General features: G+C 68.7%; 50 protein-coding genes. 36 read left to right on the top strand and 14 right to left on the bottom strand.

The window, feature by feature from the left end:
• Positions 1-199: 199 nt before the first annotated feature.
• From ACK5KK_RS13935 to ACK5KK_RS13915, 5 genes are all read right to left on the bottom strand, one after another.
• A complete protein-coding gene (locus ACK5KK_RS13935) occupies positions 200-1120 on the bottom strand; it encodes an ABC transporter substrate-binding protein (RefSeq protein ID WP_416890688.1) in 921 nt (306 codons plus the stop codon).
• A 43-nt stretch (positions 1121-1163) separates the two neighbouring features.
• A complete protein-coding gene (locus ACK5KK_RS13930; protein ID WP_416890687.1) occupies positions 1164-1880 on the bottom strand; it encodes an ABC transporter permease in 717 nt (238 codons plus the stop codon).
• Entirely contained in the window at positions 1877-2560 is a 684-nt protein-coding gene (locus tag ACK5KK_RS13925) for an ABC transporter permease (protein ID WP_416890686.1), read from the bottom strand. Before ACK5KK_RS13925 ends, ACK5KK_RS13930 begins: the two co-directional genes overlap by 4 nt.
• Positions 2557-3384 (bottom strand): ABC transporter ATP-binding protein, encoded by an 828-nt coding sequence (locus ACK5KK_RS13920; RefSeq protein ID WP_416890685.1) that lies wholly within the window; start codon positions 3382-3384, stop codon positions 2557-2559. The genes ACK5KK_RS13925 and ACK5KK_RS13920 overlap by 4 nt, the downstream gene beginning before the upstream one ends.
• A 96-nt stretch (positions 3385-3480) precedes the next feature.
• Positions 3481-4635, bottom strand: coding sequence for a PucR family transcriptional regulator (locus ACK5KK_RS13915; RefSeq protein WP_416890684.1), 1155 nt, complete (start codon positions 4633-4635; stop codon positions 3481-3483).
• 240 nt (positions 4636-4875) lie between these two features.
• Here ACK5KK_RS13915 and ACK5KK_RS13910 point away from each other — a divergent pair, with 240 nt between their 5' ends.
• The 11 genes from ACK5KK_RS13910 (at position 4876) to ACK5KK_RS13860 (ending at position 17690) form a co-directional block, all read left to right on the top strand.
• Positions 4876-6357, top strand: coding sequence for a 4-hydroxyphenylacetate 3-hydroxylase family protein (locus ACK5KK_RS13910; RefSeq protein WP_416890683.1), 1482 nt, complete (start codon positions 4876-4878; stop codon positions 6355-6357).
• Positions 6354-7355, top strand: a complete 1002-nt coding sequence (locus ACK5KK_RS13905) for an amidohydrolase family protein (RefSeq protein ID WP_416890682.1) — start codon at positions 6354-6356, stop codon at positions 7353-7355. Before ACK5KK_RS13910 ends, ACK5KK_RS13905 begins: the two co-directional genes overlap by 4 nt.
• A gap of 25 nt (positions 7356-7380) precedes the next feature.
• Positions 7381-8397, top strand: coding sequence for a hypothetical protein (locus tag ACK5KK_RS13900; protein ID WP_416890681.1), 1017 nt, complete (start codon positions 7381-7383; stop codon positions 8395-8397).
• Between the two features lies 1 nt (position 8398).
• Complete coding sequence (locus ACK5KK_RS13895; protein ID WP_416890680.1) at positions 8399-9079, top strand: RraA family protein; 681 nt, start codon at positions 8399-8401, stop codon at positions 9077-9079.
• Positions 9076-9732 carry an RraA family protein gene (locus ACK5KK_RS13890; RefSeq protein ID WP_416890679.1) on the top strand — a complete coding sequence of 219 codons (657 nt, stop codon included), beginning with the start codon at positions 9076-9078 and terminating at the stop codon, positions 9730-9732. The genes ACK5KK_RS13895 and ACK5KK_RS13890 overlap by 4 nt, the downstream gene beginning before the upstream one ends.
• Complete coding sequence (locus tag ACK5KK_RS13885) at positions 9729-10382, top strand: RraA family protein (protein WP_416890678.1); 654 nt, start codon at positions 9729-9731, stop codon at positions 10380-10382. The genes ACK5KK_RS13890 and ACK5KK_RS13885 overlap by 4 nt, the downstream gene beginning before the upstream one ends.
• Positions 10379-11380 carry a flavin reductase gene (locus tag ACK5KK_RS13880; RefSeq protein ID WP_416890677.1) on the top strand — a complete coding sequence of 334 codons (1002 nt, stop codon included), beginning with the start codon at positions 10379-10381 and terminating at the stop codon, positions 11378-11380. The genes ACK5KK_RS13885 and ACK5KK_RS13880 overlap by 4 nt, the downstream gene beginning before the upstream one ends.
• 1 nt (position 11381) lies before the next feature.
• Positions 11382-13049 (top strand): FAD-dependent monooxygenase, encoded by a 1668-nt coding sequence (locus ACK5KK_RS13875; protein ID WP_416890676.1) that lies wholly within the window; start codon positions 11382-11384, stop codon positions 13047-13049.
• On the top strand, positions 13046-14227 hold the full coding sequence (locus tag ACK5KK_RS13870; RefSeq protein WP_416890675.1) for a PucR family transcriptional regulator: 1182 nt from the start codon (positions 13046-13048) through the stop codon (positions 14225-14227). The genes ACK5KK_RS13875 and ACK5KK_RS13870 overlap by 4 nt, the downstream gene beginning before the upstream one ends.
• Positions 14228-14341: 114 nt before the next feature.
• Positions 14342-16219, top strand: a complete 1878-nt coding sequence (locus tag ACK5KK_RS13865) for an FAD-dependent monooxygenase (protein WP_416890674.1) — start codon at positions 14342-14344, stop codon at positions 16217-16219.
• Between the two features lie 28 nt (positions 16220-16247).
• Positions 16248-17690, top strand: a complete 1443-nt coding sequence (locus tag ACK5KK_RS13860; protein ID WP_416890673.1) for an aldehyde dehydrogenase family protein — start codon at positions 16248-16250, stop codon at positions 17688-17690.
• A gap of 13 nt (positions 17691-17703) precedes the next feature.
• Here the strand turns inward: ACK5KK_RS13860 and ACK5KK_RS13855 are convergent, their stop codons facing one another.
• Positions 17704-19089 carry an aldehyde dehydrogenase family protein gene (locus ACK5KK_RS13855; protein WP_416890672.1) on the bottom strand — a complete coding sequence of 462 codons (1386 nt, stop codon included), beginning with the start codon at positions 19087-19089 and terminating at the stop codon, positions 17704-17706.
• Positions 19090-19210: 121 nt separating this feature from the next.
• Here ACK5KK_RS13855 and ACK5KK_RS13850 point away from each other — a divergent pair, with 121 nt between their 5' ends.
• The 9 genes from ACK5KK_RS13850 to ACK5KK_RS13810 all read left to right on the top strand — a co-directional run bounded on the left by ACK5KK_RS13850 (position 19211) and on the right by ACK5KK_RS13810 (position 29057).
• Positions 19211-20812 carry a thiamine pyrophosphate-binding protein gene (locus ACK5KK_RS13850; RefSeq protein ID WP_416890671.1) on the top strand — a complete coding sequence of 534 codons (1602 nt, stop codon included), beginning with the start codon at positions 19211-19213 and terminating at the stop codon, positions 20810-20812.
• A 158-nt stretch (positions 20813-20970) separates the two neighbouring features.
• The gene (locus tag ACK5KK_RS13845; RefSeq protein ID WP_416890670.1) at positions 20971-21669 is read left to right on the top strand and encodes a FadR/GntR family transcriptional regulator; all 699 of its coding nucleotides are present in this window, start codon (positions 20971-20973) and stop codon (positions 21667-21669) included.
• Positions 21670-21728: 59 nt separating this feature from the next.
• Positions 21729-22787 carry a histidinol-phosphate transaminase gene (gene hisC / locus ACK5KK_RS13840; protein ID WP_416890669.1) on the top strand — a complete coding sequence of 353 codons (1059 nt, stop codon included), beginning with the start codon at positions 21729-21731 and terminating at the stop codon, positions 22785-22787.
• Between the two features lie 161 nt (positions 22788-22948).
• The gene (locus tag ACK5KK_RS13835; RefSeq protein WP_416890668.1) at positions 22949-24688 is read left to right on the top strand and encodes an ABC transporter permease; all 1740 of its coding nucleotides are present in this window, start codon (positions 22949-22951) and stop codon (positions 24686-24688) included.
• 45 nt (positions 24689-24733) lie between these two features.
• Positions 24734-25879 (top strand): ABC transporter substrate-binding protein, encoded by a 1146-nt coding sequence (locus ACK5KK_RS13830; RefSeq protein WP_416890667.1) that lies wholly within the window; start codon positions 24734-24736, stop codon positions 25877-25879.
• Between the two features lie 34 nt (positions 25880-25913).
• Positions 25914-27065 carry an ABC transporter ATP-binding protein gene (locus ACK5KK_RS13825; RefSeq protein WP_416890692.1) on the top strand — a complete coding sequence of 384 codons (1152 nt, stop codon included), beginning with the start codon at positions 25914-25916 and terminating at the stop codon, positions 27063-27065.
• 21 nt (positions 27066-27086) lie between these two features.
• Positions 27087-28352 carry an amidohydrolase family protein gene (locus ACK5KK_RS13820; RefSeq protein WP_416890666.1) on the top strand — a complete coding sequence of 422 codons (1266 nt, stop codon included), beginning with the start codon at positions 27087-27089 and terminating at the stop codon, positions 28350-28352.
• Between the two features lies 1 nt (position 28353).
• Positions 28354-28674, top strand: coding sequence for a hypothetical protein (locus ACK5KK_RS13815; protein ID WP_416890665.1), 321 nt, complete (start codon positions 28354-28356; stop codon positions 28672-28674).
• Complete coding sequence (locus ACK5KK_RS13810) at positions 28671-29057, top strand: Rieske (2Fe-2S) protein (RefSeq protein WP_416890664.1); 387 nt, start codon at positions 28671-28673, stop codon at positions 29055-29057. Before ACK5KK_RS13815 ends, ACK5KK_RS13810 begins: the two co-directional genes overlap by 4 nt.
• Positions 29058-29313: 256 nt before the next feature.
• Here ACK5KK_RS13810 and ACK5KK_RS13805 read toward each other — a convergent pair whose 3' ends face one another.
• A complete protein-coding gene (locus ACK5KK_RS13805) occupies positions 29314-29886 on the bottom strand; it encodes a TetR/AcrR family transcriptional regulator (RefSeq protein ID WP_416890663.1) in 573 nt (190 codons plus the stop codon).
• Between the two features lie 124 nt (positions 29887-30010).
• On the opposite strand from ACK5KK_RS13805, the gene ACK5KK_RS13800 reads away from it, so the two are divergent.
• The 9 genes from ACK5KK_RS13800 (at position 30011) to ACK5KK_RS13760 (ending at position 38755) form a co-directional block, all read left to right on the top strand.
• The gene (locus ACK5KK_RS13800) at positions 30011-30847 is read left to right on the top strand and encodes a hypothetical protein (protein WP_416890662.1); all 837 of its coding nucleotides are present in this window, start codon (positions 30011-30013) and stop codon (positions 30845-30847) included.
• Positions 30844-31848 (top strand): ABC transporter substrate-binding protein, encoded by a 1005-nt coding sequence (locus ACK5KK_RS13795; RefSeq protein WP_416890661.1) that lies wholly within the window; start codon positions 30844-30846, stop codon positions 31846-31848. The genes ACK5KK_RS13800 and ACK5KK_RS13795 overlap by 4 nt, the downstream gene beginning before the upstream one ends.
• A 210-nt stretch (positions 31849-32058) precedes the next feature.
• Positions 32059-32838, top strand: a complete 780-nt coding sequence (locus ACK5KK_RS13790; RefSeq protein ID WP_416890660.1) for an ABC transporter permease — start codon at positions 32059-32061, stop codon at positions 32836-32838.
• Positions 32838-33674, top strand: a complete 837-nt coding sequence (locus ACK5KK_RS13785; RefSeq protein WP_416890659.1) for an ABC transporter permease — start codon at positions 32838-32840, stop codon at positions 33672-33674. The genes ACK5KK_RS13790 and ACK5KK_RS13785 overlap by 1 nt, the downstream gene beginning before the upstream one ends.
• On the top strand, positions 33671-34462 hold the full coding sequence (locus tag ACK5KK_RS13780; RefSeq protein WP_416890658.1) for an ABC transporter ATP-binding protein: 792 nt from the start codon (positions 33671-33673) through the stop codon (positions 34460-34462). The genes ACK5KK_RS13785 and ACK5KK_RS13780 overlap by 4 nt, the downstream gene beginning before the upstream one ends.
• A gap of 1 nt (position 34463) precedes the next feature.
• Positions 34464-36779, top strand: coding sequence for an arylsulfatase (locus ACK5KK_RS13775; RefSeq protein ID WP_416890657.1), 2316 nt, complete (start codon positions 34464-34466; stop codon positions 36777-36779).
• A 176-nt stretch (positions 36780-36955) separates the two neighbouring features.
• Positions 36956-37696 carry an NYN domain-containing protein gene (locus ACK5KK_RS13770; RefSeq protein ID WP_416890656.1) on the top strand — a complete coding sequence of 247 codons (741 nt, stop codon included), beginning with the start codon at positions 36956-36958 and terminating at the stop codon, positions 37694-37696.
• Positions 37693-38076: a DUF3054 domain-containing protein gene (locus ACK5KK_RS13765; protein ID WP_416890655.1), complete on the top strand. Its 384-nt coding sequence runs from the start codon at positions 37693-37695 to the stop codon at positions 38074-38076. The genes ACK5KK_RS13770 and ACK5KK_RS13765 overlap by 4 nt, the downstream gene beginning before the upstream one ends.
• 34 nt (positions 38077-38110) lie before the next feature.
• Entirely contained in the window at positions 38111-38755 is a 645-nt protein-coding gene (locus ACK5KK_RS13760; RefSeq protein ID WP_416890654.1) for an NAD(P)H-binding protein, read from the top strand.
• 14 nt (positions 38756-38769) lie between these two features.
• Here the strand turns inward: ACK5KK_RS13760 and ACK5KK_RS13755 are convergent, their stop codons facing one another.
• Positions 38770-42261, bottom strand: coding sequence for a helix-turn-helix domain-containing protein (locus ACK5KK_RS13755; protein ID WP_416890653.1), 3492 nt, complete (start codon positions 42259-42261; stop codon positions 38770-38772).
• 121 nt (positions 42262-42382) lie between these two features.
• Here ACK5KK_RS13755 and ACK5KK_RS13750 point away from each other — a divergent pair, with 121 nt between their 5' ends.
• From ACK5KK_RS13750 to ACK5KK_RS13735, 4 genes are all read left to right on the top strand, one after another.
• Positions 42383-43942 (top strand): hypothetical protein, encoded by a 1560-nt coding sequence (locus ACK5KK_RS13750; RefSeq protein ID WP_416890652.1) that lies wholly within the window; start codon positions 42383-42385, stop codon positions 43940-43942.
• A 68-nt stretch (positions 43943-44010) separates the two neighbouring features.
• Positions 44011-45297, top strand: coding sequence for a M18 family aminopeptidase (locus ACK5KK_RS13745; protein WP_416890651.1), 1287 nt, complete (start codon positions 44011-44013; stop codon positions 45295-45297).
• 170 nt (positions 45298-45467) lie between these two features.
• On the top strand, positions 45468-45845 hold the full coding sequence (locus tag ACK5KK_RS13740) for an ArsR/SmtB family transcription factor (RefSeq protein ID WP_416890650.1): 378 nt from the start codon (positions 45468-45470) through the stop codon (positions 45843-45845).
• On the top strand, positions 45845-47083 hold the full coding sequence (locus ACK5KK_RS13735) for an MFS transporter (RefSeq protein ID WP_416890649.1): 1239 nt from the start codon (positions 45845-45847) through the stop codon (positions 47081-47083). Before ACK5KK_RS13740 ends, ACK5KK_RS13735 begins: the two co-directional genes overlap by 1 nt.
• Here ACK5KK_RS13735 and ACK5KK_RS13730 read toward each other — a convergent pair.
• From ACK5KK_RS13730 to ACK5KK_RS13705, 6 genes are all read right to left on the bottom strand, one after another.
• Positions 47074-50073: an alpha-mannosidase gene (locus tag ACK5KK_RS13730; protein WP_416890648.1), complete on the bottom strand. Its 3000-nt coding sequence runs from the start codon at positions 50071-50073 to the stop codon at positions 47074-47076. The two genes, ACK5KK_RS13735 and ACK5KK_RS13730, sit on opposite strands and share 10 nt — an antisense overlap.
• Positions 50074-50098: 25 nt before the next feature.
• On the bottom strand, positions 50099-50935 hold the full coding sequence (locus ACK5KK_RS13725; RefSeq protein WP_416890647.1) for a carbohydrate ABC transporter permease: 837 nt from the start codon (positions 50933-50935) through the stop codon (positions 50099-50101).
• A complete protein-coding gene (locus ACK5KK_RS13720) occupies positions 50932-51855 on the bottom strand; it encodes a carbohydrate ABC transporter permease (RefSeq protein WP_416890646.1) in 924 nt (307 codons plus the stop codon). Before ACK5KK_RS13720 ends, ACK5KK_RS13725 begins: the two co-directional genes overlap by 4 nt.
• Before the next feature lie 5 nt (positions 51856-51860).
• Positions 51861-53228, bottom strand: a complete 1368-nt coding sequence (locus ACK5KK_RS13715; RefSeq protein WP_416890645.1) for an extracellular solute-binding protein — start codon at positions 53226-53228, stop codon at positions 51861-51863.
• Positions 53229-53295: 67 nt separating this feature from the next.
• A complete protein-coding gene (locus tag ACK5KK_RS13710; RefSeq protein ID WP_416890644.1) occupies positions 53296-54537 on the bottom strand; it encodes an ROK family transcriptional regulator in 1242 nt (413 codons plus the stop codon).
• Between the two features lie 46 nt (positions 54538-54583).
• A complete protein-coding gene (locus tag ACK5KK_RS13705) occupies positions 54584-55282 on the bottom strand; it encodes a potassium channel family protein (protein WP_416890643.1) in 699 nt (232 codons plus the stop codon).
• 46 nt (positions 55283-55328) lie between these two features.
• Here ACK5KK_RS13705 and ACK5KK_RS13700 point away from each other — a divergent pair, with 46 nt between their 5' ends.
• From ACK5KK_RS13700 to ACK5KK_RS13690, 3 genes are all read left to right on the top strand, one after another.
• The gene (locus tag ACK5KK_RS13700; RefSeq protein WP_416890642.1) at positions 55329-55859 is read left to right on the top strand and encodes a bifunctional nuclease family protein; all 531 of its coding nucleotides are present in this window, start codon (positions 55329-55331) and stop codon (positions 55857-55859) included.
• Between the two features lie 120 nt (positions 55860-55979).
• On the top strand, positions 55980-56927 hold the full coding sequence (locus tag ACK5KK_RS13695; protein WP_416890641.1) for a helix-turn-helix domain-containing protein: 948 nt from the start codon (positions 55980-55982) through the stop codon (positions 56925-56927).
• 87 nt (positions 56928-57014) lie between these two features.
• Positions 57015-57671: acyl-CoA dehydrogenase family protein (locus ACK5KK_RS13690; RefSeq protein ID WP_416890640.1), on the top strand; the 657-nt coding region annotated here is incomplete at its 3' end.

The following is a 57671-nucleotide window of genomic DNA, read 5'->3' as shown; positions in this document are numbered from 1 at the left end:
CGCGCGTGGGGGAGGAGAACCGCGCTTGGGAGGGCGCATTCCGGCGATAGGCCCTCCGACGGGTGGATCTCGTCCCCAGTGCGCGCTCGCGAGTTGACGCGCTCGCTGGGGGAGGAGTACGCCGCTCGGGAGGGCGGATGCCGGTCACACACGCGGGCGGAGCCCTGGGGCGCCGTCGCGCGCCGCCCCAGGGCGCAGGTCAGTTCAGCCCGTTCTCCGCCAGCCAGTCGGCGGCGATGTCGGCCGACGAACGCTGGTCCACGGTGGACTCGACGTTCATGGCGACCAGGCCCTCGGGGGTGAGCGCGGCGCTGACCTGGTTGATCGTGGTGGCCGCGTCGTCGGGGAAGTCCGCGCTGACCAAGGGCACCACGTGTGAGGCCAGGAACAGTCCGTCCGGGTCGGCGAGGGGCACCAGGTCGTCGGTGGAGATGCGCGGATCGGCACTGTAGACGTTCGCGATCTGGATGTTGCCGGCGACCAGCTCGTCGACGGTGGTGTCGGCGGTCGCCTGGAACTCCACGTCGACGCCGTAGACCTCCTTGAGCCCGGCGGGGCCGTACGGACGCTCCTCGAGCTCGGGCGCCCCGCCCAGGACCAGCGTCCCGTCGACGCCGGCAAGGTCGCCGATGCCGGTCAGGTCGTTGTCCGCGGCGAAGGCCGCCGTGACGTTGTACGAGTCCTGATCGGTGGCGGCGGACTGGTCGAGCACGGCGAGCTGGTCGGGCAGCGCGGCGACCAGCGCCGCGTACACGTCGTCCGAGCTGGTTGCCGTGGCGGCGTCATCGTAGAACTGCAGCAGGTTGCCGGTGTACTCGGGGAACAGGTCGATCGACCCGTCTTCGAGTGACGGGATGTACGCGTCGCGCTGACCGATGTTGAACTGTCGCTCGACCTCGAAGCCGGCGCTTTCTAGCGCCTGCGCGTAGATCTCGGCGATGATCTCGTTCGAGTAGTACGCCTGCGATCCGACGACGATCGTGTCCCCGCCTGCGGTCGGGGCGGTGCTCTGTGTGCCGCCGCCCTCGAGCGGGTCGCTCGAGGCGCAGCCGGCCAGGGCGACCGCGGCGACCGCGGCGGTGCCGAGGGCCAGGTGGATGCGGGAGCGGATGCGGGACATGGATTACCTCCGGGTGGTGTGGGTGTGGGTCGGTTCGGGACGGTCAGGTGGTGGCCACGGCCGTGACATGGGCGGTGGCCCGTCGCGGGGTGCGGGCGGTGACGCCGTGCGGCACGACGACGCGGTGCAGGAGCGCGAAGGCACCGTCGAGGAGGAGGGCGAGGGCGATGACGAGGATCGAACCCCCCAGGATCTCGTCGAACCGCTGCAACTGGACGCCCTGCAGGATGTAGAAGCCGAGGCCGCCCAGCCCGACGTAGGTCGCGATCGTCACGGTCGCCACCACCTGCAACGTCGCCGATCGCAGCCCGCCGATCAGGAGCGGCAGCCCCAGCGGGACCTCGATTTTCCAGAGCACCTGCCACGACGTCATGCCCATCGCGCGGGCGGCATCGATCGTGCTGCGGTTGATGGCCTCGAATCCCGAGTACGCTCCCGCGAGGATCGAGGGGATCGCGAGCACGACAAAGGAGATGACGGCCGCTTCGGTCTTGTGCAGCACGCCGAGGACGAGCCACAGCAGGACCACCAGACCGAGAGCTGGAACAGCGCGGGCGGCGCCGGAGAGGGCGATGGCGAACTCGCGTCCGCGCCCGGTGTGCCCGATCGCCCAGCCCGCCGGGATCGCGATGAGCGCGGCGATGAGGACCGAGACGAACGTGAAGGCCAGGTGTTGCCCGATCGCGACCGGCAGCGGCAGGGACCCGGCGAGCCGGTCGGGGGAGAAGATCCACGCGAAAGCGTCGAAGAACAGGTTCATGCGGCGGCCATCCGAAGCGCGGCGCGCCGTTCTCGGCGCGCCGCGGCGCGGGTGGGCTGCCACGGGATCAGCATCCGCCCGATGAGCGACAGGACGACGTCGATGAGCACGGCGATGACGACGACGGCCAGCACACCGGCGAGCACCTCCGCGATGATGCGGCGCTGCCCGCCGTTGGTGAACAGGTAACCGAGGTTCTGCACCCCGATCAGGATGCCGACGGTCGCCAGCGAGATCGTCGAGGTCGCGGTCACCCGCAGCCCCGCCAGCATGACCGGACCGGCGAGGGGGAACTCGACGGCCCAGAAGCGCCGCCACGCCCCGAACCCGACGGCGACGGCGGCGGCCCGTGCGGCAGGGTCAGCCGCGTCGAGACCGTCGGTGACCGAGCGGGTCATGATCGCGATGCCGTAGATCGTCAGCGCGACGATGAGGTTCAGCTCCGACGTGAAACGGATGCCGAAGGCCGCGGCGATGACGGCGAACAGGCCGAGGGAGGGGATCGTGTAGAGCAGACCGACGGTGGTGAGCACCGCCCCGCGCAAGGCGGTGTAGCGGAACGCGAGCCATCCCACCGGCACCGCGATGACGAAGCTCAGCACGATCGGGATGAGGCTCTGCCGCAGGTGGTCCAGCGACAGCGACCAGATCAGATCGAGGTTCTCGACGACCCAGTTCACGTGTCGCCCGCCTCGACAAGGACTCCCTGCGTACGGCCGGCGGCGTCGACGAGAACGGTGCCGTGGGGGGTGGTCTTGGTGCGCAGTTCTCGCGCGCCGCGCTCGACCCCGATGAACTCGGCGACGAAGTCGCTGGCGGGGTTCTCGATGATCTGGCTCGGGCTGCCGACCTGCGCGACGCGCGCGCCCTTCTCGAGGATGACGACCTGGTCGCCGAGCAGGAACGCTTCGTCGATGTCGTGGGTGACGAACACGACGGTCTTGTCGAGATCGCGCTGCAGGCGGATGGTCTCGGCCTGCAGCTCTTTGCGCACGATGGGGTCGACGGCACCGAACGGCTCGTCCATCAGCAGGATGTTGGGGTCGGCGGCCAGTCCCCTCGCCACGCCGACGCGCTGCTGCTGGCCACCCGAGAGCTGGCGCGGGTAACGGTCGGCCAGGGCCCGATCCAGCCCGACGACGTCGAGCAGTTCCAGCGCTCGCTGACGCGCCTGGGGTTTCGGTGTTCCCTGCAGCACCGGCACCGTGGCCACGTTGTCGACAACGCTGAAGTGGGGGAGCAGCCCTGCGCTCTGCATGACGTAGCCGATGCTGCGCCGCAGCTGCACCGGGTCGCGGCCCATGATCGATTCGCCGTCGATCGTGATCTCGCCCGAGGTCGGCTCGACGAGACGGTTGATCATGCGCAGCAGCGTGGTCTTGCCGCACCCCGACGACCCGACCAGCACCGTCGTCTTGTGGGCAGGAATGAGCAGGCTGAACTCGTCGACGGCGACAGTGCCATCGGGAAATCGCTTCGTCACGGCACGGAATTCGATCGCCATATGGTCCCCCGGGTCGGTCCCACCAGCCAACCACACATCGCGGACACCGTGCCGGTTGCGCGCGCGTTCGTGACCCTTCGGGTCGCCGGGGCCGGTTCAGGACAGCCCAGCGAGACGGGCGATGCGCAGCGCCGTGTGCAATTCGCGGCGCACGATCCCGTCGGCCAGGTCGACGTGGATGAGTTCGCGGACACGATCCAACCGGTAATAGAGCGTGCTGCGGTGGATGTGGAGGTGGCCCGCGGTGCGTTGCGCATCGCCGCCGTTGTCCAGGTACGCTTCGAGCGTACGGACGAAGTCGGCATTGGAGGCTTCCCGGAGCAACCGCCGCACGGGCTCCGGTAGATCAGCCACCGTGAGTTGCGTCAACGGCAGCTGCAGCAGCAGCCGGTCGATCCCGAGTTCGTCCCAGAAGGCGATGCGGGAGTACTGCGTCGGATCGAGCACGGTCGCGTCCATCGCGATCTGCGCCCGATGCCGGGAGACGGCGGCGTCGGTGAGCACGGGGACGGACGGACCGACGCCCACGTGCACCGTGGAGAAGTCGTCGGTCCGACAGAGCTCGCGCAGCCGCCCGGTTGCGACGCTGTCAGCCACCACCGCGACGGCTTGTCCCTCGATCATCGCACCGGCCGAGCGGGAGGCGCACTCTGCCAGGATCGAGGTGAGTGTCTTGCGCAGAGCGAGGCCGCTCGTCCGTCCCGTCTGCGTGCTGCGCGCGAGCAGGACAGCGTACCCGTCCGCCGTGCCGACCAGGCCCAATCGCGCGAGGTCCTCCGCCGCGCTCTGACGCTGGGCGAGGTCGCCGTCCAACAGGTCGGCGACGAGTCGATCGGTTCGCTCGGCGCGTCTGCTGACGCCGGCCTGCCGAGCGGCCAACATTGCGCCGAGCTCGTCGCGTCCGATGGCGACCGCCGGTGACTCGCGTTCGTCGGCGGTTTCGTCGTCACGCGGAACGTAGGACAGATAGCCGGTGATCAGACCGTCGAAACGAAGCGACGCGACCACACGCGGGGGCGTCCCGTCGACGGGAGGAAGGAGCACTGCACCGGTCGAGTGCTGCACCCGGTGCTCCCGGATCATCCGCATCGCGCGCGTCGAGCTCTTGCGGGAGAGGATCATGGCCAAGCGTGCACTGTCGACGTCGGCCTCGTGCACGCTGAACGCCGCGACCGCGAAGTCCGCGTCGAAGACGATGATCGGCCGTCCAATCCGGTCTGCCAGAGCCTGCACCGCGCCATCCAGGTTCATCCGGTCGTCTCACTTCCGGGTCGTGCGTCTTCCGGGGGTCACAGGCGTCGATGCCGTGGGAATCAGCGTTGCGATCCCCATGGTAGGCGTTGGCCGGTCGGGCACCGGTGCCGATTGCGACACAGTGTCGGACGGTGGGGGCCGAGGTTCCGCGGCCCGACGATGGTCCCACGGGGCCCGGTTTTCTAGCGTGGAATCGCCCCGGGAACGGGGAGCGACGATCGTCCGAAGGAGTTCAGCATGGATCTTTCCGGCACCACCGGAGCGATGACGGGGGCGCGCTTCGTCGAGAGTCTGAACGACGGGCGTGAGGTGTGGCTCGACGGCCAACGCATCGACAACGTCGCGGAGCACCCCGCGCTCGCTCCGACCGTCAACGAGTTCGCTCGGCTGTTGGATCTGAGGTTCGCGTCCGAGGAAGCGCGCGACCGCACGCTGTTCACGTCTCCCGAGACGGGGAATCCGGTGAGCTACGCGTATTCTCTACCGACCACGCGAGAGCAGCTGCGCCGCAAGTTCGCGGCCTCCGAATGGTGGATGGCGGAGAGCCTGGGCCAGTTGGGTCGTTCGCCGGACTTCATGTCGAATGTCGTGGCCGGGCTCGTCGACTACGCCGACGAACTGGAGGCGGCCCGACCCGGAGCGGGGGCCCACGCGCGTGACTACCGCCGTTACGCGATGGAGAACGACCTGGTGCTGACCCATGCTCTCGGTGATCCGCAGATCGACCGGTCGCGTAGCGCACTGGAGGACCCCGACCTCGCGCTGCGGGTCGTTGAGGAACGTGACGGCGGTGTCGTGCTCAGGGGGGCGAAGCAACTCGCCACCCTCGCGCCCTTCTCCCACGAAGTGCTCGTCTACCTCAACGGTGTGACCGCCGCGCGCGGAGCGGATGCGTTCGTGCTGTGGTTCGCCCTCCCCTTGAACGCACCCGGGTTGAAGACGCTGCTGAGAGAACCGCTCGGACGATCCGGCAGCGGGTACTCGTACCCGCTGGGCAACGCGTACGACGAGCAGGACGCGATGCTGTTCTTCGATGACGTCTTCGTTCCCTGGGAGCGTCTGTTCCTCTACGGCGACAGTCTGCGGGCGATGCGCGGATTGGGGCGGGTCAACGCGTGGAGTCTGCACAGCACACACATCCGCTTCCTGCACCGCATCAAGTTCCTCACGTCGGTGGCAAAGAAGATGGCGCGCGCGATCGGTGTGGATGCGTTCCGCGGCATCCAGGAGCAACTGGGCGAGCTCGTTTCGTACGTGCAGACCGTCGAACTGGCCATCGCGGGAGCCGAGGCCTCCTGTTACGTGACCGACGGCGGGCACCTCGCGCCGGCGCACAGCAACGGCCTGGGCTTCTGGTCGGCGGACCTTTCCCGGCAACTCGTGCAGATCATGCGTCAGATCGGTGCATCGGGACTGATCATGCAGCCGACCGAAGCAGATCTCGCACACCCTGACCTGCGACCCTGGCTGGACAAGTACATGTACGGCCACGACATCGCCGCGGACGAGAAAGCGCGGTTGTTCCGGCTCGGGTGGGAGCTGTCGGCCTCGTCGTTCGGCATGCGCCAGGAGCTCTACGAATACCTCCATCGGGGTGACCCCGGCGCGGGGCGCACCCGGATGCTGCGCCAGTACGACACCTCCGACATGGATGCCCGTGTCGACGCGCTCATCTGCGCCCCCAGCACCGACCACGAAGCGACACAGGAGCCGACATGATCATCGACGTTCACGGCCACATGACCGCACCGGACGCCTATTACGCGTGGAAGGCCTCGCTGCTCGCCGCGCGCGGCTCCCACGGCGGCAAGCCCCCCAAGATCTCCGACGACGCCCTGCTGGCCTCCTACCAGGCGCCACACCCGAGCTTCGGGAACGTCTCGCACATGCACCATCTGGATCACGCGGGCATCGACCTGCAGTTGCTTTCTCCCCGGCCGTTCCACGCGATGCACTCCGAACGGCCCACAAGGATCGTCGAGTGGTTCACCGCGGAGACCAACGAGCTGATCCACCGTGCCGTGAAACTCATGCCCGGTCGCTTCGGCGGCATCGCCGGCCTACCGCAAAGCCCCTATCTGTCGGTCGAACAGTGGCTGCCCGAGCTTCGCCGGGCCGTGACCGACTTGGGCTTCGTTGGCGCAATGGTCAACTCGGACCCCTTCGAGGGGACGGAGGCGCCGCCTGCGATGGGCGATCGTTACTGGTACCCGCTCTACGAGGCGTTGTGTGAGTTGGACGTGCCGATGCTGCTGCACTCGGCCGGCTGCAAGTACCCCGCCCGCGAACCGTACAGCCTGCACTTCATCCAGGAGGAGACGGTGGCGGTGTGGAGCATGATCAATGCCGACGTCTTCGCGCGCTTCCCCGACCTGAAGGTGATCGTCTCGCACGGAGGCGGCGCGATCCCGTATCAAGTCGGCCGGTTCCTGCCCTCGGTGGTCCGCACGGGGGTGTCCTACCTCGACAAGCTGCGGAAGTTCTACTTCGACTCCTGCCTCTACACGCAGGAGGGGCTGGAACTGCTGCTCAAGGTGATCGGACCCGACCGCGTGATGTTCGGCTCCGAGAAGCCGGGAACCGGGTCACAGATCAATCCCGACAACGGTCGCTGGTTCGACGACATCCATCTGCTGTTCGACGACATCGACTGGCTCGATGACGAGAGCCGAGACAAGGTGTTCGCGGGCAACGCCCGGCAGTTGTTCCGCCTCTGAGCGGACGAGAGAAGAGGACTCGACCATGGCGAGCATTGTCGCAGGCATCGGCTCATCCCACGGACCCCAGCTGAAGGCACCACCGCCGGAGGCCTGGGAGACACGCGGCAGGGCCGATCGTCAGAGCCGGAACCTCGCGTTCCGCGGCCGCACTCACACGTTCGACGAACTCCGAGAAGTGCGCGAGGACTTCTCGCACGAGATCACCCACGAGGTGATGCAGCGCCGCTGGGACGCCTGTCAGCGTGCGATGGACGAGCTTTCGGCGTTCATCCGGGCCCAGCGGATCGACGTGCTGGTCATCGTCTCCAGCGACCACAAGGAGACGTTCAACGACGAACTGCTCGCGCCGTTCGGCATCTACTGGGGCGATGAGGTCGCGCACGTGCCCTTCACCGCCGAACAGCTCGCGGCGATGGCGGACGGCCTGGCCGAGGCGGCACGCGGAGACGTCCCCGACCAGACGATCATGCGTCCCACCCATCGCGCCCTCGCCCGTCACCTGATCCAGTGCGTCCAGAACGAGGACTTCGACGTCGCGGCCAGCGAGATCCTTCCGGAGGGCCGTTACGCGAACCGGGGCATCCCGCACGGATACGGGTTCATCTATCAGCGCTTCCTCGGCGAGGACTCCTCGGTGCCGTTCGTCCCCGTGTTCATCAACACCTTCTGGGATCCGAACCCGCCGTCGGCGCGACGCAGTTACGACTTCGGTCGGGCGCTCGCACGCGCGATCGGGTCTTTCCCCGAGGACCTCCGCGTCGGCGTGGTCGCGTCGGGCGGACTCAGCCACTTCGTCATCGACGAAACACTCGACACCGATTTCATTCGCGCGATCACCGAGCACGACGCCGACTACCTGCGCTCGGTGCCGGCGTCGGAGATGATGTCGGGAGCGTCCGAGTTGCGCAATTGGATCGCCGTCGCCGGCATCGCCGACGAGACCGGCCTTCAGGTGACCCGCGCCGACTACGAGCCGTGCTACCGGACCGAAGCCGGTACCGGCAACGCGATGGGGTTCATCGCCTGGGAGCGTCCCTGACATGCCGGCTCCCGAGGCCGACATCGTGGCGGCGTTGCGTGGCCTGGACAGCTGCGCGGTCTCCGACGCCCTCGACACTCTCGGGCTGTCCGGAGCGACCACCGCGCTGAGGCAGATGTGGCCGTGCCCGGGAACGATCGCGGGCCGGGTGCGTACCGTCACCGCGGCGCCGAAGACGACCGCGGGACCGACCACGCATATCGCGACCCCGCTCGTCGCCGTTGCGGCGCCCGACGACGTCGTGGTGATCGACAACCACGGTCGTATCGACGTCTCTTGCTGGGGCGGCATCCTCACCGAAGCGGCCGTACACGCCGGAGTGGCCGCGGTGATCGTCGACGGCGCCTGCCGCGACGTCCAGGACAGCGCCACGGCGGGCCTGCCCGTGTTCGCGCGGACAGCCGTGCCGGTGAGCGCGCGCGGCCGGGTGGTGCAGCAGCAGATGGATGAGCGGATCCAGATCGACGGGGTGAGCGTGGCCGCCTTCGACTACGTCGTCGCGGACGTCAACGGCGTGGTCTTCGTCCCCGCCGTCGCCGCCGCTCGCGTGGTGGCGCTCGCGCAGCGGATCGCCGAGCGAGAGCGGGCGATGACCGAGGCGGTCCGCGCCGGTCAGGACATCACCTCGATCATGCATGACTCGCGATTTCCCGCCGTGACGGCGCAGGAGGCGGCGCCGTGACGGCCGATCTGGTGGAACGCTTCCGCGCGGTGGGCACGGCGACGGTCTCCGACGCGCTCGACAAGCTCGGCCGCCCGGGGAGCCTCCTCGGGCTGGCGCCGCTGGCCGACGGTCAGCAGATGGCGGGGAGGGCATTCACGGTGCGGTACGTGAGCGCACAGGTCCCGGCCGGCACCGTCGGCGATTTCATCGACGATGTCGCTGTCGGCCAGGTCGTCGTCATCGACAACGGCGGGCGACTCGACGCAACCGTGTGGGGTGACATCCTCACCGCCGTCGCGCACCGGCGCGGCATCGCCGGGACGGTGATCGACGGTGTCTGCCGCGACACCCAGCGCGCGCTGTCGCTGGGCTACCCGATCTACAGCAGGGGGCGGTTCATGCGTACCGGCAAGGGCAGGGTCGAGGTCGCGCAGGAACAGGCGCCGGTCACGGTCGGCGGCGTCACCGTCCGCCCCGGGGACCTGCTCGTGGGCGACAGCGACGGCGTCGTGGTTGTCGCTCGTGACATCGAGAACGAGGCGATCGGCATCGCCGAGATGATCGCCCGGCATGAGGAAGCGATCCTGAACGCTGCGCTGGACGGTTCCACGATCGGTGACGCGCGCGCTCGCTTCGGCTATCACACGCTGCAGACTCCGGGTGCGCCGTGAGCGCCGTGAGTGAGGATGCCGACGAACTGCTGCGATTCGGTTCGGCAACCGTGTACGAGGCCTCCCGTGCGGACGTGTACCTCGACCCGGTCTTCCGCCCCGCCTGGCATGGTGCGCAGGCAGTGGGCACCGCCCTGCCGGTGCAGGCGCAGGCCGGCGATAACCTCGCCCTGCACCACGCGATCGCGGCAGCCGGTCCCGGCGACATCCTCGTCGTCGACGCCGGTGGCGCGCCATTCGGTTACTGGGGCGAAGTCATGGCGGTGGCCGCCCAGTCCCGCGGTATCGCGGGCCTGGTCATCGACGGTGGGGTGCGAGACACCGACGCCATGGCGCACCGGGGCTTCCCTGCGTTCAGCACCTGTGTCTCCATCCGCGGCACCGAGAAGCACTGGGCCGGAACGATCGGGATACCGATCACGATGCGTGGCCGGGTGGTATGCCGCGGCGACGTCATCGTCGCCGACGGCGACGGCATCGCCGTGGTGCCGTTCGCGCGGTACCCAGAGGTACTCGTTGCGGCACGGGAGCGCGCGTCAAGGGAGGAATCGATCATGGGTCGGTTGCGTGCCGGTGAGTCGACTCTCGATGTCTACGGGTTCCGCCCGCTGGGCGAACCCATTCGCCTGAACGAGAGGACGAACCTGTGAACGACGACACGACCGACATGACCGACCTCTTCCGGCGCGCCGCGGGCGGGTTCGCGTCCGGTGTCACCGTCGTCACGACACAGCACGGCGGATTCCTCTACGGGCTCACCGCGACGTCGTTCGTGTCGCTTTCGCTGAACCCGCTGCTGGTGACCGTGTCGATCAACGTGCACAGTCCGATCCTCGAGGAGATCCGGGACAGCGGCCGGTTCGCCATCAACGTCCTCGCCAGCGATCAGCAACACGTGTCGACCTACTTCGCCACCCGTGGGCGCGGCCGTAGCGAGGGAGCCTTCGTCGGCATCGACACGCACGTCGAAAGGACCGGGGCACCGATCGTGACCGGCGCGTTGAGCTGGTTCGACTGCAGGGTGCATACGACTCTCGACGGAGGCGACCACACGATCCTCGTCGGCGCCGTCGCCGCCGCGGGAGGCGGCACCGGCGAACCGCTCATGTACATGTCCGGCCGCTACCGGGCCCTCAGCCTGGCAGAGGAGAAGGCGGTCGAGGAGGAGGCGGAGCGGGCGGACATCCATCGCATCGCCGATTCGCTGTCGGTCCACCTCCATCTGCACGGGATGAGCCCCGAGCAGTTGATCGACGCGCAACGCGCGGTGGAGCCGGCCGCGGCGGCACTCGCGGCGCGAAACGCGACCGATCGACAGCTCCTCCAGCTGCGGGAACTGGTCGACGCCGCCGAGGAGTTCGTGGACGACCCCGCGCGCTACACGCCGCTCTCGCTCGAGTTCCATCAACAGCTCGGCATGCTCAGTGCAAACCCGGCGATCGCCGCCAGCGTGCAGGCGCTCAATCAGCCGCGAGCGAGCGCTTACGCGCCGCACACCGAAACCCACCGTGCGCGTCGTGCCACCGACGCGCACCGGCACGTGCTTGCCGCGATCCTGGCCCGGGACGAGGAGTCCGCGCGCCAGCGGATGGCCGAACATCTCGGGCAGGTCGCGCGAGGGCTGCCCGACGCACCCCGAACGGAGTGACATGTCCCCTGACGTTGACGCGGATGTCCTGATCGTCGGTGCCGGCCCCGTCGGTCTCATGGCGGCGATCGACCTGAGCGCGCGTGGCGTGACGAGCATCGTCATCGAGCAACGCGCGTTTCTGGAACCACCCAGCGTGAAATGCAACCATGTCGCGTCTCGGACGATGGAGCGGTTTCGCATGCTCGGGTTCGCCGACCGGGTACGCCGGGCGGGGCTGCCCAGCGACTATCCGCAGGATGTCGCCTTCCGAACCTCGGTGACCGGCCGGGAGTTCGGCCGCATCGAGATTCCGGCCAGTGGCGTGCGAGGCACCACTGCTGCGCGCGGGCTCGACACTCAGTGGGCCACTCCGGAGGGTCCGCAGCGGATCAACCAGACCTTCCTGGAGCCCATCCTGGCCGACGAAGCGGTGCAGCGCTCCGGAGTCGCACTGCACAGCCGCCGCGTGTTCCGCTCGCTCGCGCAGGATGACGACGGTGTGACCGCCGTCACGGTCGACGGTGCCGGCGGTGACGAAAGGGCGCTGCGCGGGCGTTACCTGATCGGGGCCGATGGCGGGAAGTCGATCGTGCGCAAACTGATCGGAGCGAGCCTGTCGGGCGACCCGGTGCTGCAGCGCGTGATGTCCACCCTGGTGCGTGTGGACGGGCTCTACGAGCGGATGCGCGCGCCAGAACCGCGCGCGTGGGGCTACTACACGTCCAACGAGCGTCGGCACGGTCATGTCTACGCCATCAATGGGATCGACGAGTTTCTGGTTCACACCTTCCTCACCGACGCGGAGGCGGAAGAAGGGTCGGTCGATCGCGACGAGGCGATTCGAGCGATCCTCGGGTTGGAAGCCGACGAGGCCTATGAGATCGTCTCCAAGGAGGACTGGGTCGCTCGGCGTCTGATCGCTGACCGTTTTCGCGACCGCCGCGTCTTCCTCGCGGGCGACGCGAGCCACCTCTGGGTCCCGTTCGCCGGATTCGGAATGAACGCCGGGATCGCCGACGTGCTCAACCTCACCTGGCTGCTCGGCGCGGTCCGCCGTGGCTGGGCCGACGAGGGCATCCTGGACGCCTACGAAGCCGAGCGATGGCCCATCACCGACCAGGTGTCGAGATTCGCGATGGAACACCAGCAGAAACTGGAGCGTCCGCGCCTGCCCGCCGGTCTGGATGACGACGGCCCCGCCGGGGCCGCGGTCCGGGAACGGTACGGTGCGCAAATGCGCGCGCTGAACGAGCCCCAGTTCGTGGCGGCCGGGCTGAATTTCGGATACGTCTACGACGCCTCACCGATCATCGCCTACGACGGGGTCTCGGCGCCGGACTACAGCATGGGGACGTACACGCCATCGACCGTGCCGGGATGCCGTGCGCCGCACTTCTGGCTCACCGACGGCACATCGGTGTTCGACCGACTCGGGATCGGCTACACGCTCATCGCGGTCTCTGGCACCGGCCATGCCGCGCTCGACGACGCTTTCCGCGCCGCGACCGTTCCCCTTGAGACGATCGAGGTGGACCGTGACATCCTGCCCGCCGAGTACAGCCGGTCGCTGACCCTGGTCCGCCAGGATCAGACGGTCGTGTGGCGGGCGGACGAGCCGCCGGACGACCCGCGCGGATTGGTCGGCCTCCTGCGCGGGGATGGGTGCGTGCGCCCCCGGCGGGCATGAGCGCGCCGCACCGCAGTGCGGCGGCCGGCCTTGACGGGGCGGTGCAGTCTCTCGCCGAGACGATCGGCCATCCGGTCATCGTCTTCGACGAGGGGTTCGCCGTGGCGTCGTTCAGCGTGCACGACGGTCCGGTTGATGCGGCGCGGCTGGCGATGATCCTCACCCACCGGGGGTCGGAGCGCGCCATTGAGCGGATCCGGGCCCACGGAGTCGAACGTTCACGCGGCGCGGTGATGTTCTCGGAGCACGAGGGCATGCGCACGCGGGTCGTCGCGCCGTTGCGCGATCATGGCGAGATCACCGGCTACGTCTCCTACGTCCCGGACACCACCGATGACCCGGCACGACGTGATGCCCCGGCGATCGTGTCGGCGCGCGACGACGTCGGTGCGCTGCTGGCGTTGCGGGCGCGAGAAGCCCGCGACAACGAGCGCGATCCGGCCCGCCTCCTGTCCCGGCTGTTCGATGGTGACCCTGCTGATCGCGCGACGGCAGCGGAGCAGCTGACGGGGTCCGGGCTGATCGTGGAGGCGCGCGAGTACACGGTGGTGGTCATGGCGTCTGCGGAAGCGACCGCACGCGTGCCCGCTGTCGTTCGCCGGCATCCGCTGGTGCCGACCGCGCACCGCGCGGTACGGGCGCTGGCGGCGATCATCGCGGGGGAATGGGTCGTGGTGGTCCCGGGGCGCGCGACGCGCGAGTCGGTGAGAGCGTTGCGCGCCGAGGCCGGACGCGCGGTGCTCCACGGGGGGATCGGCGGCTCGGTCGGGGATCTCATCGACGTGGACATGTCGCGGAAACAAGCTCGCACCGCGGCGCGCGCCACGCGACGAGATCCCACCCGCTATGGTCCTATCGCGGCCTGGGACGACCTCGGATTCGACCGGCTGCTGCTGATGTTTCCGCTGGAGAAGCTGACCCTGTCCGACCTGCCGGAGGCGCTGCAGCGGCTGTTGGCGTCGGCACCCGGGCCCGACCTGCCCTTGACGCTCGAGGTGTATCTCGACAACGGCGGAGACGGGACCCGCACCGCCGAGTTGTTGCACGTGCACCGCAGCACGCTCTACTACCGGCTGGACCGGCTGCGTGACCTCCTCGGCGTCGATCTGTCGGACGGGAGGGTGCGTCGGGAACTGCACACCTCGCTGCGGCTGGCGCAGCTGGCGGGTCTGGCATGACCGCGGCGGGCAAGAATCCGACGGAGCGTCGCAACGGTTCCGACGCCGACGCGATGACCGCGGGCGACCCGCCGACCTACCGTGGGCCGGAGAAGCGATCATGAGGAGGACACCGTGAGCGTCACCGACCGGAATACTCACGCGGGGCTGGCGCCCATCGACGAAGAGAGTTGGCCCGAGCAGACCGAGGTCTTCATCATGGGCGGGGGACCGGTCGGGCTGTCCTGCGCGATCCTCCTGGCGCAGCGGGGCATCGACGTCTTCCTCGTCGACCGCCGCGACTTCGTCTTCCGCTTTCCGCGCGCGCACCTGCTGAACATGCGCACCATGGAGGCCTTCGCTGATATGGGCGTCGCGGAGGACATCTACGCCGCCACGCCCGCGCACGACCGGTGGCGGAAGGTCGTCTGGTACACGACGGCGACCGGACCGGGCCGCTTCGACGGAATGAAGATCGGCGAGGTGCCGGCGTGGGGCGGCGGGGACGACGCCGAGCGCTATGCGTCGGCGGGACCGCGGCGGCATGCGAACATGCCGCAGATCCGGCTCGATCCGCTCCTGTACACCCACGCTCGGCGAGCCGCGCCGGGCCGGATCCGCAAGCTGCAAGAGGTGACGGCGATCGCGCAGGACGACGATCGGGTCACCGTGACGATGCTGGACGCGGAAAGCGGTGAGTCGCACACGATGTCCGCGCGGTATCTCATCGCCGCGGACGGTGGCCGCGACAGCGTCGACCTGCTCGGTGTGCGCCTGGAGGGGCGCAGCAACCTTCGTGAAGTCGTGAACTATCACGTCCAGATGGATCTCTCGGCGTGGCCGGAACCGGACGCGCTGCTGGCTCACTTCATGCACCCGGCCGGGGGCGCTCGCCGGCGCGGCACGATCCAGGCGATCGGCCCGACTCACTACGATCGCAACTCCGAGGAGTGGTTGGTCTCGGTCGCCGCGTGGATGGTGGAGGGGGATCCCGACGACGATGCCGCCCTGTTCGACTCCATCCGGCGCATGCTCGGTCTTGGGCCCGAGCACGACATCACGATGCTCACCACCACACGGTGGAACTACCACGGACTGATCGCCGACCGCTTCCGCGTCGGTCGGGCTTTCCTCGCCGGTGACGCCGCGCACAAGCACCCGCCGACGGGCGGGCTCGGTCTGAACGGCGGGATCCAGGACGCCCATAACCTCTGCTGGAAGATCGCCGCGGTGCTGCACGGACAGGCATCAGACGGGCTCCTGGACAGTTACGAGGCGGAACGGCGCCCGACGGTTGCCTGGTACACGGCGCACTCGCTCGAGAACGCGAATCGCCACCCCCCGATCGCGATCGCGCTCGGCTTCGGGGAGGATGAAGCCGAAGGGTTCCGCAACTTGGAGACCTACGTGAGCGACACCCCCGAAGGGGCAGTGATGCGTACGCAGGTGGCCGATGCCGTCGCGCACAACTCCTATGACTACAGCCAGCTGGGCGTGGAGTGCGGATACCACTACTGGGCGGGTGCCTTCGTGCCGGATGGGACGCCGGTGCCCGCTGACGACGCCGACCCGATCACGTTCCACTCGACATCGCGCCCCGGTCACCACCTGCCGCATGCGTGGCTTGCCGATGGGGGAGAACCGCTCACGCCGCGCTCGTCCCATGATCTCGTCGCCGCGGAAGGGCTGACGCTGATCACCTCCGTCTCCGCATCGGCCCGCTGGTCGGACGCGGTCGCCGCGGTCGGCGGCGCGATGCCGGTGACTGTGGCGGCGATTCCCGACGAGGACGGCGCGTGGGTGCGGGTGCGTGAGATCGACCAGGACGGAGCGCTGCTGATCCGCCCGGATCGGAAGGTCGCTTGGCGGGCGGTGGGCATGCCGACCGACCCCGGGAAAGCACTTCTCGCGGCGCTCGAAGTCATCGCCCGCGGCGGCGATCTGCCGCACAGCGATCCGGCGCAGCCCTATATGAGGCGCATTCGGGACGCGGCAAGCATCTTGGTGCGCTGACACAGACGCGGACGACGAAGGAACGACGATGACTCCCTGGGACCCGACGACGGCGGACGGACGAATCTACTCGGGGCGGTGGCGCCCGGGGGGTGGGGGAGTTCGGGAGGTGGTCTCTCCCGGGTCCGGCGCGGTCATCGGCCGGATCGGTGTCGCCGATCAGACCGATGTCGCCCGCGCCGGTCGCGCCGCTGCCGCCGCGCAACGCCGGTGGGGCGCGGCTTCGTACCGCGACCGTGCCGGCGTCCTCGCTCGGGCCGCGGCGGCGCTGCGTGAGATGCGGAGCGACGTCGAGCAGATGATCGTGCGCGAGTCGGGTTCGCTCCCCTCAAAGGCTCACTACGAGGTCGACAAGGCCGTCGCCGAGCTGGAGGCGGCGGTCGGACTCGTCACTGCGTCGCAGGGCGATATCCTGCCGGTCGATGACCCCGCCACCCTGGGCCTGGCTCGTCGCGTTCCGGTCGGTGTCGTCGGGGTGATCACGCCCTGGAACGCCCCGCTGACCCTCGGGATCCGCTCGGTCGCGCCCGCGATAGCGCTCGGCAACGCGGTGCTGCTCAAGCCCGACCCCAAGACCCCCTTCTCGGGCGGTGCCGCGATCGCCGAGGTCCTCCAGCTCGCGGGACTGCCGAAGGACCTCCTGCATGTCCTTCCCGGTGGCGCCGACGTCGGCGAGGCGGTCGTGCGCTGTCCCGACACGTCGGTCATCTCGTTCACCGGTTCCTCCGCTGCGGGTCGGCAGGTCGGTGCGATCGCCGGCGGGCTGCTCAAGCGCCTGATTCTGGAGCTGGGTGGGAACAACGCCATCGTGGTCATGGCCGACGCCGATCTCGACCGCGCGGTGGACTGCGCCCTCGCCGGTGCCTATCGCCACCAGGGGCAGGTGTGCATGGCGACTGGGCGCCACCTCGTGCACGAGAGCATCGCCGACGAGTACGAGCGTCGTCTCGTGGAGGCGGTACGCACGATGGTCCCCACCGATCCTCTCGCGGCGGGCGCGACGATGGGGCCACTGATCACGTCGGCCCAAGCCGAGCGCGTGCACGACATCGTCGAGCGAACGGTGTCTCAGGGTGCCCGCGTCCTCACCGGTGGTACGCACGAGGGCAACCTCTACCAGCCGACGGTGCTGGCCGACGTCGATCCGGCCAGCCCCGCCTTCACTCACGAGATCTTCGGTCCCGTGGCTCCGGTGACCAGATTCGCGACCGTCGAAGAGGCGCTCCAACTGGCCGGCGCGACCGATTACGGACTGTCTGCGGCGATCCACACGAGTGACGCGGCCGCGGGGCTGGCGTTCGCCAGCCAGCTTCGCGTGGGGATGGTGGCGATCAACGGTCGGACCAACTACGACGCGCCGCACATCCCGATGGGGGGAATGGGGGCGTCGGGCAACGGCAGCCGACACGGTGGTCGCTGGGATCTGGAAGAACTCACCTTCGTGCAGTGGGTGACGATGCCGGCCAGCTGAGCCGGGCGGGTCATCAGCCCGCCGGGCGGCGGATCACTTTGGTCGCGGCCATTGCTTTGAGTCCCTCGACACCGAACTCAAGGCCGTAACCCGATGACTTGGTGCCTCCGAACGGGACTTGGGGGTGCAGGCCACCGTGCCGGTTGATCCACACGGTTCCCGCTTCGAGGCGGTCGGCGACGCGCATCGCCTCTTCCTCGTCCGGCCCCCACACCGACGCGCCCAGGCCCTGATCGGTGCCGTTGGCCAGTTCGAGCGCGGTCTCGACATCGGAGTACCGCACCAGGGGGAGCGCCGGACCGAACTGCTCCTGCTGCACCAGGTCGGCGTCGTTGTCGATGTCGGCGACGATCGTCGTGCGGTAGAACAGGGGCCCGAGCTCGGCGGCCGGCTCGCCGCCGGCCACGACTCGCGCGCCGCGCGCTCGCGCATCGTCGACCAGTCGGGCAACGATCTCGAACTGCTCGGCGTTCTGGACGGGCCCGAGCTTGTTGCCCGGTTCGAGTCCCGGACCCATCGGGGTCGTGCGGGCTCGCTCGGCGAGGGCATCAACGAGGTCGTCGTAGACGGAGTCGTGCACGTACACGCGCTTGAGCGCGGCGCACACCTGGCCGGTGTTCATGAACGCCCCCCAGAACAGACGGTCCGCGATGTCGGCCACGTTCGCGCCGGGAAGCACGATGCCGGCGTCGTTGCCGCCGAGCTCCAGGGTGAGACGTGCGAGGTTCCGGGCCGAACTCTCCACGATCTTGCGCCCGGTGGCGGTCGATCCGGTGAAGATGATCTTGTCGAGGTCTGCGTGTGACGAGAGGGCCGCGCCCACCTCCCGGTCTCCGGAGATCGCCGTGAGGACGCCGGGCGGTAGATGCCGGTTGAAGATGTCGATCAGGGCGAGCACGCTCAGCGGCGTGTGCTCACTGGGCTTGATGACGACAGCGTTCCCCATGCGCAGCGCGGGGGCGATGTGCCACACCGCGATCATCACCGGGAAGTTCCACGGTCCGATCGAGGCCACGACGCCCAGCGGAACGTAGCGCAGTTCGGCGCCGTCGGCGAGAGGGGCAGCCTCCAGGACCGTATCGCACGCCGCGCGCAGGAAATGTGCCGCTCCGTTCGCCTCGCCGAGGCCGCCCGGCTTGCCCTGCTCCCGCGTGATCAGTCGGCCGAGTTCTTCGGCGTGGACGTCGATGTCGTCGGCGACGGCGGTCAGGATACGGCAGCGTTCGCCGTCGCTATGTGCGGCCCATGCCGGTTGCGCGGCGCGCGCCGCCGCCACGGCCGTGTTGAGGTCGTCGACGGTGTGTTCAGGTGCGTACCCGATCACCTCTTGCGAGGCGGCATCGAGAATGGCGCGGCCCGCATGAGGGGCGACTGATACGTGAGAAAGAAGTGTGCTCATCTGGCTCTCCAGGTGTGTGCGTCGGTCGGGGACGGGTGTGTCGCGGGCGGTTTGGCTGCCGACAACCTGTACCTCTATATTCATTATAGATAATTAACCGACAAGGGGAACCATGGTGCGGATGACGGGCGGGGATGCCCTGACCAAGACATTGCTGAGTGAAGGAACCGACACGGTATTCGGGATTCCGGGGGTTCAGCTGGACGGGTTGACCGACGGCATGTACCGACATCGCGAGGAGTTGGGACTCGTCGTGCCGCGTCACGAGCAGGCCACGACCTACATGGCCGATGGCTTCGCACGGGTCAGCGCCCGCCCCGGCGTCGCGATGGTGGTTCCCGGCCCGGGCGTGTTGAACGCGGGTGCGGGACTGGCGACGGCGTACGCCTGTTCCACTCCGGTCCTGCTCGTCGCCGGGACGATCCCGAGTCCGCTCGTGGGCGCCGGCCTCGGTGCCCTCCACGAGATTCCTGCGCAGACCGAGACGCTCGCCGGCCTCACCAAGTGGGCGGCTCGCCCGACGCGTGCCGAGGAGATTCCCGAACTGGTGCATGAGGCTTACCGGCAGATGCGCTCCGGACGCCCGCGCCCGACCGCGATCGAGGTCGCGCCAGATCTGCTTCATCAGGAGATCGACGTGACCATCGGCGAGCCTTTCGCCGTCGCCCGGCCGCCGCTGCCCGCCACGAATGTCCACCGACTCGCTGATCTGATGCGGCGCAGCCGACGGATCGTGTTGTACGTCGGCGGGGGTGTCAAGGGGCAGCGCGCGTTCGACCTGTTGCCTCGTCTGGCCGCAGCGCTCGATGCCGCCGTCGTCATGACCGACAACGGACGCGGCGCGATCGACGCACGCGATCCGCACGCGCTGCCGGCGTTTGCGATGCGAACCCTGCGTGAACGGGCGGATTTGGTCATCGGGCTCGGCACGCGATTCGTCACACCGTTCGGGGCGCCGGTCGCGACCGGCTCCGCGCAGGTTGCGCTCGTGAACGCCGATCCCGCGGACCTCGCCGCCCCCCGCGACGCGGCGCTGACGATCTGTGCCGACGCGACCGACGTCCTGGCCGCGCTCGTCCCGCAGATCGAACCCCAAGCGGGGTGGGGCGAGGAGCTGGTGCGGGAGCGCACCGACAGCGACCGGCTCGTGCGTGGCACCGTCGCCCCGCAGATGGCCTTCGTGGACGCCATCCGCGCAGCCCTCCCGGACGACGGCATCCTCGTGAATGAACTCACCCAGGTCGGCTACGTCTCCACGTACGGGTTCCCGGTACATGCACCCCGGTCGTACGTCTGGCCGGGTTACCAGGGAACCCTCGGCTACGCCGTGCCGACCGCGCTGGGCGCCACGGTCGGGGCAGGCGGTCGGGCGGTCGTCGTTCTCACCGGCGATGGCGGCTTCGGGTGGTCGTTGCAAGAACTGGCCACGGCGCGAAAATACGGCATCCCGACGGTGATCGTCCTGTTCGAAGACGGCCGGTTCGGGAACGTCTGGCGGATCCAACGAGACTCCTATGGGGGGAGGTTCATCGGCTCCGACCTCACCAACCCCGATTTCAGCGTGCTCGCGCAGGCATTCGGTGTCGCCTTCACCACGGCCGCCGACCCCGCCCAGGTGCAGCGCGCCATCGGCGACGCCCTGACAGCGGGCGTGCCCACAGTCGTGCGTGTTCCCGTCGGCGACTTCCCGAGTCCCTGGTCGCTCATCCACGAGCGGCACTGATCGGCGCCGCAGGTACGCCCCGGGGCAGAGCCGGGGCTTACCGGCGAACGCGGGATATGATGAGGTGTCATTGCCGCCCGGTCCGGGCGGAGACGACCTGACGCACCCGCGGTCGCTCCTGCTCAGCGCCGTGGCCGAACTCGGGGGATGGCAAGAGCGTGCAGTTGAGAGCAAACTCCGCGGTTGCGATGCAGGTGGCGCGGACGATCGAGGCCGAGATCGTCGACAACGGTTGGCCGAACGGTCACTACCTCGGCAGGCGTCAGGAGCTCGCGCAGCGATTCGGGGTCGCCCCGGCGACCCTGGGCGAGGTGATCCAGCTCCTCCGTTCCCGGGGCATCGTCGAGTCCAAATCCGGACCAGGCGGGGGCATCTTCGTGTCCGAGCGCTCGCCGTTCACCTCGCTGAGCGATCACCTCCTGAGACTGCGTGAGGGCGCGGCGACGGCGGACCAGTGCCTGGGGGTCCTCGATGCCCTCGATGAGGCGGTATTGCTGGATGCGGTGGAGTTCGCCGATGCCGACGACATCGTGGAGATCACCGCGCGAGCATCCGCGCTGGAGCGGGCCTGGGGTGGCTCGGAGTCGACAGCGGCGATGTGGGCACTTCATGCACGGATCGCGCGAGTCACTCCCAACGATCTGCTACGGCGTCTCTACACCGACCTCGTGAACTACCTCAGGAGCGAGTCGTTCGAGGGCGCCGAAGGTCCGCACACCGCGGAGCGGCTGCAGACCCACCTGGACTTCGCGGTCGCCGTCGCGCAGAACGACCGTGCGCTGGCCGAGTCGGCCGCCGCGCGGCACCGCGGGTCGACGCTGTCCCGTCGCCGGACTGACCGCACGCCGCGGATTTGACATCGTTTTGCATGCCTCCCTATTCTCCATATTGAATATGGAGAATAGGGAGGCATGCAATGGAGCACGTATTTCGTCAGGTGATTCAAGAGATCCTTGCGACCCCGAACAGACCCGCCCGTGCGGCCACACCGCCGCCGATCCGGTTGTCACAGAACGAGATGCCGTGGGAGCCGGCGCCGGTCGTTCTCGACGCGATGACGGCGGCCCTGCACCGCGCGCATCGGTACCCCGACTATCATCGCGCTCACGCGCGAGAGGCGGTGGCCGCGGCGTGCGGCGTGCAGCCCGATCAGGTCGCGGTCGACAACGGCTCCGGCACGTTGCTGCACGCGCTGGCGCGCCTGGTCTGTGAGCCCGGCCGGCACGGCGTCTACTGCTGGCCCTCCTTCGATGCCTATCCGCTGGCTCTCCGCCTCACCGGCGCCGAGGCCACACCCGTCGCTTTGGCCGGTTCGGGGGCGATGGACATGGCGGCGATGCGTGCGGCCATCCGTCCGGAGACCCGGCTCGTCTACCTGTGCAACCCAAACAACCCCACCGGCGGTGTGCTCGGAGTCGCCGAACTGCGTGCGTTCCTCGCCGCTGTGCCATCCCAGGTGATGGTGGTGCTCGATGAGGCCTACCGGGAGTTCATCGATATCGAGTCGGTGGATGCGACGGTTGATCTCCTCAGCGACTATGACAACCTCGTGATCGTTCGCACCATGTCGAAGGCGCATGGGCTCGCGGGCGTGCGGGCCGGGTACGTGCTCTCGTCCGTGCGCATCGCCGAGGCGCTGCGTCGGACGACCGTCGGATTCGCACTCAATGTCGTCGCGGAGGCCGCCATCATCGCGGCACTGTCGGATGAGGGCCGAGCCATCGCCCACGAACGCATCTCCCAGATCGTCGCCGAACGCACCCGTCTGCAAGGCGAGCTCTCGGATCGCGGGGTGTCCCACCTGGCGAGCCAGGCGAACTTCGTCTTCTTGGGAGGGGACGCCGCCGAACTGAGTAGTCGACTCGAGCGGCACGGAGTCCTTGCGCGGCCGTTCCCGCAGGCGGGCGGCGTGCGGGTCACCGTGGGTCTGCCTGACGACAACGCCGCCGTGCTGGCGGCTCTGTCCGCTCGGTGAGGTCTTCGACACCTGTCTGAGGAACGGCGGATGACTTCCTCATCACGCCCGATGTGACCGCCAAACGTGTTACTTACGCTGAGTGAAAAGCCGGACGATGTGGTCCGCCGCCCCTGAGCGGCCCTCGTGCGATGCCGACCGCCGCAGGAAGGGAGAGAGCGTTGTCTGCCACCGATTTCGCGCGTGACCGAAGGGCCTCTCTTCGTCGGTCCGTCGTCAGTGGCGCGCTGTGGAGCTCCTTCGTCGCCGCACTCACGCTCATCTTCGTCTACCCGGTGTCGATGATCGTCATCGGCGCGTTCCGGGACGGCCTGCCCTCGGACGATCTTCCCTTCACCCTCGCCGAACTGGCGACGTCGTTCGCCGCATCGGAGACCTGGACGACCTTGGCCAACTCGGTCATCCTCGTCCTGGTCTGCGGCGTCATCTCGGTGACCGGCGGTGGCCTGTTCGCGTGGATCGCGGCGAACACGAACGTTCCGGGTCGCCGTTTGCTGACCCCGCTCATGGCGATCAACCTCTTCGTGCCGCCGCTGTTTCACACACTGGGGTGGATCATGCTCGGCAATGCGCAGAACGGTCTCATCAACCAACTCGCGCGGTTCCTCGGGACACCCGGGTCGGTGATCGACATCCAGACCTGGGGAGGCCTCATCCTCCTGATGTCACTCGGGTACATGCCGTTCGCCTACTTGCTCATGCTGGGAGCGTTCAAGAACCGTGATCAGGCCTTGGACGAGGCGGCCGCCGTCAGCGGGGCCGGCACGGTTCGGACCTTCTTCACGATCACGGTGCCCTCGATCGGACCGGCCATCACCGGCGCAGCGATCCTGATCGCGGTCCTCGTCTTCCAGTCCTTCGACGGTCCGCAACTGATCGGACGGCAGGCGGGGATCTACGTGTTCTCGACCCAGATCTATCGCTACGTCCGTGACGAGGTACCGGCGAAGTACGGCCAGGCATTCGCGTTGTCGCTCGTGCTCATCGTCCTCGTGCTCGTCTTGTTCCTCGCTCAGCGCTGGCTGCTGCGCGGTCGCAGCTACACCACCCTGACGGGAAAGACCTCGCGTCGGGAACCGCAGGAGCTCGGCCCGGTGCGGTGGCTGTTGTTCGCGATGATCCTCGGCTTCATGCTGCTGAATCTGGTGCTGCCGTTGTTCGCGATGATCCTGGGGAGCTTCCAGCCGATCTTCGGGGTGACGAGCACGGGCTTCACCCTCGACAACTATGCTCGGCTGATCACCGACCCCGTGCTCAGCTCCAGTCTGTCGCTGACCGCCTGGTTGGCGATCGTGGGGGGATTCGGTTCGATCGCGATCTCGTTGCTCACGACCTACGTGGTGGCACGCCGGTCCGGGTTCCTGAAGGCGTACACGTCGTTCAGCGTCTGGATTCCTTGGGCCCTGCCGGGCCTCGTGCTCGCCTTGGCCTACATGTTCGCCGTCCTGGCGGTACCCGCATTCCGCAGCCTGTACGGAACGGCGGTGCTCATGACACTCGTGCTGATCGTCGCGACCATCCCGGTGTCCAGCCGGATCGCCGAGGGGGCGCTTGCGCAACTGTCCCCCGAACTCGAAGAGGCCGGTCGGATCTCCGGCGCGGGTCCGCTCCGCGTTCTCATCACGATCGTGCTGCGGCTGGTGATCCCGAGCTTCCTGGCCGGGTGGTTCCTCTCCGCGCTGTTCATCTCGGGGAACCTCGCCGTTCCGATGCTGCTGGCACCTCCGGGGCTGCAACCGGTCTCCCTGACCGCTTTCCAGCTGTTCCTGCTCGGCGACCTCGCCAGCGGCGCGGCGCTGTTCATGATCATCCTGCTGGCCGCATCGGTCGTGCTCGCGGTGGCGGGGGCATCGATGTGGCTCGGCGCTCGATACCAGCGACGAGCGCTCAGCGCCCCGTGAACGTCCATCCGATCCACCTGTAGTCCCACACCGAGAGGAATACCCATGAATCTCAGCCGTAGATCGCTCCGTGCGCTCCTCGCTGTCACCACGGTCGGCACCGTCGCCGTCCTCGCCGCGTGTTCCGGCACGTCTGAGGCCGGAAGCACCGGGTCGCCGTCATCATCATCGGAAGCCGGTGTGATCGAGGTGCCTGGAGCCACGGCGGAGGCGAACGCCTACATGAACGAGCTGTACGACGCAGCCATGGCAGCGGGCGAGGACCAGATCGTCATGTATGGGCCTTCGCCCAGCGCCAATAAGGCTATGGATGAGGTGTTCACGGCGCGGTTCCCCGGGATCACGATCGTCCCGCAGGACCAGCCCGACGCGCAGATCCTGACGAAGATCGAGACGGAGGCGGCCAGCGGGAACCGGATCGCCGACTTCTATCTCGGGGGAGACGCGCCGCAAGCGGCGGCGCAGCCCGACCTGTGCACCATCGCCGATGTGCGTACCGGACCCGAGGGGTTCGAGATCCCGACCGCCTACGACGGGCGGCTGACCTACTTCGCGCTGCGGTACTTCGGGTTCGTCTACAACACCGACAAGGTCTCCGCTGACGAGGCTCCCAAGAACTGGCATGACCTGCTCGACCCCAAGTGGAAGGGCGAGATCACCGTCGGAGACATGACGGTACCCAGCGGTGTGCGCTACATCCTCACGCAACTGATGCTGCCCGAGACCGAAGACACCTGGGGCAAGGACTACCTCACTGCGCTCGCGGCCCAGGACTTGCAGATCGCGCAGTCGGAGCCGACGGTTCCGGCCGATGTCGCCAGCGGACGGTTCTCGATCGGGATCGGCGTCTTCCAGGGGTACTTCCAGGCGCAGAAGGACAAGGGCGCGCCCATCGAGTTCATCTTCCCGTTGGATGACGGCGGCAACTTCATGAGCCGGTCAGCGATGTGCCTGGTCAACGAGGCGCCGCACTCGAACGCCGCTCAGCTGTACGTGAACTGGATCTACAGCCCGGAGGGCCAGCTGGCGCTCGCCGAGAAGAACGAGTCCTACGGGTGGACTCCGGAGGCCCCGGGGCCGGCGAGCCTGCCTGCGCTGAACGAGTTCGAGCGGCTGCCGTTCTCGAACCCCGACCCGGAGTTCAACCGTCCGTACTTCGAGTTCATCGCCGAGACGTTCAAGAAGAACTGACCACCGGTTTTCGAAGAAAGGCACGGTGACCGAGATGACCGAGGTTCTGGCAACGGGTCTGACGAAGAAGTACGGCACGAAATCGGCCCTGCGCAGGATCGATCTGCGGGTCGAGTCCGGTCAGTTCGTCACGCTGCTCGGTCCGTCCGGATGCGGTAAGACAACGACGCTTCGGTGCCTTGCCGGGCTGGAGCGTCCCACGACCGGCCGCATCACCATGGGTGAGCGGATCGTTGTGGACATCGAGCGGCGGACCTTCGTGCCCGCCGACAAGCGGCACGTCGGAATGGTGTTCCAGAGCTATGCGCTCTGGCCACACCTGACGGTCGCGGAGAACGTGGCCTACCCGCTCAAGGTCGCGGGCGTCAGCGGCGGGGACCGGCGTGCACGGGTGCGCGAGATGCTCGCGGCCGTGGGCCTATCGGAACTGGAAACACGCCCCGTCACCGCCCTGTCGGGCGGCCAGCAGCAACGCGTCGCCCGGGCGCGTGCTCTGGCCGCCCGCCCGGGCATCATCTTCTTCGACGAACCGCTGTCGAACCTCGACTCGAAACTGCGCTACCAGATGGGGCAGCAGGTGCGCGCACTCCACACGCAGTTCGAGACGACCTCGATCTACGTGACACATGATCAGGAGGAAGCCATCACTTTGTCCGATCGGATCATCGTCATGAACGACGGGGCGATCGTGCAGGACGGCCGCCCGGAAGAACTGTTCGATCGGCCGAACTCTCCCTATGTTGCCGACTTCATGGGTTTTCAGAATATTCTCCCCGGCATCGTGGCGTCGGTGAAAGACGGTGTCGCCGACGTGCGCGTAGACGACACGGCCATGGTCGTCGCCGGCGCGGTGACGTCGGACGTGCGCACCGGAGACCGCGCCGACATCGCGTTTCGCGGTGTACACGTCAAGCCGGTGCGGGAGTCGGCGACCGCTGCTGGCCGCTTCCGTGCGACGGTGGAGCGAACCACCTACCTCGGTACCGCTGTCAACCTGCTGGTACGTGCGGACGGTCTGCCCCTGCGCGTGCGGCTGGAGACGTCGGATCTCGCCGCCGGTGAGATCCCGCTCGACGGGGAGACCTGGACGTTCCAGGTGAATCCCGCCCGAGCCGTCGTCCTCCCGCGGGACAGTGCAGACGACCGTTACCAGACGACCATGACGGACGCCGTCGTCACGCCGTGACGACGAGAAAGGAACACACCCATGAGTGAGCGGCCGTCTTCCCGGTCGGATCGTCCCGCCATTCGCGAACTGGCTCAGATCGGCAACCGCAGCGACACCCGCGACGTGCTCGCGCACGCCACCGCACAGGCCGAACAGGGCTACGACGACTACTTCGTCGTCGACATCGACGCGCACGTGTCCGAGGACCATTTCTGGGACGAAGTGATCGGGCTGATCTCCAACGACGCCTGGCGTCTGTTCGGCGAGAGCGGGCTGAGCGGCTTTGCCGGCAGCAACGCCCTGCTGAACATCACGCCCGGTCTGTCTCACCAGAGCGTCGGCGGCCGCATCGGCCACCAGGGTCGAAAGGAGCCCGTCGAGGGAATCCCCGGGCATCCGTTCGTCACGGCTGCGCGACGGGGAATGGACGCGATGGGCTTGGACTATCAGGTCGTCTTCCCGAGCGCGATGCTGCTGCTGGGAATGCATCCGCAGCCGGAGATCGAGGTGGTGCTGGCAGAGGCCTTCAATCGGTGGATGACCGAAGTCATCCTGCCCCTCGATCGACGACTGAAGGGGATGCTGTATCTGCCCTACAACACGCCGAAGGCGTGTGAGGAGATGGTGGCGCGCTTCGGTGACCGGGACGGCATCATCGGCTATACGGTGTGCTCGACGCGCAACAACCCGGTCCACTCGGACGTGTACGCACGTCTGTACGCGATGATCCAAGAGTCGGAGAAGCCGCTCGCCTTCCACTCCGGTTATCACTGGGGCGATCCGTCGTTCGCGCAACTGAACCGTTTTCTCACGATGCACGCGCTCTCTTTCACGCACTACAACCAGATCCACGTGTCCAACTGGATCATCAACGCCATGCCCGAACGGTTCCCCCGGATCAAGATGCTGTGGGTCGAATCGGGTCTGGCCTGGATTCCGTTCCTGATGCAGCGACTCGACCACGAGGTGTTGATGAGGCCCTCCGAAGCGCCCGGCCTGACCAAACTCCCGAGCGAATACATGAAGGAGATGTGGTACACGACCCAGCCGATGGAGCGGACGAATCTGGAGTTGCTGGAGGCAACGATGAAGGCCTTCAACGCCGAGAGCCAGTTGCTGTACAGCTCGGACTGGCCGCACTGGGACTGGGATGCCCCGTCCACGATCGTCCGCCTGCCGTTCTTGTCGGAGCCGGCCAAACGCAACATCCTCGGTTTGAACGCGGCACGCCTGTTCAATCTGCCCACCGAGCACATCAAACCCGCCGCAGCGGATGTGCTCGCGACCCGACCGGGGGTGTCCTGACATGACGACGGATCGCGCGACGGAGTCCGCTTCGTCTCTGTCGGGCCAGGTGGCCGACCTGGTCGCGGGGCTCACCAGCCTGGCAGACGAGGTCGTCGAGCAGCGGAAGGGTGCCGAGATCGACGACGCTGTCATCGCCGACGTCCTTGCGGTTTCGGCCCGTCTCTTCCAGGCCAAGACCGACCGGGTCGGCAAACGTCCCTGGCCGATCCGCCCCGATCAGCTGACGGCGACGGAGACCGTGGTGCTGGTCAATGCGCTGCTCGATGCGGCCGATGTGAACCTGTTCGATATGGCGATCTGGTACCGGAGGGCCGAATGAGCATCGCTGACGAATCCCGCGAAGTACGGGTGGCGAGCCTCGCTGATCTCACCGAACGCGGCCGTCTCATCCTTGACGTCGACGGGGTGGTCTTCGGGCTGTACGCCCACCGCGGCGAGGTCCGGGCATGGCGGAACACCTGCCCGCACCAGGGGGGACCGGTGTGCCAGGGCAAGACGATGGCCCGCACGGTACACGTGTTCGACGACGGTGGTCTTGTTGACGCCGGCCCCGGGTTGCATGAGACCGATCGGCACATTGTGTGCCCCTGGCACGGTTTCGAGTTCGATGTGCTCACCGGGGCCCACGCGGTGGCTTCGCACGTGCGCTTGTCCGGTCTGACCACGCGCGTGGACGGCGATGACGTCTATGTGATGCTCTGAGCGGACCCGCGCACCAGGAGGGAAGCCGTGATGGCCTGAAGTCGTGAAGGAGCCCACGGTCGGATCTACTCCGGCGGGTGGCGCACCGGGAAACGGCGGTGGGTCGCTCGGGCCGCCGACGTGCGTGACGCGCGCGCCCGCGCCGAGGATGACGCCCTGGGGGCCAGCATGCCTTCACTGCCGGCACCGAACCGGTCAATCGATATCGTCTGGCTCGGGCCCTGGGGACTTCTCCGGCGCGCAGCCCAAGGCGGCGTCAGCGCGCGTCGAACTGCGCACGATAGCCCAGGACCAGCCGGTCAAGTGCGGCGATGGCCTGTCGTACCTCGTCAGGGTCGACGACGCTGAGCACCTGCAGCACCAGCCCTTCGAGCGCGGCGAACACCGCACGCGCCAGATCGGTCTCCGGCGCGAGGCCGTAGGCGTTCTCGAGCAATTCCTTCGCTGAGCCGAGATAGCTTTCGTAGAGTCTCGTCACAACCGGTCGCAGGCGCACATCGCGTCGGGCAGCGAGGATCAACTCAATCTGAAAAGCCTGAATACGCGGATCGAGATCGACCAGAGCGAGCAGCGCTTCTCCGAAGGGCCCGCTGAGTTCGGAGGCGAGCGCGAGGTCCGCTTGCGCAATGGAATGGGCGACCGCCCACTCCGCGGCGGCGGAGACGAGGGCATCGCGGCCACCGAAGTGATGGGTGATGAGAGTGTTGTCGACCTGCGCGGCGTCAGCGACGCGCCGGTTCGTGAGACCGCCCCAGCCGTGCTCCCCGATGACCCGCACTGTCGCTTCGATGAGCGCCTGACGCCCATCGCCGTAATTCACCCGACCCACAGCACATCCCCGATCTGATTTCTCGATTCGAGGGTAGCGCTTGACAAGCAAACTCCGCTGTTGCAGACTTTGAACCGAAACTCAGCAGTTGCAGAGTTTTGGCTCAACGTCAAGGAAGACAACCATGCACGCATCTCAGCTGCTCCGCGAGAGTGACTTTGAGCTCGAACTCGACGGCGCGGTGGTCGGGGCCGAGAAGATCCTGCCGCGTTGGAGCCGCCATGACCGCGTCGGTGTGGTCACCCGCACCCCCTTCGGCGCGCTGAGGGCGAGTCTCCTCATGCAACTCGCTATGAGCATGTACTACGCATTTGATCCCCGCCGCGGCGGGGACGCCGCACAGTACCCGCCGGTGTTCGTCTTTTGCGTCGGCGACGAGGCGACTGGTGACTACAGTTCGATGGACGTATGGCCGGCGCGGCGTTCACTGCATCTTCCGGACGATCCCTATGTCGTTCTAGGCGCCATTCAGGATCGCGCGATCACACGGCTGATCGTGCCGGCGTCACCCGCGCACCGCGCCGACTACGCTCTCCGTGCACCGAGCGGATGGACCGATGTGCATGCTGCGGTCGAGCACACCGCGTCGGCGTTCGCGTACGACGAGCACGGTGAGCTCGGTGGTCACGACGTCACCATCCGAGCCGGAACGGCGAACCCTGAGCGCATCGTCCGCGACGTACTAGACACCGAGCACGTCATCACCGAGTTCGAGCAGTACTCGGATGACGAGCTACTTGCCATGGAACTCGGACCGAGTATCCCGAGCGATTTCCACGGCTGGCTCAAGGTGTTCCGCACACATGCGCAGGAGGTACCGCGCGCGCACCGCCAGGCACTTCTCGCCGCGCGCGGCGACGGCACGCAGGCACAGTGCTTCCGGCGAATCCCCGTGCTCGATGCACTCGCACGACTCGCACCGTCATCCACCGCCACATCCACGACAAAGGAGTATTCATGAGCATCCGACAACTCACGGCGGCGCTCGCCCTGATCCCCCTCGCCGCGCTGACAATGTCCGGCTGTTCCTCCAGCAGCGCCTCCTCCGACGCGAAAGACGACCCGCCCGCGAACGAGGAGCTCGTCGCGCTGACCGTCGCCACCGTCGGATTCATCGCTGATGGCAGCCTGATCACCGGCATCAAGCAGGGTTTCTTCGAAGAGGAGGGACTCGCCGTCGAAACCTCGGTCGTCGCAAACCCCCCTGCAGGTCTGGCCGCCGCGCAGGGCGGGCAAGTCGACATCGCCTACTCACCGAGCATTCCGCTCCTCAATGCGCTCAGCCAGGGAATCCCGGTCCAAATCGTCGGCCCCGCCGACGGCTACCCCGACGCGCATGTCGGTGACCCGTCGGAAGTCGACGGAACCGGACTCGTCGCGAGCGCGAGCAGCGGTATCACCTCGATTGCGGATCTCGCTGGGAAGACGATCGCCGTACCTGCGCGGAACGCTCAACTCGAGGTCGTCATCGCCTACGTGCTACAAGAGGCCGGCATCGATCCGAGCGACGGGGTGAACTGGGTGGTTCTCGACTTCACTTCGGCAGCCGCCTCCCTCGAGAACGGCACCATCGATGCGGCCGGACTCGTGGACCCGTTCCTCGCGCAGGCGATCGAGGCCGGTGGCGAACTGCTCGCGTCCCCGTCGGTGGAATTCCTTGGCGGCGGAGCCTCAGGGTTGTGGGTCTCCGGTACCTCGACCATCGAGCATAAGCCCGATTCGATCGCGGCGTTCCACCGCGCCATCGTCAAGTCGAACGAATACGCGACGGCGAACCCCGAAGTGGCGATCCAGGCCGGACTCGACTACACCGCGTCAGAGCTCACCATCTCTGATGTGAAACCGCCGACCTGGCCCACGGAAGTGCGGATCGAGGTGCTGCAGCGCTCTAACGAGAAGATGGCTGACCTCGGCTTCCTCCCCGGTGAGGTCGACCTCAGCAACGCCATCTACAGCGGCTGAGCCCGCACCAGACAGTGGGTGTCAGCAGCGCTACGGCTGGGGTGGGGCCCGAGTCGCCCCAGCCGAAGCAATCAGCGCGCGGGGCGACTCAGAGAAGGCACCGGCCGCGTCGATCACCGTCGCGTCACCGGCACGATCGGCACCGAGTTGGCCGACATGCATCGCGTGCAGCAGCACAAGCAGCATGCGCATCTTAGGGAGACACAAAGAATGTCAAACAGTACGGTCCGCCAATATGCCGTCGGGACGGTTGGGGTGCTGGCGGCCCTCGGCCTGTGGCAACTCGCCTCGGACGTGGGGCCGCTGGCTTCTTCTCCTCTGCCCAGTGCCATCGAAGCAATCCAGACCGCGTTCCAGCTCTTCGGAAGCGCCGAGATGTGGCAGGCGACCGGTGCAACCGTTTACATGGCACTGCTAGGCCTTTCGATCGCCACTGTCGCCGGCGTCCTGCTCGGCGTTGCTATCGGCGTCTCGCCCCTCGCGATGCACGCCACCCGGGTGCCGCTCGAGTTCCTGAAGCCGATTCCCCCGATCGTTATCCTCCCGGTTGTCTCCCTTCTTCTGGGCCCGACCGCAGGCATGGGCGTGTTCTTGGTTTTTATCGGCTGCTTCGTCTCCATCGTGGTGCAGGCATCTGCGGGGGTATTCGATACAGATCCCGTCGCCAAGGCCACGGGAGAGTCGTACGGGCTCGGCAAGGGGGAGATCATGCGCAGCATCGTTCTTCCCAGCTCGCTCCCCTACATCGGAACCGCCGTGCGCGTGGCGGCGCCGACATCGCTCATCGTCGCCGTCGTCGCCGGCCTGCTCGGCGGTGGCCCCGGCCTCGGCCAGAGCCTGTTGCTCAGTCAGATCTCGGGCAACCAGCCGCAACTCTTCGCCTACGTGCTCATCTTGGGCATCCTCGGCCTCGTCGTTCAAGGTCTCAGCCAATGGGGCGAGCGCCGACTCCTGCACTGGCATCCGCAATATAGAAAGCAGGCCGTCTGATGGCACTCACCTCGTCGGTGCCCGTACGCACGGTCGTCGCCCGCGCGCAGAGGCGAAGCGGCCTGCCCAAGGGGCTCCTCATCTCAACCGAGTTGCTGGTACCCGTCCTGCTGCTTGTCATCTGGTGGGTAGCATCCGCCGGCTCGACGAACACCTTCCTGCCGCCGCTGCAGGCCATTCTGGAGCGGCTCGTCACCGTTGTCGGCACACCGCAATTCTGGGGCGACCTCGGATCCTCCGTCGGCAACCTCCTGCTTTCCTTCGTCCTCGCGTGTGTCATCGGGGTACTGCTCGGCATCTTCCTCGGTACGGTGCGGTGGCTCTCCTGGCTCGTCGAGCCAACAATCCACTTCTTCCGCGCGATCCCGCCGGTTGCCCTTGTTCCGATCTTCGTGTCGCTCATCGGCTTCGGTAACGAGACCCGCCTCCTGTCGATCACGCTGTCGGCGGTCTTCCCCGTGCTCATCTCCACCATCGATGGGATCCACGCCACCGATCCGGATCGCACGTCCGTGGGCATGATCTATCGTCTGGGCTGGTGGGACCGCATCGTCACGGTCGCGCTACCCGAGGCGAGCCCGCGCATTTTCTCGGGCATGCAGGTCAGCCTGATCACGGCATTCGTCGTGATGGTGGCGAGCGAGATGCTTGGATCCTCCAGCGGCCTCGGGGCCCGCACGCTCCAGGCGCAGCAATCGTTCATGATCACGGACATGTGGGTGGGCATCCTCGTGCTGGGCATTCTCGGGTACGTCGCAACCGCCGTACTCTCCGCCTTCCGGCAACGCGTTCTGCGTTGGTACATCGCTATTCGACAGCAGGAGAAGAACCTATGAACGCCACATTCGCGGACGCGCCAGTGCGTCTTCGCACCACCGCTCTTGCCAAGTCCTACGAGGCGAAGAACGGCCCTACTCCGGTCATCGCCGACCTCACTTTCGAGGTGCGCGAAGCCGAAATCGCCTGCATCGTCGGCCCGTCCGGTATCGGCAAGACGACGCTACTCAAGTGCCTTACCGGCCTTCAGTCGATCACCTCGGGCGACGCGCTCATCGACGGCAAGCCGATCGACGGGCCACCCGAGGAGATGGCACTCGTCTTCCAGGAGTACACGCGCTCGCTCATGCCCTGGCTCACGGTGACGAGGAACGTGCGGCTGCCCCTCAAGCACCTGCGGCTGCCCACTGCGGAGCGCGAGATGCGGATCAGCTCCGCCCTTGAGGCGGTCGGCCTGAAGGGCGCAGAGTCGAAGTATCCTTGGCAGCTCTCGGGAGGCATGCAGCAGCGCGTGGCAATCGCGCGCGCGATTGCCTATCGCCCCGAGGTGCTCGTCATGGACGAGCCGTTCGCTTCGGTCGATGCGCAAACGCGCTTCGAACTCGAAGACCTTTGCCTGCGTATCCGCAAAGACTTCGGCATGACGATCGTCGTGGTCACGCACGATATCGATGAGGCCGTGTACCTCTCCGATCGAGTCGTCGTGCTCGGTGAGCGCCCCGCACGCGTCACGAAGACCATTGACATCGACTTCGGCGGCCCGCGAGATCAGATCACCACTCGCTCGCTGCCGGCGTTCGCGGAGTTGCGTGCTGAGATCCTCGAGCTCATCAGGGCTGCTGGCTGACATGGCGCCCCGAGGCCGTCGCGGCTACGAGAGTTTCGAAGGCCGTGCCGGTGAGTTTGTCTCCGACTCCGCTCCCTGGTGGCCATCGCCGAACCGTGCCCCCGACGGGGCCCCCAACGTCATCGTGATGCTCGTAGACGACATGGGCTTCAGTGACCTCGGCCCGTTCGGCAGCGAGATCCCTACCCCGCACATCAGCGAACTCGCCGATGACGGGTGGGTGTTCACCAACTACCGGACCGCTCCGATGTGCTCCCCGGCGCGCGCCGCGCTCATGACGGGGCTCAACCCTCACCGCGCGGGATTCGGCTACGTTGCTCACACCGATCCTGGCTACCCGGGCTTCACCTGCGAGTTGCCCCGTAACGCACCGACCGTGGCGGAGTCGCTGCGCGCAGGAGGGTACGCGACTTTCCACGTCGGCAAATGGCACCTCACCGGCGAATCGCGTATGCACGACGCCGCCGACAAGTCGTCGTGGCCCCTGCAGCGCGGATTCGACCGCTATTTCGGCTGCATGGACGGCTTCACGTCACTCCACCATCCGCACCGCATCGTGCGGGACAACTCCGTTGTCGATATCCAGGAGTTCCCCGAGGGCTACTTTTTTACCGACGAACTCACGAGCGAAGCGCTCGCCATGATCGACGAGCTCCGCGTCAACGATGCGACCAAGCCGTTCTTCCTCTACTACGCTCACACTTCGGTGCACGGGCCCATCCAGGCGAAGCAGGTCGATATCGAGCGGCACGCGGGTCGCTACGCTGAAGGCTGGAATGTCCTGCGCGAGGCACGCTTCGCTCGGCAGCGAGAACTCGGTATCGTGCCCGAGCACGCCGTCCTCCCCAACGGCGATCTCGCCGACGAGGCCAGCATCCCCCGTTGGGAGACGCTCAATGAGGACGAGCGCATGCTCTTCGCCCGTCACATGGAGGTGTACGCGGCTGCCGTTGATGAGATCGATCAGAGCGTCGGTTGTCTGCGCGCCCGACTCGCGGAGCTGGGAGAACTCGACAACACCATCATCATGGTCGCCAGTGACAACGGCGGCACGGCAGAGGGCGGGCCGACCGGCACGCGCAGCTATTTCGCGCACTTCGGCATGAACTTCCCGATGACCGAAGGCTGGGTGCGCGATGTGCCCCGCGACCCTAAGGAAATCGGTGGACCGCGCCTGTTCAGCCAGTATCCGATCGGTTGGGCGCGCGTCTCGAATACCCCGTTCCGTTCTTTCAAATCATCCGCCCACGAGGGAGGCGTGCACGCGCCCCTGATTGTGTCGTGGCCGGCGTCACCGAGTGTCGAACGAGGACTACGCGATCAATTCGTCTTCGTCTCCGACCTCGCGCCGACCATCCTCGAACTCACCGGGGTTCCCGCGCTGACCACACTTCGGGGTTTACCGGCGCAGGAGGTCGACGGTGGCAGCGTCGCCGAAGTGTTGGCGGACCCCGCCGCCCCGGGGCGCGAACGCCAATACTTCGAGTGCACCGGCCGCCGCGGCATTGTCGTCGGCGACTGGAAGGCCGTGTCTCCTGTCGCGCCCACAAAGGAGGAGGGTGCTTCTGGCGGTCGCTGGGAGCTCTACCATCTCGGTGACGATCCGACCGAGGTGCGTGATCTTGCGAGCGCGTACCCGGAGCGCGTCGTCGAGCTGGCCGAGCAGTGGTGGGATGAAGCTTGGCAGAACGCGGTCTTTCCGCTCGATGACAACGGCACCCTCCATCTCAATCGCCCCAAGACCGAAGCCCCTCTGGCCGATCCAGTCACCGTTCCACCTTTCCGCCCACCACTCGAACGATACCGATCCGCGCTGCTGACCGTGCTCCGGTCGTTCACCGTGGAGATCGACCTCGACCTCACTGAAACCGCCGCCGGCGTGCTGCTCGCACACGGAGACCAAGGCGGCGGCTACCTGCTCGCGATGGACGGCGGCGCGCCACTCATCAGCTACAACGCCTACGGCGCCATGCATCGGGCAAGCGGATCCCCGCTCACTCCGGGTCAGCACTGGATCGTGCTGCGAGTCGACGAGCAAAGCGACCTGCAGTGGACGCTCACGCTTGAGGTGAACGGTGCTGTCAACACCACGCTCAATGGTGTGCCGATGCTTCTCGGCATGGCCCCCTTCACAGGCATCAGCGTCGGGTACGACTACGGCGGACCGGTTGATTGGGAATTGTCGGAGATACACGGGTCGTACCGGCTCACCGGCGCCCAACTGCACAGCGTGCGCGTGGTTCCTGGAGCGCGCTCCTCGTACGATCCGACAATTCTGCACGAGGTCGGGCGCGCCGTGGCCGACATCGCCGACTGATCCGACATCGCCGACTGATAGGTAGGGCTCTTGAGACGTAAGTGCGCGGCACGGTGTGGACGCAGGCGCGCAGGACGTCGCGCAACCACGGTTCGCGCCGGTCGCGGGCGCAATGTCGGGCGCGCGTCGGTCGGGGACAGCGCCGCCGAGCACCGGGGACCTGACATGCTGGACACATGCCTCAGACCAACGACCTGCTCGCGGTGCTCGTCGACGCCGACAACGTGTCACCGTCCCGGATCGGCGCGGTGCTCGCCGAGATCGCCCAGTACGGCACGGCCTCGGTCAAGCGCATCTACGGCGACTGGACCAAGTCGAACCTGCGCAGCTGGAAAGAGCCGGCGGCCGATCACGTCATCCAGCCGATCCAGCAGTTCGACAACACCGCGGGCAAGAACGCCACCGACAGCGCCCTCATCATCGACGCGATGGACCTGCTGTATACGCGGCGGTTCCAGGGCTTTTGCATCGTCTCCAGCGACAGCGACTTCACCCGGCTCGCGTCCCGCATCCGGGAAGAGGGCGTCACGGTATACGGCTTCGGGGAACGCAAGACCCCCGAGGCGTTCCGCAACGCCTGCGACCAGTTCACCTACCTCGATGTGCTCGAGGAGTCCGACACCACCGACGACGAGGCGCCGCGTACCCGAGTGCCCGGGTCGAAGCTCCGCCAGGACGCCAAGCTGGTCTCGTCGCTGCGCGGGGCCGTGGAGACGGCATCCGACGACGATGACGGCTGGGCCAGGCTGGGTGCGGTGGGGCAGCTGATGCGCAAGCAGCATCCCGATTTCGACTCCCGAAACTGGGGATACGCGAAACTGTCCGACCTCGTCAAAGCGGTCGGCCTGTTCGCGCTCGAGACGACCCCGACGGGCATCGTGGTGCGCAACAACGGCACGGCGGGAAAGAAGCGGTGAGTGGTTCGCGTGCGGTGTTGTGGGCGGCGCTCGCCGACGTCGTGCTCGTGATCGGGTTCGCCCTGACCGGGCGGCTGAGCCACGACGAGCATCCGCTGGTCGGCCTGTGGGTCACGGCGTGGCCGTTTCTGGCGGCGCTCGCGGTCGGATGGCTGGTGATGCGGGCCTGGCGTGCGCCGGCGGCCCCGGTGCGCACCGGCATCGGAGTGTGGGCGGTCACGCTCGTCGGCGGGATGGCGCTGCGCGCGCTCTCGGGGCAGGGCACCGCGGTGCCGTTCCTCATCGTCGCGGGCCTCACCCTCGCGCTCGCCCTCATCGGGTGGCGCGCGATCGCGACCGCGGTGGTGCGACGCCGCGCGTCGTCGACGCAGCACGCGTAGTCTCGGGGTCAGGCACGCGAGAGGGGTAGAGACGATGTCGCGCATTCTGCTGATCGGCGGTCACGGCAAGGTGGCGCTGCTGCTGGAACCACTGCTGGTGGCAGCGGGCCACCACGTCACGGCGGTGATCCGCACCCCCGACCACGAAACCGACGTCGGTCGCACCGGCGCAACGCCGCTCGTCGCCGACGTCGAGGCGTACGACTTCGATCACCTCACCAACCTCGTCAGCGGCAACGACGTGGTGATCTGGTCGGCCGGTGCCGGCGGCGGCAACCCGGCGCGCACGTACGCCGTGGATCAGGACGCCGCGATCCGTTCTATGGACGCCGCCGCTGCGGCGGGGGTGCGACGGTACATCATGGTGTCGTACTTCGGCGCCGGCCCGGACCACGGGATCGCACCGGAGGACTCCTTCTTCGCGTACGCCGACGCGAAGACGACCGCTGACGCATACCTGCGGCGCAGCGCCCTGGACTGGACGATCGTCGCCCCGAGCACCCTCACCCTCGACCCGGGCACCGGTGCCATCGACGCCGCCGCGACCGCATCGGGGTCGGTGCCGCGCGCGGACGTCGCCGCCGTGATCGCCGCTGTGGTCGCCTCGGATGCCACCATCGGCCGCACCATCCGGTTCAACACGGGCCAGACCGCCATCGCCGCCGCCGTCGGCGGGTGACCGCGGCCGTCGCCTCACCCGGGGTACGCGGCGGGCTCGACGCCGACCTCGCGCATGCGCGAGGTGTAGGCACGGTACCGGCGCAGCGCTTCACCGTGCCGTCGCGCGTCGGCGAGGGCCGTCACGAGCGTCAGGTGCGTCGTCTCGTCGAACGGATCGACCCGCAGCAGTCGTAGGGCGTACCGCACGGCCCCGTCGGTGTCGCCGGCCGCGCGGAAGTCGTCCACCAGCCGGTGCAGCAGCGTCAGGTACGCGGCACGACACTCCTCCCGCAGCGCTTCGGCATCCACGTCGAGCCGTTCGCCCTCGGCGACCGCGCCGACGTCCGCGGACTCGACCTGCGCGAGCCGCGTCACAGGGGTCCCAGGGTCCGCCACCGCCGCCCGGACGTCGTCGAGGAACTCGAACGCGTCGCACACCAGCTCGTCGCCGATCACCGCCACCCGCTCGGCATCGACCCGCAGTACCGCCGCAGCGTCGTCTCGCCCCCGGGGCTGCACCAGGTGCTGGACCTGCGCGATGACGGCCTCCGCCTCCGCGTCCGCGTCCACCGGCTCCTCACCCGGGAACAACCGCCGCCACAGTGCCTCCCGCCCGAGCGAGCGGTGGATGCCGAGATCGCGCACCAGCACCCGCGCGGCCGCCGACGGCCAGCCCTCGACGTCGCGCCCGTCGACGATGAGGCGCACCGGGCCCAGCAGACACACCCGCACCCGTGCGGCCGGTGCTGCCGCCGCCGTCCACGCGGCGGCGGCAGCCATCGGTCCCGCGCACGAGGTCACCGCGTCGCGCACGCCCCACTGACGCAGCGCGGCCCGGTGTCGCGCGACGCCCTCGGCATCGCGACGCACGGCGCACTCGACGTAGCGCGCGCGTTCCGCACCGAATCGGTCGCCGATGCGCTCCCACTCGGCCACCGCCTCCGCCGCACAACTCCGGGCGGCGGACGGTTCGACGGAGGACAGCGCCGCCAGCTCGCGCGCTTCGGCATAGCCCGCGCCGTCGCGTCGCTCCCGCGCGATGTCGGCGGCCTGCACGCCGAGCTCGTGCGCGCCGGCGCGGTCGCCGGCGTGCAGCGTCACCCATCCGTGCCCCAGCCGTGCCGCGACGGCGACCAGCCCGTCGGCGTGGGCCAGCGCGTCGCGGGCGAGCTCTTCGGCGCGGGGCCGGTCGGTCGCGGCGAGGACGCGTGCGAGCCCGGCCTGCGCGCGCACCCGCGACGGCACCGCGTCGCCGCTGACGGCCAGCACACGTTCGTAGTCTGCTCGTGCGCGGCTGACTTCGCCGCGGGCCAGGTGCAGGTCGGCCAGGCCGCGCAGCGGGAAGGCCACCAGACTGCTGCCGACACGGTCGTACAGTTCGGCGGCGGCCACGAACTCGGCATCCGCTTCGTCGTGCCGACCGAGCGCGGCCAGAGCCTCGGCGCGGTTGCTGCGGGCCAGCGCATGGAAGGTGGTGAAACCGGTCAGCTCGGCCAGATCGATCGCCACGTCCAGCTCCTCCAGCGCGAGCGCGTACTGGGCGGTCTCGACGAGGTGACTGCCGCGGTTGGACCGGATGCGCACCTCCTGCAGTGCGTTGCCGGCGGCCTGGGCGAACTCGAGCGCCAACCGGTCGTGCACGTCGTTGGCCCGGCGGTCGCCGTCCCCGGTGGCGATCATGGCCAACGCCGTATGAGCGCCCGACAGTGCCGTCGGATCGGCCGCGGTGCGCGCCAGGGCCATGGCGGTCTCCGCCGCCGCGCGGCTCTCCTCGATGCGCCCGACCAGCCACAGGGTGGACGCCCGCATCGAGTGCGCCCGAGACGAGGCCGCGGGGTCGTCAGCGGGCGTCGGGCGCCACCGGTCGTACGCGTCGATCGCGCCAAGCAGGTCGCCGCGCAGGTGGTGGATGAGTCCGGTCCAGTACGCCGTCTCCGGGCCGACCGCGGTGCCGGCCTCGGCGACGCGGTGCAGGCACGCAAGGCTCTCCTCCCAGCGGCCGACGATGACCAGCGCGCGTCCGATCGTGCTCTCGGCGCGAAGCGAGCGCGCGCCCGGCGGCAGGATGTCGGATGCCGCGGCGATCGCGACGGCGTGGCCGCCGGCCACCAGGTCGTCGGCGAACGCGTCGAGCAGGGTGCCGCACCCCTCGGCATCGCCGGCGCCGCGGAGCAGGTCCAGCCCCGCACCCGGGTCGCCGCGCTCGGCGAGCCACCGGGCGCCCGTGCGCAGGACGTGGCGCCGCTGCGACGGAGGGACCGGGTCGACGGAGTCCACGCACGTGCGGATGAGGTCGCTGACCAGCAGCGTGGACTCGGCCGCGCGGGGCCGGAGCACGCCGCGGTGGACCAGGACGTCAAGAGCGCCCGCCGGGTCGGGCACGCCGAGCCGCGTGCACAGGTCGGCATCCACCTCCGACAGCGGCGCGATCAGGCGCAGCAGGGCGCGGACCTGTTCGCTCAGCCCCGATAGCAGCTCACGCGCCAGCGCCTCGAAGAGGGTGGTCTCCGGGTCGCCCAACCGCTGCACGGCGGCGACCCGGTCGGCCTCGTCGACGTCGACGAGTGCCTCTCCGGTCAGCCGGACCGCAGCCGGCCACCCCTCGGTGATCTCGTGCACCGCCGCGGCCAGCGCATCCTCGGGCTCACCCAATCGCAACCGCAGCAGGTGGGCGGTCTCGTCGGGTGCGAACCGGAGCGACTCCGGGCCCACCTCGACCACCGCCCCCCGGGTGCGGAGCCGATCGAACTCGAACGCGGGCGGGACGCGTGAGACCAGCACCAGGTGCAGACGGGGGTGGGCGAGACGGACCAGTCCTTCCAGCATCCGCAGCCCCGCCGACCCCGCCGTCAGGTGCTCGGCGTCGTCGATGACGAGCGCGATGCTGCGCTCGGTCGCCTCGCTGAGCGACTGCACCACGCGAGCGGCCATCGCGTCGGCGCGCACCGAGGAGTCGCCGTCGGGACCGACGAGCTGACCGAGTGGAGCGATGCGGGTCGGGTCGAGACCGGGAACGACAATCCGGATCGCATCGCGCACACCGCGGGTCAGCATGCCGAGGTCGGTGTCGGGGGCCGAAGCGGTGAGCCAGGCGGCGCCGACCTGCTCCGCCCACGTGCCGACGGCGACCGTCTTGCCGAAACCGGTGCCGGCGACGACAGTGGTCAGCGGTACCGTCCACGCCTCGTCCAGCCGGGTCTGCAACCGCGGGCGCGGTGTGAGGAGGCGTGGCGCCGCCGGCGGCTGCAACCGGAACGCGGCCGTCGGCCGGTCGGCTGCCGGCCGCGCCGCCGGCGCGGCGCCCACGAGGCGACGGCCCAGGTCGCGGAAGGACTCCCGTTCCTCGACGGGCACCTCCAGTCGCTCAGCGAGCGCGTCGACGAGCTGACGCGACGGGCGCCGCTGGCCGGACTCGACGCGTCGGACGGTGATGGTGGAGTAGCCGACCTGCGCGGCCAGCTCCGCCTGGGTGCGGTCGAGGGCGCGTCGTCGCGTGCGCACCCAGTCTCCGAAAGTGGTGTCCATCACTACTCCTCGCCGGTCGGTGTGTCACTCGATGTGTCACTCGGTGTGCCGCTGAGCGATCCCGGTGCCGGTGGCGACGGGACCACGCTGAGACGACCACTACTGAATGAGGAGTCAGATCATGGCTATGACGTACACGATCCGTGTGCACGCGATTCCGTTGACCGATGCCGACGGCGGCCGCGCCAACGAGGTGACCGCGGCCCAGTTCGCGCAAGCCGTCGATGGGATGAACGAGATCTTCGCGGCGGCGGAGGTGCGGTTCGCCTTCGATCCGGACAAGGACTGGCATCCGCGACGCGATACCAGTTTGAACGGCATGCACAACGGCAATCCAGGCGCCTGGTGGGCAGAGGCCAACCGGGTCGCCGCTGAGCATCGGGGGCGCATGGTGGTGTTCCTGCGCTGGGGCCCCGATTCCACGTCGCGTGCCGGAAACTGGTACGCCTATCCGCCCGACACCGGCCAGCGGGTCCCGCCGCACGCCGCGCTTCCCACCGTCAACGTCGACTTCGTCGCGGCGTTGAACTCGGGGGGCGGTTTCGAGAACCGCGGGGCGTTGCTCGCCCACGAGGTGGGGCACTACCTCGGGCTGTTCCACACCCACCCCGGGTGGGGCCCGACCGAGGCGGCAAAGGTGGAGCAATGGGTCGGCAAGGAGGGCGCGCGCGCGCTCGACGGAGATCTGCTGGCCGACACGCCGCGGGATCCGGGGCGCGCCTACTACCAGGAGCGGGTGCAGCGCGAGAACTTCTGCAGCGGCCCGACGTCGTTCACCGTGTCGGGGCACAAGGTGACCCCCGACAAGACCAACGTCATGAGCTACTACCGCTGCGCGCCGGTCACGATGACGGCGGGGCAGGTGAAGGTCGTCCGCCGCACACTGCAGCATCCGTCCCGCAATCACCTCATCCGCACCAGTGCGGGCGTGCGGTACGCGGGGGTGTTCCTCCCCGGCGACGACCGGCACGCACTGTGGGTCGGCGACGATTGGGCTGGTTTCACCGACAAGTGGAGCGAGCTCTCCGATGACGGATTGCGCCTGATCGACCTGGAGTCCTATGTCATCGGCGGCCGACGTCGATTCAGCGGCGTCTTCCGCGCCGGGACCGGGGGCCACGCGTTGTGGGTGGCCTCGTCGTGGAAGGGCTTCGTTGCGGGGCGCGACGAGTTCGCCAAGGACGGGCTGCGGTTGCACGACTTCGAGACGTGGACCGAGGGTCGCACCCGCAAGTACGCGGGGGTGTTCCTGGCCGGCCGCGGGGGTCATGCGTTGTGGGTGGACGACTCGTGGCGCGGGTTCACCGACACCTGGCGCGAACTGTCGCGGGACGGTCTGCGGTTGCAGGAGATCGAGACGTGGACGGCGGGTCGTACCCGCAAGTACGCGGGGGTGTTCCTTCCCGGCCGTGGAGGTCATGCGTTGTGGGTGGACGACTCCTGGAAGGGTTTCATCGCCAAGCGCGACGAGCTCGGCGAGGAGGGGCTGCGGTTGCACGACTTCGAGACGTGGACCGAGGGCCGTACCCGCAAATACGCGGGGGTGTTCCTTCCCGGCCGCGCGGGGCATGCGTTCTGGTTCAACGACGACTGGCACGGGTTCCGCGCGAAGTGGGACGAGCTCGCGAAGAAGAAGCTGCGGCTAGTCGACCTGGAAGTGTTCGGGTCGCTCGTGAAGTGAACACGGTCAGCGCGGCGGTGGTACGGCGGGATGAGCCGGCCGGGGGCGCGGCGAACTACGATCGGACCGTGACCGTCACCGCCGATGCCCTGGCCCACGCCGATGACCTCGCCGCGTTCGTCGCGGCTTCCCCGTCGAGTTTCCACGCCGCCGCGGAGGTGGCGCGCCGCCTGCGCGCGTCGGGCTTTACCGAGCTGGACGAAGCGGAGGCATGGCCGGATCAGCCCGGCGGGCGCTTCCTGGTGGTGCGCGACGGAGCGGTGCTGGCGTGGGTCGTGCCGGCCACGGCATCCGCGACGACCGGGGTCCACGTGTTCGGAGCGCACAGCGACTCGCCCGGATTCGTGCTCAAGCCGCAGCCGACCACCGGCAGCCGCGGCTGGCTGCAGGCGGGGGTCGAGGTCTACGGCGGGCCGCTGCTGAACTCGTGGCTCGACCGGGAGCTGCGGCTGGCGGGGCGGCTCGTGCTCGACGACGGCACGGTCGTGCTGGCCGACACGGGGCCGTTGCTGCGGCTGCCGCAACTGGCGATCCACCTCGATCGGGCCGTCAACGACGGGCTCACCCTCGACAAGCAGCGGCACACCCAGCCGGTGTGGGGCCTCGGCCGCGCGGATGCCGCCGACCTGCTCGCGGAGGTCGCCGGCGCCGCGGGGGTGGCGGTGACGCGCATCCGCGGGTACGACCTGGTGACCGCCGATGCCGCCCCGGGCGCGGTGTTCGGCAAGGACGACGTGTTCTTCGCGTCGGGGCGCCTGGACGATCTCGCCTCGGTGCACGCCGGGACGATGGCGCTGCAGCGGGTCGCGGGCGGGTTCGACGGGGAACGCGTCGCCATGCTCGCCGTGTTCGATCACGAAGAGGTCGGGTCGAACACGCGGTCGGGGGCGGCGGGGCCCTTCCTCGCCGACGTGCTGGAGCGCATCCAGCTCGGTCTCGGTGCCGACCGGGCGGACCGGTTGCGGGCGCTGAGCGCGTCGTGGTGCGTGTCGAGCGATGTGGGGCACTCGGTGCATCCGAACTACCCCGAGCGTCACGACCCGGTCGTGCAACCGGTGCTCGGGTCGGGTCCCATCCTGAAGATCAACGCGAACCAGCGCTACGCGAGCGACGCGGTGGGCGGCGCGATGTGGCGGACGTGGTGCGGCGCCGCGGGGGTGACCGGCCAGGAGTTCGTGTCGAACAACGCGGTTCCCTGCGGGTCGACGATCGGCCCGATCACGGCGACGCGCCTGGGCATCCGCACCGTCGACGTCGGCATCCCGATCCTGTCGATGCACTCCGCGCGCGAACTGGCCGGCACCGCCGATCTGCACGCCCTGTCCCGCGTGGCCGAGGCGTTCTTCACCGGCTGAGCGGGCGGCGCCGCTGCCGGGCTATCCCGCCGGGGTGCCGTGCGCGGGGCTGGTGTGGCGCGCGTTCGGGAGGTGATCGGCGTTCGGGATGGTGGATGCCGAGGATCGGTCCTCCCCAGAGTGGTCTTCCTTCCGAGCGCGCGACGGCGGTCGTGTGTCATAATCTGCGCATGCATGCAGATACGAAATGCTCGCTGGACGAGGACAGCGAGTACGTCGAACTCGCCGTCGAAGTGTTCGCCATGCTTGCCGACGCCACGCGCGTGCGGATCATCCTCGCGCTGCGCGAGGGCGAGATGTCGGTCGGTGCGCTCGCCGAACGGGTGGGCAAGTCCGCCGCGGCCGTCTCGCAGCACCTCGCCAAGCTCCGCCTGGCGCGCATCGTGCTGAGCCGGCACGAGGGCACCCGGGTCTACTACCGCCTCGCCGACGAACACGCGCGACACCTGGTCGCGGAAGCCATCTTCCAGGCCCAGCACGCCCTGAGCGAGAACCCCGTCCACCACGCGCCCGCCCACCACGCCCCGGCGCAGGAGGAGGCGCGCTGATGCTGCGGGTCCTCCGCAACCCGGCCTACGCAACGCTGTTCAGCGCCCAGGTGCTGGCCCTCCTCGGCACCGGCCTACTGACCGTCGCGCTCGGCCTGCTCGCCTACGACCTGGCCGGCGCGGCGGCCGGCGCCGTGCTCGGCACCGCGCTCACGATCAAGATGGTCGCCTACGTGGGGGTGGCGCCGCCGATCGCGGCGCTCGTGGACCGGATGCCGAAAAAGCTCGTCCTGGTCACCGCCGACGTCGTGCGCTTCGCGGTGGCGTTGACGTTGCCGTTCGTGACCGAGGTGTGGCAGATCTACGTGCTGGTGTTCGTGCTGCAGTCAGCGTCGGCGACGTTCACCCCCGCGTTCCAGTCGCTCATCCCGGTCGTGCTGCCGGATGCCCGCGAGTACACCCGGGCGCTCTCGTTGTCGCGCCTGGCCTATGACCTGGAGGCTCTGGTCAGCCCCACGATCGCCGCGGCGCTGCTGACGATAGTGCCGTTCACGACGTTGTTCGCCGGCACGGCCGCGGGGTTCGCGGCATCCGCTGTCCTGGTGCTGGTCACGCGTCTGCGCGCCGCCCCGACCGCCGAGCAGACGCTCACGTTCTGGCAACGACTGCCGCTGGGCGTGCAGGTGTTCGCGCGCACGCCGACGCTGCGGTTCCTGCTGTGGGCCAACGTCGCCGTCGCGGCGGCGACCGCCCTCGTGCTGGTCGACTCGGTCGTGTACGCGCGGGGCCTGCTTGGGCTCGACGACGCGGCGCTGGCGACGACCCTCGCCGCCTACGGACTCGGGTCGCTGGCGGTCGCGTTCGCGGTACCGGCGCTCGTAGACCGGCTCGGGGTCGTGCGCACCATGTCGCTCGGGATGCTGGTGCTGGTCGCGGGCCTGGCGGCAGCGCTGCCGGTGACGCTCGTCGCTGAAACTGGGACGGGATGGCCGGCGCTGCTGGCCACGTGGGTGGTGCTCGGCGTGGGGACGTCACTGGTGAACACCCCGTCGGCGCGACTGCTCGCCGACGCCGCGACGGCGCAGACCCGCAACCTCGTCTACACCGCCCAGTTCGCGCTGTCGCACGCGTGCTTCCTGGTGACGTACCCCATCGCGGGGTGGCTGGGGGCGGTGAGCCTGCCGGTCACCGTGGCGGCGCTGGGCGCGCTCGCCGCGGTCGCCACGGCCTTCGCGCTGGCTCGGGCGCGCCGGCTCCCGGCATCCGCGTCGACGGGGCAGGACACGGTTCAGCGCTGAAAACGCAGCGTCACGACCTCGAAGGGGCGCAACACCAGGTCCACCCCGGACGAGGCGAGCGAACCGATCGAGCCCTGTTCGGCGGGCCGCTCCAGCAGGTCGACCTGGTCGACACCGGTCCAGGCGAATCCGGTGTGCACGGTGGTGGTCCGTCGCGACCCGAGCGACTCGTAGAGGCGGACGACGACATCGCCCGACCCGTCCTCGGCGAGCTTGACCGCTTCGACCACGACGGCCCGGTCGTCGATCCGCAGCGCCGGTTCGACCGTGCGGGACCCGCGCAGGGCGACGGTGGGCAGGTTGAGCCGGAACCCTTCGGCGACGGCGTCGGCGATGTCGGCATCCGGCAACAGTGAGACGCGGAACTCGTGCGCTCCCTGGTCGGTCTCGGGGTCGGGAAACAGCGGCGCCCGCACGAGCGTGACCCGCGCGACCGTCTCGTGCGCGCCGTCCGGCCCGGAACCGGGGCGCACGTCGTGACCGTAGCTGGAGTCGTTGCCGAGCACGACGCCGGTGTCGCCTTCGGCCACGCGCAGCCAGCGGTGCGCGGCGATCTCGAACTTCGCGGCATCCCACGACGTGTTCGCGTGGACGGGCCGGGCGAGATGGCCGAACTGGATCTCGCTCTCGCTGCGGTCGGCGCGCATCCGCAGGGGGAACGCGAGCTTGAGCATCTTCTGGCGCTCGTGCCAGTCGAGCCGAAGGGTGAGGTCGAGGGCGCCGCTGACGGGGTCGACGCGCACGTCTTCGGTCACCCGGGACGACCCGAACGAGCGGACGATGCGCAGCGCGTCGCCGACGACGGTCACCGAATCGACCTCGCGGATGTCGCGGGCACGCGCGGTGTCTTCGGCGTCGATGTTCCAGGCATCCCACTCGCGGGGGGTGTCGCGGGCGAGCTGGACCATCGCGGCCGGCCGGTCCGGATCGATCCACTCGCGGCCGGAGCGTTCGTCGCGCGCCCCGATCACGGTGCCGTCCGGGCCGATCCGCCAGGTGAGGCGGGGATGCCGGAACACCCACCCGTCGCCGTCGGGCTGCGCGCCGACGGCGGGCGCCGCGGCGGGCTCGGCGTCGACCGACAGCGCGCTCACGCCGTCGAGGTCGACGGGCGCGGCGTTGGCTCGCAGCGGCACCTCGCCCGACCCAACGAGGACGCGCAGGGCGGTGTCGATGATGTCGGTCAGGTCCGCCGCGACGCGCGCGTAGGCGTGCTCTGTCTCCCGGTGCACCCACGCGATGGAGGTGCCCGGCAGGATGTCGTGGAACTGGTGCAGCAGCACCGTGCGCCACAGTTCGCGCAAGCGCGCCGCCGGGTACTCGGCGCCGGTGCGCACGGTCGCGAGCGTCGCCCACAGCTCGGCGGCGCGCAGCAGGTGCTCGCTGCGGCGATTGCCGCGCTTGGTGCGCGCTTGCGAACTGAAGGCGCCCCGGTGGTACTCCAGGTACAGCTCACCCGCCCACACCGGCGGTGACGGGTACTCGGCTTCGGCGTCGCGGAAGAACGCCTCGGGGCTGGCCAGCCGCACGCGCGGCGATCCCTCCAGGTCGGCGGTGCGGCGGGCGGCCGCGATCATCTCGCGGGTGGGACCCCCGCCGCCGTCCCCCCACCCGAACGGCACCAGCGAGTGCGATGCGTATGCCTTCTCGCCGAACTGCCGTTCGGCGCGCGCCAGCTCGGCCGCCGACAGTTCGGCGTTGTAGGTGTCGACCGGGGGGAAATGGGTGAACACGCGCGTGCCGTCGATGCCCTCCCACAGGAACGTGTGATGCGGCATCCGGTTGGTCTCGTTCCAGGAGATCTTCTGCGTGAGGAACCAGCGCGACCCGGCCGCGCGGATGAGCTGGGGGAGTGCGGCCGAGTAGCCGAACGAGTCCGGCAGCCACACCTCGAGCGGTTCGACGCCCAGCTCCTCGATGAAGAACCGTTTCCCCTCGACGAACTGGCGGGCGAGTGCTTCGCCGCCGGGCAGGTTCGTGTCGGATTCGACCCACATCCCGCCGACCGGCACGAACCGTCCGGCCGCCACCTGCTCGCGCACCCGGGCGAACAGATCGGGGTAGGACTCCTGTAGCCAGGCGTACTGCTGCGCCGACGACGCTGCGAAGACGAACCCGTCCTCGCGGTCGAGCAGGTCGAGCACGTTCGAGAAGGTACGCGCGACCTTGCGGACCGTCTCGCGCATCGGCCACAACCACGCCGAATCGATGTGAGCGTGACCGACCGCCGTGACGAGATGGCTGGTCGCGGCGGCGGGGGAGGCCAGGACGGCCGCCAGATCGGCGCGGGCCGCTGCCGCAGTGCCGGCGACGTCGTCGGGGTCGAGGGAGTCGACGGCGCGGGACAGCGCGGCCACGATGCGCGCCCGTCGCGTGCGGTCCTCGTCGAGCTGATCGACCAGGCCCCGCAGCGTCCAGACGTCTTGCGCGAGCTCCCAGACGGTGCGGTCGCGGAGAGCCAGGTGGAGGGCGTCGAGCCGGTACAGCGGTTCGACGCCGGCCGTGGCCGGATCGCCCAGTGGCGTCGGGGCGAACGTGAAGGCACCCGCGACGCTGGGGTTGCCGGCCGCCTCCAGGTACAGATCGACGGTGTCGCCAGTGACCGGGATGCTCGCGTTGCGCGGTTCGATCGCTTTCACGACCCGGCCGTCGGCGTCGAAGGCGAGTGCTTCGGCCTGAAACCCCGGGGCGGAGGTGTCGAACCCGAGGTCGACGACCAGTTCCACCTCGGCATCCGCCGCGTCGTGCCACGGGTCCGGCACGGTGCCGGTCACGTGGAACCAGACGGTGCCCCACGGCCGGCCCCACGCGCCGCCGAGCGGGAACGGGGTGTACTCCTCGCCGGTGGCGACGGCGAACGGCACCGGCTCGCCGGGCACCTCCCACGCGGTGATGGTCACCGGCGCGGTGTCGCGGTGGGCGGCGGCACGCAGCCGGTCGCGGAAGAGCCTGTCGACGCGCTGCAGCGTCAGACGGTCGTTTCGGTGCATGGCCGGCCCCTACTCCCCTTCTCGATCATTCCTTGACGGCCCCCGATAGCGCGAATGTACCGCCCAGCCCGCGTGTCACCAGCAGGTACAGCCCCAGGACGGGAGCCGAATAGAGCAGGGAGTAGGCGGCGAGGCGGCCGTAGCCGACGGTGCCGTACTGCCCGAAGAACGTGTAGATCGACACCGCCGCCGGCTGCCAGTCCGACAGCAGCAGCACGAACGGCACGAAGAAGTTGCCCCACGCCTGCAGGAACACGAACACGAACACGACCGACAGAGCGGGACGCATGAGCGGCACGATGATGTGCCACAGCGCTGACATCGCGCTGGCACCATCGACCCACGCCGCCTCCTCCAGGCCGATCGGCACCGAGTCCATGAACGTCTTCGTCATCCACAGTGCCATCGGGAGGGAACTGGCAGCGAGGAACAGCATCACCGCCCACGGCCGGTCGATGAGGCGGAGCTGGACGAACAGCGTGTAGACGGGCACCATGATCGCGGTGATCGGCAGGCAGCTGGCGAACAGCACGGTGTAGAGGAACGGGCCGTTCACGCGGGAACGGTAGCGCGACAGCGGGTAGGCGGCGAGCACCGAGACCACGACGGTGACCGTGGCTGCGCCGGTGGACAGCAGCAGACTGTTGGCCAGCGGCCGGAGGGTCAGCTCGGGCGTGAAGACGGCGACGAAGTTGTCGAGCGTGAACTGGTCGGGGATCTTCACCTGGTAGCTTGCCGCCGAGTCCACCGAGGCCAGCAGGACCCATGCCAGCGGCGCCGCGAACAGCAGGCCGACGCCGATCAGGACCACGTTGGCCCACCAGCGCGTCCCGGCGCCGGACGGGGCGGCGACACTTCTCATCGCCGGTCAGCTCCCCGGCGAAGCGACAGCACGTACGCCACCGAGAACACCGCGCCCAGGAGCAACATCACGACGGCGATCGCGTTGCCGTAGCCGATGTCGCCGAACTGGAAGGCTTCCCGGTAGGCCAGCACCGGCAGGGTGCTGGAGAGGTCGCCGGGGCCGCCCTTGGTCATCACCCAGATGAGGGTGAACACCGACAGGGTCTGCAGGGTCGTGAGCATCAGGTTGGTGAACACCGTTCCCCGGATGATGGGTAGAGTGATCAGCCGGAAGCGTTGCCACCCGTTCGCGCCGTCGAGCATCGCCGACTCCTGCACGTCGGGGGAGACGTCGTCGAGGGCGGCGCGGTAGATCATCATCGAGAACGCGGTGCCGCGCCACGTGTTGGCGAGGACGATGGCCAGCAGCGGCAGCGAGAAGAGCCAGTTCGGGCCGGCGATGCCGACCGCCGCGAGGATCTGGTTGAGGGTGCCGTCGGCGGAGAAGAAGGCGTAGCCGATGAATCCCGCGACGATCTCGGGGAGCACCCAGGCGGTGACCACGAGCGCGCCGACGACGCCGGAGACGGGGCGGCTGCCTGCCCGGAAGAGCACCGCCAGCAGCATGCCGAGCACGTTCTGTCCGATGACGGCCGAGCCCACCACGAAGGCGATCGTGACCCCGATCGACAGCGGCAGCACCGGATCGGCGAACAGTCGGGCATAGTTGTCGAGGCCGATGAACCCCGGGTCGGCGGCCCGCGGGCCGCTCAGTGCGCGGTCGGTGAGCGAACCGGCCAGTGCCCAGACGATGGGGCCGGCGAGGAACACCAGCAACAGCCCGACGGCGGGCAGCAGCGGCAGCGTCTGCGCGGCGGTGCGGCGGAGATGGTGCCGGAGTCCGCTCGATCCGTTGGCGGCCGCCGCGTTCGTCGTCATCGGCGCTAGGGCACGATCACCTGGTCTTCGCCCACGATGCGCCGCACCGCGGCGTCATAGGCCGCGGCGGCCTCCTGCGGGCTCTGCTGCCCGGTGATGACCGCCTCGGTGGCCTCCTGGACAGCGACCGAGATCTGCGGGTAGTCGCTGTTGGCGGGCCGGAAGTTGGTCACGGCGACGGCCGCGCTGACGTCGGCGACGAACGGGTTGGACTCGAGGTAGGTGGGGTCGGCCGCGACGTCGGTGCGCACTGCGATCTGCGCGTTGTTGATCGCATACCAGAGCGCGTTCTCCTTGCTCAGCGCCGTGGTGATGAACTCGAAAGCGAGGTCGGGTTCATCGGTGTGGGCCGAGGCGGCGAGGGTCCAGCCGCCCGACATGCTCACGCCGCCGGGGTCTTGGCCGTTCTGTGTGGGGAACAGGGCGACGCCCATGACGTCGCCGTATTCCGGCCACGGGTAGGACCCGCCCTCCATCCAGAACGACGGCGTGTACGACCCCTCGACGGTGCCGCCCAGGGTGTCTTCGGGGAACATCTCCCCGAAGACCGCTTGCCACACGTTGGGGTCCAGGGCCCGGTCGGGGGAGACGGCGTAACCGGAGTCGTAGAGGGTCTTGAGGAAATCGAGCGCATCGACGAAACCGGGGGACTCGACGACCCACTTGCCGGCGGCGTCGTCGAACAGGCCGGTACCGTCGCCGGTGCCGTAGAGCAGTTCGTAGAAGCTCTGCATCACGGTGCCCTCTCCGGTACCGGTGCCGGCGTACATGCTGAACGGAACCACGTCGGGCTGGGATTGCCTGATGGCCGCAGCGACGTCGAGGATGTCTCCCCAACTCGTCGGCTGCCAGGGAACCCCCACCCCGGCAGCCTCGAGGACGTGCGTGTTGTACCAGATGACACGGGTGTCGGTGCCCAGCGGCAGTGCATAAATGCTGCCGTCGGCTCCTTGACCCGCCCCCTTGGCGCCGTCGTCGAACAGGCTCCAGTCGTCCCACCCGGCGAGGTGGTCGTCCAAGTTGAGAAGGAAGCCCGCCTCGACGTCGCTGCGAACATTGAAGGTGTCTTCGTAGAAGACGTCGGGGGCCGTGTCGGCCGACCCGAGGGAAAGCTGAAGGCGCGTCTTGTAGTCGTCGTCGGTCGCTGTGATCGGCTGCAGATCGACGGTCACGCCGGTGTGAGCGGCCTCGAACTGCTCCTTGGCCGTGGTCAGAAGCGTGTCGAGGGCCGTGAACGCATCGGTCTTCGAGTACGACACGGTGATGGTCGTCTCGTCGACTCCGGTTGGCTCCTCGCTCGCGGCGCAGCCGCCCAGGGCCAGTCCGGCCGCCGTGGCCACCGCCGCGGCGCGCAAAACTGCTGTGACTGTCATGGCATCCCCTCGATCGCATATAAGTCAATCGAGTGGACATATGACTGTCAAGGCGGTGAGGTCCGCCTCAGGTCAGCAGGAGGGAGGTGGGGCGCGGGGCGAGTGCCTCGTCGAGGATGATGCTCGCCGCGCCGATCGCCCCGACGTCCTTGCCGAGGGTCGTGCCGGTGACGACGATGGGATGGATGTCGCGGGTGACGAGTTGCGCGCCGAGCGAGTCGAACACGTGGTGTTCGAACCAGGTCGACAGCCGACCCCACAGCGGTCCGCCCACGATCACGCGGTCGACGTCGAGCAGGTCGCACACCACCGCGAGGGCGTGGGTGATGCGTTGGCCGCATCGGGTGAGCACGCCCGCCGCCCCCGGGTGCTGAGCCGCAGCCAAGTCGACGAGCGACGAGAAGGCGGCATCCATCGTCGCCGGGTCGCGTCGGGTCCGGGCGCCGGGCAGGATGCCCAGAGACTCGGCCTCCTCGACCAGTGCCGCGGGGGTGCACGAGACGGCGACGCAGCCGCGTTGCCCGCACGGGCAGGGGGGGCCGTCCGGGTCGACGACGATGTGCCCGACCTCGCCGGCGTTGCCGGAGCTGCCGCGGGCCACCTCGCCATCGATGACCAGACCCATCCCGACGCCGGTGCCGAGGTACAGGAAGACGAAGTTCGTGGTGGTCGTGTCGGCGGCCAGCCACAGTTCGGCAACCGCAGCGGCGGTCACGTCCTTGTCGAGGGCGACGGGAAGGCCGGTGCGCTCGGCGATCGCGTCGCGGAGCGGAACCCGATGCCAGCCGTCGAGGTTCGGCGGGTCGACGATGACGCCGCGCTCGGCGTCGATCGGCCCGGGCGCGGCGATGCCGATACCGACGATGCGGTCGCGATACACGCCGGTGTCATCCAGCAGCAGGTCGATCTGTTGTGTGATGAGATGGATGGTGCGTGTCGGGTCATTGGCGCTGGGTGTCGCGCGGCTGCGACTGGTCACCACGGTGCCGTCGATGGCCAGCAGCGCGACCGTGAGTACGGAGGGGTCGAGGTGGACGCCGATCGCATACCGGCTGGTCGGCACCAGACGCAGGATAGTGCGGGGCTTACCCGGTCCGGCGGGCAGGCCCCTGCCGGCGACGCGGCCGCCGGGTTCGATGATGCCGGCGTCGAGGAGCCGCTGGGTGATGTTGGAGACGGTCTGCGAAGACAGTCCCGTCTTGCCCGCGAGTTCGACGCGGCTGAGTCCGCCTGATCGTCTCACCTGGTCGAGCACGAGTGCTTCGTTGTAGCCGCCCACGCTCGGCTGGTTGGCGCCGCGTCTGGTCATTGTCGCTATCCGCCCATCGTCGGTCTGAGCGTACTCCCGACGGAGGTCACCGGTGGTCGAGTTGCGAACGAAGTTCGTCGATCTTGGATTCGATGCGCGCCAGGTCGGTTGCCGGCGCGTCGGCGGCGCCGCGGATCTTGTCGCTCATCCAAGACGCGAGCGTGGCGGTGACCACGCTGAGGAGGGTGATTCCGCCGAGCATGAGGGCGGTCGCGACCGCCCGCCCGGCAGCGGTGACCGGGGTGAGGTCGCCGTAGCCGACCGAGGTCACGGTGACACAACCCCACCAGATCGCGTCCCCGAGCGTCGTGATCGTCGCGCCGGGTGCGTGGCGCTCGGCGTCGAGCACGGCGAGGGCGGCCGTGTAGACGACGAGGGCCGTGGCGCCAGTTGCGTAGAGGATGGTGCGCGTGCGCAGGGCAGTGCCGGCGGTGCGGCGGAACGGGTGCAGTGCGGTGATGACGCGCAAGAGTTGCAGCGGGCGCAGCGCGGGGAGGACGACGGTCGCCAGCGCGAACAGGTGGGAGCGGAACCACGCGCCGCGCTCGCCGGCGGGGGTCAGCGCCAGCTGGGCGAGGTAGTCGACGGCGAACATCGCCCACACGAGGATCAGGACGATGCCGGCGACCACGGCATCCGCGCCGGTCGCGTCGGTGATGACCCACCAGGAGTAGACGATCAGGAAGACCACGGCGGCGGCGATCAGCGGCCATCGGGTGAGCCGGTGCCAGCGTTCTTGCGTCATGTCATCGATGGTAGGCGGGTGTGCGGCGGTGCCGAGGGTGCCTACGATGGCATCAGAGGGTCGCTGGGAGGATGTCATGGTTCAAGTGCGGGTCGCCGCGATCGCCCTCGACCAGAGTGGGCAGCACGTCATTCTCCTGAAACCGGTCGACGCCGAGCCCGGCCAAGGGCGCATCCTGCCGATCTGGATCGGCGCCCAGGAGGCGACGTCGATCCTGATCGCGGTCGAGGGGGCGGCCACGTCCCGCCCCCTCGCGCACGATCTGATGCGCTCGATGCTGGAGTCGCTGGGCGCCGAGGTGGATCGCGTCGAGGTGACCCGCATCGACGACGGCACGTTCTACGCCGAGGTCGGGCTGCACGCCGGCGGCGGTGACCTGCGCATCGACGCGCGCCCGTCGGATGCCGTGGCGCTCGCTTCGCGGACGGCGGCGCCGATCTGGGTGGCCGACGAGGTTTTCGAGGAGGCCGGTGTCCCCGACATGACGCTGGCCGGCGACGAGGCGGGCGCCGAAGAGAACGTCGAGGAGTTCAAGCGGTTCCTGGAGGAGGTCGATCCGGAGGACTTCCGCGAGTGATTCCGACGCGGCCGCGCCGGTGCGACGCGCCGGCGGTGCGACGCGCCGCCGGGTAGACCGTCGCCCCAGAGTGGCGATAGCGTCGTGCTGACCTCGGAACGTGGATGATCGGAGGTGGTCATGACCGTCTGGGATACGACCACGCTTCCGCCCGCCGAGCAGTTCGAGTTCTATCACCAGGTGATCTGTCAGGCTTTCGTGCCGCTGCGACCGGTCGCGCTCGCCGACGGTGAGGGCTTCGCGTCGGTCGTGGAGACCCGGCCGCTCAGCGTCGTCAACCGCGCCCGCGTGGCCTCTCCCATCCAGGAGACCCATCACGGCCGACGCGAAGTAGCAGCGACCTCCGCGGCGCACTATTTCGTCAATCTCCAGCTCGTCGGGCGCTGCTACGCACGTCAGGGCGGCACCGAGTCGGTCGTGTCGCCCGGACAGTTCACCGTGCTCGACACGACCCGGCCGTTCTCGCTCGACTTCGACGACGACTGGCGGATGCTGTCGTTCCGTGTGCCGCACGACGCGGTGTCCGGTCGGATTCCCGATGCCGGTCTCGCGACGTCGGTGGACGGCTCGGGCGTCGGTGCGGCGGCGGTCGTGCTCATGCGCGTGCTCTGGTCGGTCGACGAGAACCTGCCGCTGTCGGCGGCGGACGATCTTGCCCGGGCGTTCTCGGCGACGGTGTCGGCCGCGCTGGCGCCGAACGCCCCACCCGAGCCGGTGCCCGACGCGCGGCGGCGTGTGGTGGTGCGTCACCTGCAGGAACGGCTCGCCGATCCGTCACTGTCGGTCCACAGCGTGAGCCGGGCCCTGGCGATGTCGCCGAGAGCGCTCCACGCGTCGTTCGAGGGTTCGGGTGACACGTTCGCGGCCACACTCCGTGGTCTGCGCATGGCGCGTGCCGCCGAGATCCTGGCGGACCCGCGGCATCCGGTGACCACGGTCGCCGCGGCCGTGGGCTACCCGGATCCGGCGTCGTTCACTCGCGCGTTCCGTCGCGAGTTCGGTGAGCCACCGCGGGAGTACCGCCGGCTTCTGCACGAAATGCACACCCTTCCGGCACGAATCGACTAGCGTCCGCGAGTCGCGTCGCGGAGCCTGGTTGCGGTGATCGGCGTCGTCCGAGAGCCGAATCGAACCACCGTCCCGAGGGAGGCACGCATGTCCGTATCGTTCGCACTGAGTCGTGAGCAGGTGCAACACAAAGCCGATGCCCGCGCGTTCGCGCGTGGGACGCTGGCTCCGTTGATGGCCCGGGTACGCGCCGAGCGCGACCCCGAGACGCGCGCCGGGCTGATGAAACCCGCGGTCGAGGCGGCCGTGGCCGCGGGGATGCTGCGCAGCCTCATCCCGGCTCCCTTCGGAGGCACGGCTGCCAGTGGCGTGGACGCGGCGATTCTCATCGAAGAGCTCGCCGCAGAGTCCCCGGACTTCTTCATCACGCTCGCCGGGCCGCTCATCGCGTTGGCGCCCGTCTACGAGGTCGGCACGGCGGATCAGATCGCGCGGTTCGTCGCGCCGTTCCTCGCCTCCACCGGCGCCCCGGTCGCCGCGATGGCCTTCAGTGAGCCCGAGGGCAGTGCGAACTTCGGCGCACCGGCACCCGCTGCCGGTGTCACGACGACGGCGGTCCCCGATGGTGACGAGTGGGTGATCAACGGTCGCAAGGCGTGGTCGTCATTGTTGCCCGGGTGGGATGGCGACGGGCCCGACATCATGACGATCGTCTGCCGTACACCGGGCGGGGTCTCGGTGGTCGTTGCCGAGCGCGAACACCTTGCGGGGCACATCGAGGTGGAGGAGTTCTACGACCTGCCC

The organism is Microbacterium sp. (assembly GCF_047972865.1).
In the GTDB taxonomy this organism is placed as follows: domain Bacteria; phylum Actinomycetota; class Actinomycetes; order Actinomycetales; family Microbacteriaceae; genus Microbacterium.
This window is presented reverse-complemented; position numbering and strand designations above follow the sequence as displayed.

Bases quoted from the DNA above. Each gene is read 5' to 3' on its own strand.
- ACK5KK_RS13935 (WP_416890688.1), bottom strand. From the start codon at position 1,120: ATGTCCCGCATCCGCTCCCGCATCCACCTGGCCCTCGGCACCGCCGCG.
- ACK5KK_RS13930 (WP_416890687.1), bottom strand. From the start codon at position 1,880: ATGAACCTGTTCTTCGACGCTTTCGCGTGGATCTTCTCCCCCGACCGG.
- ACK5KK_RS13920 (WP_416890685.1), bottom strand. From the start codon at position 3,384: ATGGCGATCGAATTCCGTGCCGTGACGAAGCGATTTCCCGATGGCACT.
- ACK5KK_RS13915 (WP_416890684.1), bottom strand. From the start codon at position 4,635: ATGAACCTGGATGGCGCGGTGCAGGCTCTGGCAGACCGGATTGGACGG.
- ACK5KK_RS13910 (WP_416890683.1), top strand. From the start codon at position 4,876: ATGGATCTTTCCGGCACCACCGGAGCGATGACGGGGGCGCGCTTCGTC.
- ACK5KK_RS13905 (WP_416890682.1), top strand. From the start codon at position 6,354: ATGATCATCGACGTTCACGGCCACATGACCGCACCGGACGCCTATTAC.
- ACK5KK_RS13900 (WP_416890681.1), top strand. From the start codon at position 7,381: ATGGCGAGCATTGTCGCAGGCATCGGCTCATCCCACGGACCCCAGCTG.
- ACK5KK_RS13895 (WP_416890680.1), top strand. From the start codon at position 8,399: ATGCCGGCTCCCGAGGCCGACATCGTGGCGGCGTTGCGTGGCCTGGAC.
- ACK5KK_RS13875 (WP_416890676.1), top strand. From the start codon at position 11,382: ATGTCCCCTGACGTTGACGCGGATGTCCTGATCGTCGGTGCCGGCCCC.
- ACK5KK_RS13870 (WP_416890675.1), top strand. From the start codon at position 13,046: ATGAGCGCGCCGCACCGCAGTGCGGCGGCCGGCCTTGACGGGGCGGTG.
- ACK5KK_RS13860 (WP_416890673.1), top strand. From the start codon at position 16,248: ATGACTCCCTGGGACCCGACGACGGCGGACGGACGAATCTACTCGGGG.
- ACK5KK_RS13855 (WP_416890672.1), bottom strand. From the start codon at position 19,089: ATGAGCACACTTCTTTCTCACGTATCAGTCGCCCCTCATGCGGGCCGC.
- ACK5KK_RS13850 (WP_416890671.1), top strand. From the start codon at position 19,211: ATGACGGGCGGGGATGCCCTGACCAAGACATTGCTGAGTGAAGGAACC.
- hisC (WP_416890669.1), top strand. From the start codon at position 21,729: ATGGAGCACGTATTTCGTCAGGTGATTCAAGAGATCCTTGCGACCCCG.
- ACK5KK_RS13830 (WP_416890667.1), top strand. From the start codon at position 24,734: ATGAATCTCAGCCGTAGATCGCTCCGTGCGCTCCTCGCTGTCACCACG.
- ACK5KK_RS13825 (WP_416890692.1), top strand. From the start codon at position 25,914: ATGACCGAGGTTCTGGCAACGGGTCTGACGAAGAAGTACGGCACGAAA.
- ACK5KK_RS13820 (WP_416890666.1), top strand. From the start codon at position 27,087: ATGAGTGAGCGGCCGTCTTCCCGGTCGGATCGTCCCGCCATTCGCGAA.
- ACK5KK_RS13815 (WP_416890665.1), top strand. From the start codon at position 28,354: ATGACGACGGATCGCGCGACGGAGTCCGCTTCGTCTCTGTCGGGCCAG.
- ACK5KK_RS13810 (WP_416890664.1), top strand. From the start codon at position 28,671: ATGAGCATCGCTGACGAATCCCGCGAAGTACGGGTGGCGAGCCTCGCT.
- ACK5KK_RS13800 (WP_416890662.1), top strand. From the start codon at position 30,011: ATGCACGCATCTCAGCTGCTCCGCGAGAGTGACTTTGAGCTCGAACTC.
- ACK5KK_RS13795 (WP_416890661.1), top strand. From the start codon at position 30,844: ATGAGCATCCGACAACTCACGGCGGCGCTCGCCCTGATCCCCCTCGCC.
- ACK5KK_RS13790 (WP_416890660.1), top strand. From the start codon at position 32,059: ATGTCAAACAGTACGGTCCGCCAATATGCCGTCGGGACGGTTGGGGTG.
- ACK5KK_RS13785 (WP_416890659.1), top strand. From the start codon at position 32,838: ATGGCACTCACCTCGTCGGTGCCCGTACGCACGGTCGTCGCCCGCGCG.
- ACK5KK_RS13780 (WP_416890658.1), top strand. From the start codon at position 33,671: ATGAACGCCACATTCGCGGACGCGCCAGTGCGTCTTCGCACCACCGCT.
- ACK5KK_RS13775 (WP_416890657.1), top strand. From the start codon at position 34,464: ATGGCGCCCCGAGGCCGTCGCGGCTACGAGAGTTTCGAAGGCCGTGCC.
- ACK5KK_RS13770 (WP_416890656.1), top strand. From the start codon at position 36,956: ATGCCTCAGACCAACGACCTGCTCGCGGTGCTCGTCGACGCCGACAAC.
- ACK5KK_RS13760 (WP_416890654.1), top strand. From the start codon at position 38,111: ATGTCGCGCATTCTGCTGATCGGCGGTCACGGCAAGGTGGCGCTGCTG.
- ACK5KK_RS13755 (WP_416890653.1), bottom strand. From the start codon at position 42,261: ATGGACACCACTTTCGGAGACTGGGTGCGCACGCGACGACGCGCCCTC.
- ACK5KK_RS13750 (WP_416890652.1), top strand. From the start codon at position 42,383: ATGGCTATGACGTACACGATCCGTGTGCACGCGATTCCGTTGACCGAT.
- ACK5KK_RS13740 (WP_416890650.1), top strand. From the start codon at position 45,468: ATGCATGCAGATACGAAATGCTCGCTGGACGAGGACAGCGAGTACGTC.
- ACK5KK_RS13735 (WP_416890649.1), top strand. From the start codon at position 45,845: ATGCTGCGGGTCCTCCGCAACCCGGCCTACGCAACGCTGTTCAGCGCC.
- ACK5KK_RS13730 (WP_416890648.1), bottom strand. From the start codon at position 50,073: ATGCACCGAAACGACCGTCTGACGCTGCAGCGCGTCGACAGGCTCTTC.
- ACK5KK_RS13725 (WP_416890647.1), bottom strand. From the start codon at position 50,935: ATGAGAAGTGTCGCCGCCCCGTCCGGCGCCGGGACGCGCTGGTGGGCC.
- ACK5KK_RS13720 (WP_416890646.1), bottom strand. From the start codon at position 51,855: ATGACGACGAACGCGGCGGCCGCCAACGGATCGAGCGGACTCCGGCAC.
- ACK5KK_RS13715 (WP_416890645.1), bottom strand. From the start codon at position 53,228: ATGACAGTCACAGCAGTTTTGCGCGCCGCGGCGGTGGCCACGGCGGCC.
- ACK5KK_RS13710 (WP_416890644.1), bottom strand. From the start codon at position 54,537: ATGACCAGACGCGGCGCCAACCAGCCGAGCGTGGGCGGCTACAACGAA.
- ACK5KK_RS13705 (WP_416890643.1), bottom strand. From the start codon at position 55,282: ATGACGCAAGAACGCTGGCACCGGCTCACCCGATGGCCGCTGATCGCC.
- ACK5KK_RS13700 (WP_416890642.1), top strand. From the start codon at position 55,329: ATGGCATCAGAGGGTCGCTGGGAGGATGTCATGGTTCAAGTGCGGGTC.
- ACK5KK_RS13695 (WP_416890641.1), top strand. From the start codon at position 55,980: ATGACCGTCTGGGATACGACCACGCTTCCGCCCGCCGAGCAGTTCGAG.